Origin of the sequence: Pseudomonas sp. 25 R 14 (assembly GCF_900004755.1) — a bacterium.
GTDB classification, from domain to species: Bacteria; Pseudomonadota; Gammaproteobacteria; order Pseudomonadales; family Pseudomonadaceae; genus Aquipseudomonas; species Aquipseudomonas brenneri.
This window is the reverse complement of sequence record NZ_CVTS01000052.1, coordinates 228,286-279,692: the sequence shown is the minus strand read 5'-3', so window position 1 is coordinate 279,692 and position 51,407 is coordinate 228,286. Positions and strand designations below refer to the sequence as shown.

At 59.4% G+C, this 51,407-nt stretch carries 66 protein-coding genes and 1 pseudogene (2 of these 67 only partly in view); 58 read left to right on the top strand and 9 right to left on the bottom strand.

Annotated elements, in window-relative coordinates:
* Positions 1–689, bottom strand: partial view of a S24 family peptidase gene (locus BFQ03_RS19855; RefSeq protein WP_083204872.1) — the 5' portion only. Its footprint begins 49 nt before the window's first position; the window shows 689 of its 738 coding nt (coding positions 1–689); the start codon lies at positions 687–689; the stop codon falls past the left edge of the window.
* An 83-nt stretch (positions 690–772) separates the two neighbouring features.
* On the opposite strand from BFQ03_RS19855, the gene BFQ03_RS19850 reads away from it, so the two are divergent.
* From BFQ03_RS19850 to BFQ03_RS19615, 49 genes are all read left to right on the top strand, one after another.
* Complete coding sequence (locus BFQ03_RS19850; protein ID WP_057978881.1) at positions 773–1,012, top strand: helix-turn-helix domain-containing protein; 240 nt, start codon at positions 773–775, stop codon at positions 1,010–1,012.
* 29 nt (positions 1,013–1,041) lie between these two features.
* A complete protein-coding gene (locus BFQ03_RS19845) occupies positions 1,042–1,236 on the top strand; it encodes a hypothetical protein (RefSeq protein ID WP_040267807.1) in 195 nt (64 codons plus the stop codon).
* A gap of 19 nt (positions 1,237–1,255) precedes the next feature.
* On the top strand, positions 1,256–1,501 hold the full coding sequence (locus tag BFQ03_RS19840; protein WP_065943824.1) for a hypothetical protein: 246 nt from the start codon (positions 1,256–1,258) through the stop codon (positions 1,499–1,501).
* A gap of 87 nt (positions 1,502–1,588) precedes the next feature.
* Positions 1,589–2,398: a Rha family transcriptional regulator gene (locus BFQ03_RS19835; RefSeq protein WP_065943823.1), complete on the top strand. Its 810-nt coding sequence runs from the start codon at positions 1,589–1,591 to the stop codon at positions 2,396–2,398.
* Positions 2,398–3,177: a hypothetical protein gene (locus tag BFQ03_RS30760; protein ID WP_065943822.1), complete on the top strand. Its 780-nt coding sequence runs from the start codon at positions 2,398–2,400 to the stop codon at positions 3,175–3,177. Before BFQ03_RS19835 ends, BFQ03_RS30760 begins: the two co-directional genes overlap by 1 nt.
* On the top strand, positions 3,167–3,985 hold the full coding sequence (locus tag BFQ03_RS19825; protein ID WP_065943821.1) for an ATP-binding protein: 819 nt from the start codon (positions 3,167–3,169) through the stop codon (positions 3,983–3,985). The genes BFQ03_RS30760 and BFQ03_RS19825 overlap by 11 nt, the downstream gene beginning before the upstream one ends.
* Positions 3,985–4,173: a DUF1382 family protein gene (locus tag BFQ03_RS19820; protein WP_065943820.1), complete on the top strand. Its 189-nt coding sequence runs from the start codon at positions 3,985–3,987 to the stop codon at positions 4,171–4,173. The genes BFQ03_RS19825 and BFQ03_RS19820 overlap by 1 nt, the downstream gene beginning before the upstream one ends.
* The gene (locus BFQ03_RS19815) at positions 4,170–4,430 is read left to right on the top strand and encodes a hypothetical protein (protein ID WP_065943819.1); all 261 of its coding nucleotides are present in this window, start codon (positions 4,170–4,172) and stop codon (positions 4,428–4,430) included. Before BFQ03_RS19820 ends, BFQ03_RS19815 begins: the two co-directional genes overlap by 4 nt.
* Positions 4,427–4,963 (top strand): hypothetical protein, encoded by a 537-nt coding sequence (locus tag BFQ03_RS19810; RefSeq protein WP_065943818.1) that lies wholly within the window; start codon positions 4,427–4,429, stop codon positions 4,961–4,963. The genes BFQ03_RS19815 and BFQ03_RS19810 overlap by 4 nt, the downstream gene beginning before the upstream one ends.
* Positions 4,960–5,148: a helix-turn-helix domain-containing protein gene (locus BFQ03_RS19805; protein WP_065943817.1), complete on the top strand. Its 189-nt coding sequence runs from the start codon at positions 4,960–4,962 to the stop codon at positions 5,146–5,148. Before BFQ03_RS19810 ends, BFQ03_RS19805 begins: the two co-directional genes overlap by 4 nt.
* Positions 5,145–5,612: a recombination protein NinB gene (locus BFQ03_RS19800; protein ID WP_065943816.1), complete on the top strand. Its 468-nt coding sequence runs from the start codon at positions 5,145–5,147 to the stop codon at positions 5,610–5,612. The genes BFQ03_RS19805 and BFQ03_RS19800 overlap by 4 nt, the downstream gene beginning before the upstream one ends.
* Positions 5,609–6,346 carry a metallophosphoesterase gene (locus tag BFQ03_RS19795; RefSeq protein ID WP_065943815.1) on the top strand — a complete coding sequence of 246 codons (738 nt, stop codon included), beginning with the start codon at positions 5,609–5,611 and terminating at the stop codon, positions 6,344–6,346. The genes BFQ03_RS19800 and BFQ03_RS19795 overlap by 4 nt, the downstream gene beginning before the upstream one ends.
* Positions 6,343–6,978: a recombination protein NinG gene (locus BFQ03_RS19790; RefSeq protein WP_065943814.1), complete on the top strand. Its 636-nt coding sequence runs from the start codon at positions 6,343–6,345 to the stop codon at positions 6,976–6,978. The genes BFQ03_RS19795 and BFQ03_RS19790 overlap by 4 nt, the downstream gene beginning before the upstream one ends.
* Positions 6,975–7,520 (top strand): hypothetical protein, encoded by a 546-nt coding sequence (locus BFQ03_RS19785; RefSeq protein WP_065943813.1) that lies wholly within the window; start codon positions 6,975–6,977, stop codon positions 7,518–7,520. The genes BFQ03_RS19790 and BFQ03_RS19785 overlap by 4 nt, the downstream gene beginning before the upstream one ends.
* Positions 7,521–7,655: 135 nt before the next feature.
* Positions 7,656–7,946: a hypothetical protein gene (locus tag BFQ03_RS19780; RefSeq protein ID WP_065943812.1), complete on the top strand. Its 291-nt coding sequence runs from the start codon at positions 7,656–7,658 to the stop codon at positions 7,944–7,946.
* Between the two features lie 163 nt (positions 7,947–8,109).
* Positions 8,110–8,349, top strand: a complete 240-nt coding sequence (locus tag BFQ03_RS19775; protein WP_065943811.1) for a hypothetical protein — start codon at positions 8,110–8,112, stop codon at positions 8,347–8,349.
* A 254-nt stretch (positions 8,350–8,603) separates the two neighbouring features.
* Entirely contained in the window at positions 8,604–9,314 is a 711-nt protein-coding gene (locus tag BFQ03_RS19770; protein WP_065943810.1) for a DUF1983 domain-containing protein, read from the top strand.
* Between the two features lie 156 nt (positions 9,315–9,470).
* Positions 9,471–9,803, top strand: coding sequence for a phage holin, lambda family (locus BFQ03_RS19765; RefSeq protein ID WP_065943809.1), 333 nt, complete (start codon positions 9,471–9,473; stop codon positions 9,801–9,803).
* A 149-nt stretch (positions 9,804–9,952) separates the two neighbouring features.
* Positions 9,953–10,147, top strand: coding sequence for a hypothetical protein (locus BFQ03_RS19760; RefSeq protein WP_065943859.1), 195 nt, complete (start codon positions 9,953–9,955; stop codon positions 10,145–10,147).
* Positions 10,144–10,401 carry a hypothetical protein gene (locus tag BFQ03_RS19755; RefSeq protein WP_065943808.1) on the top strand — a complete coding sequence of 86 codons (258 nt, stop codon included), beginning with the start codon at positions 10,144–10,146 and terminating at the stop codon, positions 10,399–10,401. The genes BFQ03_RS19760 and BFQ03_RS19755 overlap by 4 nt, the downstream gene beginning before the upstream one ends.
* 64 nt (positions 10,402–10,465) lie before the next feature.
* Positions 10,466–11,023, top strand: a complete 558-nt coding sequence (locus BFQ03_RS19750; protein ID WP_065943807.1) for an HGGxSTG domain-containing protein — start codon at positions 10,466–10,468, stop codon at positions 11,021–11,023.
* Positions 11,010–12,308 carry a terminase large subunit domain-containing protein gene (locus BFQ03_RS19745; protein ID WP_065943806.1) on the top strand — a complete coding sequence of 433 codons (1,299 nt, stop codon included), beginning with the start codon at positions 11,010–11,012 and terminating at the stop codon, positions 12,306–12,308. The genes BFQ03_RS19750 and BFQ03_RS19745 overlap by 14 nt, the downstream gene beginning before the upstream one ends.
* 2 nt (positions 12,309–12,310) lie before the next feature.
* Positions 12,311–13,690, top strand: coding sequence for a DUF4055 domain-containing protein (locus BFQ03_RS19740; RefSeq protein ID WP_065943805.1), 1,380 nt, complete (start codon positions 12,311–12,313; stop codon positions 13,688–13,690).
* A complete protein-coding gene (locus BFQ03_RS19735; RefSeq protein ID WP_065943804.1) occupies positions 13,690–14,763 on the top strand; it encodes a structural protein in 1,074 nt (357 codons plus the stop codon). Before BFQ03_RS19740 ends, BFQ03_RS19735 begins: the two co-directional genes overlap by 1 nt.
* Positions 14,764–14,913: 150 nt before the next feature.
* Entirely contained in the window at positions 14,914–15,660 is a 747-nt protein-coding gene (locus tag BFQ03_RS19730) for a DUF6651 domain-containing protein (protein WP_065943803.1), read from the top strand.
* A 9-nt stretch (positions 15,661–15,669) separates the two neighbouring features.
* Complete coding sequence (locus tag BFQ03_RS19725; protein WP_065943802.1) at positions 15,670–16,638, top strand: major capsid protein; 969 nt, start codon at positions 15,670–15,672, stop codon at positions 16,636–16,638.
* A 49-nt stretch (positions 16,639–16,687) separates the two neighbouring features.
* Positions 16,688–16,963 carry a hypothetical protein gene (locus BFQ03_RS19720; protein WP_065943801.1) on the top strand — a complete coding sequence of 92 codons (276 nt, stop codon included), beginning with the start codon at positions 16,688–16,690 and terminating at the stop codon, positions 16,961–16,963.
* Between the two features lie 6 nt (positions 16,964–16,969).
* Positions 16,970–17,338 carry a hypothetical protein gene (locus BFQ03_RS19715; protein ID WP_065943800.1) on the top strand — a complete coding sequence of 123 codons (369 nt, stop codon included), beginning with the start codon at positions 16,970–16,972 and terminating at the stop codon, positions 17,336–17,338.
* A gap of 1 nt (position 17,339) precedes the next feature.
* Positions 17,340–17,723, top strand: a complete 384-nt coding sequence (locus BFQ03_RS19710) for a hypothetical protein (RefSeq protein WP_065943799.1) — start codon at positions 17,340–17,342, stop codon at positions 17,721–17,723.
* Between the two features lie 2 nt (positions 17,724–17,725).
* Entirely contained in the window at positions 17,726–18,169 is a 444-nt protein-coding gene (locus BFQ03_RS19705) for an HK97 gp10 family phage protein (protein WP_204839928.1), read from the top strand.
* Entirely contained in the window at positions 18,166–18,582 is a 417-nt protein-coding gene (locus tag BFQ03_RS19700; RefSeq protein WP_065943798.1) for a phage tail terminator-like protein, read from the top strand. The genes BFQ03_RS19705 and BFQ03_RS19700 overlap by 4 nt, the downstream gene beginning before the upstream one ends.
* 71 nt (positions 18,583–18,653) lie before the next feature.
* A complete protein-coding gene (locus BFQ03_RS19695) occupies positions 18,654–19,310 on the top strand; it encodes a phage tail protein (protein WP_065943797.1) in 657 nt (218 codons plus the stop codon).
* Between the two features lie 3 nt (positions 19,311–19,313).
* Entirely contained in the window at positions 19,314–19,697 is a 384-nt protein-coding gene (locus BFQ03_RS19690; protein ID WP_065943796.1) for a phage tail assembly chaperone, read from the top strand.
* A 62-nt stretch (positions 19,698–19,759) separates the two neighbouring features.
* Positions 19,760–20,011, top strand: a complete 252-nt coding sequence (locus tag BFQ03_RS19685) for a DUF1799 domain-containing protein (protein ID WP_065943795.1) — start codon at positions 19,760–19,762, stop codon at positions 20,009–20,011.
* Between the two features lie 87 nt (positions 20,012–20,098).
* Positions 20,099–20,521, top strand: a complete 423-nt coding sequence (locus BFQ03_RS19680; protein WP_065943794.1) for a hypothetical protein — start codon at positions 20,099–20,101, stop codon at positions 20,519–20,521.
* Between the two features lie 21 nt (positions 20,522–20,542).
* Positions 20,543–20,872 carry a hypothetical protein gene (locus BFQ03_RS19675; RefSeq protein ID WP_065943793.1) on the top strand — a complete coding sequence of 110 codons (330 nt, stop codon included), beginning with the start codon at positions 20,543–20,545 and terminating at the stop codon, positions 20,870–20,872.
* A gap of 57 nt (positions 20,873–20,929) precedes the next feature.
* Positions 20,930–23,863 (top strand): phage tail tape measure protein, encoded by a 2,934-nt coding sequence (locus BFQ03_RS19670; RefSeq protein WP_065943792.1) that lies wholly within the window; start codon positions 20,930–20,932, stop codon positions 23,861–23,863.
* A 2-nt stretch (positions 23,864–23,865) separates the two neighbouring features.
* Complete coding sequence (locus BFQ03_RS19665; protein WP_065943791.1) at positions 23,866–24,204, top strand: phage tail protein; 339 nt, start codon at positions 23,866–23,868, stop codon at positions 24,202–24,204.
* Between the two features lie 10 nt (positions 24,205–24,214).
* A complete protein-coding gene (locus BFQ03_RS19660) occupies positions 24,215–24,964 on the top strand; it encodes a phage minor tail protein L (protein ID WP_065943790.1) in 750 nt (249 codons plus the stop codon).
* Between the two features lie 3 nt (positions 24,965–24,967).
* Positions 24,968–25,723: a C40 family peptidase gene (locus tag BFQ03_RS19655; RefSeq protein WP_065943789.1), complete on the top strand. Its 756-nt coding sequence runs from the start codon at positions 24,968–24,970 to the stop codon at positions 25,721–25,723.
* Positions 25,720–26,298 (top strand): tail assembly protein, encoded by a 579-nt coding sequence (locus BFQ03_RS19650; protein WP_065943788.1) that lies wholly within the window; start codon positions 25,720–25,722, stop codon positions 26,296–26,298. Before BFQ03_RS19655 ends, BFQ03_RS19650 begins: the two co-directional genes overlap by 4 nt.
* A gap of 57 nt (positions 26,299–26,355) precedes the next feature.
* A complete protein-coding gene (locus BFQ03_RS19645) occupies positions 26,356–30,216 on the top strand; it encodes a TipJ family phage tail tip protein (protein WP_065943787.1) in 3,861 nt (1,286 codons plus the stop codon).
* Between the two features lie 52 nt (positions 30,217–30,268).
* Positions 30,269–30,523, top strand: a complete 255-nt coding sequence (locus BFQ03_RS30410; protein ID WP_239695256.1) for a hypothetical protein — start codon at positions 30,269–30,271, stop codon at positions 30,521–30,523.
* A gap of 1 nt (position 30,524) precedes the next feature.
* Entirely contained in the window at positions 30,525–31,388 is an 864-nt protein-coding gene (locus BFQ03_RS29215) for a hypothetical protein (RefSeq protein WP_083204871.1), read from the top strand.
* Between the two features lie 57 nt (positions 31,389–31,445).
* On the top strand, positions 31,446–32,231 hold the full coding sequence (locus BFQ03_RS19635; protein WP_065943785.1) for a hypothetical protein: 786 nt from the start codon (positions 31,446–31,448) through the stop codon (positions 32,229–32,231).
* A complete protein-coding gene (locus tag BFQ03_RS19630; RefSeq protein WP_065943784.1) occupies positions 32,228–32,527 on the top strand; it encodes a hypothetical protein in 300 nt (99 codons plus the stop codon). The genes BFQ03_RS19635 and BFQ03_RS19630 overlap by 4 nt, the downstream gene beginning before the upstream one ends.
* Positions 32,524–32,781: a hypothetical protein gene (locus tag BFQ03_RS19625; RefSeq protein WP_065943783.1), complete on the top strand. Its 258-nt coding sequence runs from the start codon at positions 32,524–32,526 to the stop codon at positions 32,779–32,781. Before BFQ03_RS19630 ends, BFQ03_RS19625 begins: the two co-directional genes overlap by 4 nt.
* 59 nt (positions 32,782–32,840) lie before the next feature.
* Positions 32,841–33,266 (top strand): cell wall hydrolase, encoded by a 426-nt coding sequence (locus BFQ03_RS19620; RefSeq protein WP_065943782.1) that lies wholly within the window; start codon positions 32,841–32,843, stop codon positions 33,264–33,266.
* Positions 33,266–33,823 (top strand): lysis system spanin subunit, encoded by a 558-nt coding sequence (locus tag BFQ03_RS19615; protein ID WP_065943781.1) that lies wholly within the window; start codon positions 33,266–33,268, stop codon positions 33,821–33,823. The genes BFQ03_RS19620 and BFQ03_RS19615 overlap by 1 nt, the downstream gene beginning before the upstream one ends.
* Here the strand turns inward: BFQ03_RS19615 and BFQ03_RS19610 are convergent.
* A complete protein-coding gene (locus tag BFQ03_RS19610) occupies positions 33,765–34,121 on the bottom strand; it encodes a hypothetical protein (RefSeq protein WP_065943780.1) in 357 nt (118 codons plus the stop codon). The two genes, BFQ03_RS19615 and BFQ03_RS19610, sit on opposite strands and share 59 nt — an antisense overlap.
* A 785-nt stretch (positions 34,122–34,906) precedes the next feature.
* Positions 34,907–35,374, bottom strand: coding sequence for a MerR family transcriptional regulator (locus BFQ03_RS19605; protein ID WP_223232701.1), 468 nt, complete (start codon positions 35,372–35,374; stop codon positions 34,907–34,909).
* Between the two features lie 94 nt (positions 35,375–35,468).
* Here BFQ03_RS19605 and BFQ03_RS19600 point away from each other — a divergent pair, with 94 nt between their 5' ends.
* From BFQ03_RS19600 to BFQ03_RS19580, 6 genes and pseudogenes are all read left to right on the top strand, one after another.
* On the top strand, positions 35,469–36,107 hold the full coding sequence (locus tag BFQ03_RS19600) for an NAD(P)H-dependent oxidoreductase (protein ID WP_032859629.1): 639 nt from the start codon (positions 35,469–35,471) through the stop codon (positions 36,105–36,107).
* 284 nt (positions 36,108–36,391) lie between these two features.
* Positions 36,392–36,844, top strand: a pseudogene (locus tag BFQ03_RS19595) (DNA adenine methylase); the annotation flags it as partial.
* 137 nt (positions 36,845–36,981) lie between these two features.
* Positions 36,982–38,313 carry an MFS transporter gene (locus BFQ03_RS19590; protein WP_065943779.1) on the top strand — a complete coding sequence of 444 codons (1,332 nt, stop codon included), beginning with the start codon at positions 36,982–36,984 and terminating at the stop codon, positions 38,311–38,313.
* A gap of 229 nt (positions 38,314–38,542) precedes the next feature.
* On the top strand, positions 38,543–38,869 hold the full coding sequence (locus tag BFQ03_RS19585) for a DUF2388 domain-containing protein (protein ID WP_065943778.1): 327 nt from the start codon (positions 38,543–38,545) through the stop codon (positions 38,867–38,869).
* Between the two features lie 145 nt (positions 38,870–39,014).
* A complete protein-coding gene (locus BFQ03_RS30300; protein WP_167360817.1) occupies positions 39,015–39,176 on the top strand; it encodes a hypothetical protein in 162 nt (53 codons plus the stop codon).
* A 5-nt stretch (positions 39,177–39,181) separates the two neighbouring features.
* Complete coding sequence (locus BFQ03_RS19580; protein WP_032859636.1) at positions 39,182–39,499, top strand: hypothetical protein; 318 nt, start codon at positions 39,182–39,184, stop codon at positions 39,497–39,499.
* An 87-nt stretch (positions 39,500–39,586) separates the two neighbouring features.
* On the opposite strand, the gene BFQ03_RS19575 is transcribed toward BFQ03_RS19580, so the two are convergent.
* Together BFQ03_RS19575 and BFQ03_RS19570 are read right to left on the bottom strand one after the other, a co-directional pair.
* Entirely contained in the window at positions 39,587–42,733 is a 3,147-nt protein-coding gene (locus tag BFQ03_RS19575) for an efflux RND transporter permease subunit (RefSeq protein WP_065943777.1), read from the bottom strand.
* A 30-nt stretch (positions 42,734–42,763) separates the two neighbouring features.
* Complete coding sequence (locus tag BFQ03_RS19570; RefSeq protein ID WP_090290768.1) at positions 42,764–43,924, bottom strand: efflux RND transporter periplasmic adaptor subunit; 1,161 nt, start codon at positions 43,922–43,924, stop codon at positions 42,764–42,766.
* 172 nt (positions 43,925–44,096) lie between these two features.
* On the opposite strand from BFQ03_RS19570, the gene BFQ03_RS19565 reads away from it, so the two are divergent.
* Entirely contained in the window at positions 44,097–44,675 is a 579-nt protein-coding gene (locus BFQ03_RS19565) for a TetR/AcrR family transcriptional regulator (protein ID WP_032859638.1), read from the top strand.
* Here BFQ03_RS19565 and BFQ03_RS19560 read toward each other — a convergent pair.
* Complete coding sequence (locus tag BFQ03_RS19560; protein WP_032859639.1) at positions 44,646–45,575, bottom strand: helix-turn-helix domain-containing protein; 930 nt, start codon at positions 45,573–45,575, stop codon at positions 44,646–44,648. The two genes, BFQ03_RS19565 and BFQ03_RS19560, sit on opposite strands and share 30 nt — an antisense overlap.
* Positions 45,576–45,774: 199 nt before the next feature.
* On the opposite strand from BFQ03_RS19560, the gene BFQ03_RS19555 reads away from it, so the two are divergent.
* Both BFQ03_RS19555 and BFQ03_RS19550 read left to right on the top strand, forming a co-directional pair.
* Complete coding sequence (locus BFQ03_RS19555) at positions 45,775–47,121, top strand: aminotransferase class III-fold pyridoxal phosphate-dependent enzyme (protein WP_065943776.1); 1,347 nt, start codon at positions 45,775–45,777, stop codon at positions 47,119–47,121.
* Positions 47,122–47,182: 61 nt separating this feature from the next.
* Positions 47,183–48,670, top strand: a complete 1,488-nt coding sequence (locus tag BFQ03_RS19550) for an aldehyde dehydrogenase family protein (RefSeq protein ID WP_032859642.1) — start codon at positions 47,183–47,185, stop codon at positions 48,668–48,670.
* Between the two features lie 112 nt (positions 48,671–48,782).
* Here the strand turns inward: BFQ03_RS19550 and BFQ03_RS19545 are convergent, their stop codons facing one another.
* The 3 genes from BFQ03_RS19545 to BFQ03_RS19535 form a co-directional block, all read right to left on the bottom strand.
* A complete protein-coding gene (locus tag BFQ03_RS19545) occupies positions 48,783–49,259 on the bottom strand; it encodes a MarR family winged helix-turn-helix transcriptional regulator (RefSeq protein WP_065943775.1) in 477 nt (158 codons plus the stop codon).
* A 109-nt stretch (positions 49,260–49,368) separates the two neighbouring features.
* Positions 49,369–50,139 carry an ABC transporter ATP-binding protein gene (locus BFQ03_RS19540; RefSeq protein ID WP_090293082.1) on the bottom strand — a complete coding sequence of 257 codons (771 nt, stop codon included), beginning with the start codon at positions 50,137–50,139 and terminating at the stop codon, positions 49,369–49,371.
* 2 nt (positions 50,140–50,141) lie between these two features.
* Positions 50,142–51,407, bottom strand: partial view of a branched-chain amino acid ABC transporter ATP-binding protein/permease gene (locus BFQ03_RS19535; protein ID WP_065943774.1) — the 3' portion only. The gene runs 525 nt beyond the window's last position; the window shows 1,266 of its 1,791 coding nt (coding positions 526–1,791); its start codon lies off the right edge, out of view; it ends in the stop codon at positions 50,142–50,144.

The following is a 51,407-nucleotide window of genomic DNA, read 5'->3' as shown; positions in this document are numbered from 1 at the left end:
TTTATCTCCCCATCACGCAGCGTCTCGTCGCCGTAGCGCGCCTTGTCCGGGTTGTCGCTGCGAATGATCCAGCCGTCGAAATCCGACTTCACCAGGCGCTTCACGATCGTGCCTTTTGATTCGCTCTGCATGGCGAATATCTGGCCGTCCTTCGGTTCCACTCTGGACTCATCCACCAGCAGCACGTCGCCATCATTGATTGTCGGCTCCATGCTGTGCCCGTTCGCATAGATCACGTCCAGGTTCTTCTGGTTGAGGTTATTCGCACGCAGCCAGGCCGACTTAAACGCCATGACACCGCGGATCTCGACGTGAGGGTTGTCGTCCCCGTCGCCAGTTGATCCGCGCGCTGTCAGTTGCAGGACGCCGGTATAGCCGGATTGATCGTTCAGATCGAAGCTGCGCGGGGGAGTGCGACCCTCAACAATCGCCGGACGCGCAGATTCGCGCATTTCGCCACGACCATATTCCAGCCACTCCACCCGCACGTTAAGAGCTGTGGCCAAGGCGAGCATCTTGGCCCCGCCAGGCATCGATTCACCGTTAAGCCATTTGCTGCAGGCCTTCGGTGTCACTTTCGCCATTTTTGCCAGGCGCACGCCCGCGCCCCACTCAGGAATCCCAGCCTCGGCGAGGGACTGCTTTAAGCGCGCTACGAAAGAATTGCGGATTTCTTCTATTTGAACCATGGGTTCATGTTCTCACGCGCTTGCATGTACTTTCAGTTCCGACATAAGATGTACCGTAAGTTCATATTTGACTCGGAGGCCATATGCGGCCGCTCAAGAAATCGATTGATGATGCTGGTGGTGTTCCTTCCGTGGCGATGGCCTGCGGGAAGACCCCGCGCGCTATCTACAAATGGCTTGTTGCCGACGCGTTGCCGCGCACCGAGTACACCGGCGAAACCCAATACGCCAAGAAAATTGCAGAACTGGCTGCCGCCAACGGCAAGCCGTTCGAACCTGCCTGGCTGCTCGCCGAGGCGCACCCAAAAAAATCAGCTGCATAACCACTTCGAACAACCAAGGAGCCTCACCAATGGCATACGACGACACACGCCACCTGAAAGACCGGGAGATCAAGTCCCGTTATGACGATGAAACCTATGAAGCGTTAAAGGCTGTGGCTCGCCTGCACAAGCTGCAGCTGGCCGTGTTTGTGCGCATGTGCGTCGAGGAGAAGTTGGAAAGCATCGTTGAACCGAATGCTACCGGTAAACACATGCAGGCCTGAAGGCCCTGAAGGAGGCTATGTGCCCGAAACCACGATCTGCCATGGGATCGATGGACGCCTCTACGAGAAGCTTGAACGTTTGGCGAAGGATGCGGGCATGACGCCCGACGAATACGCCGCAAAGCTTGGAGCAGAGCGTTTTTTCGAGAAGACCAGGCCAAGAGGCGCCGGAAAGATCCGGCATCTGCCAACAACAAGGCGAGAGCCGCCGAAGCCCGGAATAGGGCCTGAAAAAGGAGGGCCTGATGAAGACCTCAACCAATAAACCCAAATCGCAGGCACAAAAAAGCCGGGGCGCAATCCCGGCTCTTTTTACAGCGCTTGCAAAAACTGTTTCAACGTGGAGCTGATTATGCATACGTCGAACACTGATGTACAGGCCCTCAATAATCCCGCGCCACGTTTTCTGCAATCGCAAAACGTGGCGCGGACAATGTCATCCGTAGAAATATCCAGGCTGACCAAGAAGCGTCACGACAACGTGAAGCGCCTCATTGAGGACTTGGCCAAGGGCGGATTGGTCCACCCTCAATCTGAGGATGAATGGTCCACGGACAAACTTGGCCGTCCTCGCGCCACCAGGATCTACAGCGTGGGCGAGCGTGACAGCTACGTCATCGTCGCGCAGCTCTCGCCAGAGTTCACCGGAAAGTTGGTTGATCGCTGGCAGTACCTTGAAAAGCAGGCTCAAAAGCCCGAGCTGCCCGCCAGCGTTAAGGTCATTGGGGAGCTGGCGATCATGGAGTGCTTCACCAGACTACTGAAGCCGGCGCCATCAAGCCAAATGATGATGCTGACCAAGATCGCCGCCAATAACGGGCTGGATGCGAAATTCCTCCCCGGCTATGCCATCGACGCCGCTCCAGACGCGACTGGCGGATCTTCCATGGAAACCAAGCCCATCACTGATCTCATCAAAGAAAACGGGATAGCCAGCACGGCCGCGGCCTTCAATCGCTTGTTGGCTGCCAACGGCTTTATCAAGAAGTGCCAGCGCAATAGCACCAAGCGTGGCGTCGTCGACTTCTGGTCGGTGACTGATAAGGGCCTTCGCTACGGCAAGAACCTGACCAGCCCCAACAATCCACGCGAGACCGCACCCCACTGGTACGTCGATCGCTTCCTCGATCTTGCCGGCTTGGTCGGCAAAGGAAGCAAGTAATGGCCGGAGACTGGATCAAAATGCGAATAGACCTTCAGACGCACCCGAAAGTGTTCCGCATGGTGTCCGCATTGCAAGCGGACAGATTGCGGATTATCGGCGGACTGCATGTTGCGTGGAGCATCTTCGATACCCACTCCAGCGATGGCGTGCTGGTTGGTTACACCGTGGATGCGATGGATGCAGTCGTGGGCTGGCCAGGCTTCACGCAGGCGATGATCGACGTGGAGTGGGCGTCAGTTAATGACGGTGGAAGCCTCGTAATGCCTCGCTTTGACGAGCATAACGGGGCTAGCGCCAAGCGCCGCGCCAACGACTCCGAACGCAAGCGAAACGAACGTAAAGGCCATGTCCGCAATTTGTCCGCTTCGGATGCGGACAGTTTGCGGACCAGAGAAGAGAAGAGAAGAGAAGAGAAGAAAGAGCAAGATCAAAAGCAAGGTGCTGGCGCACCCGCGAAGGCTGGGAAGTTCGATCCGTTGACTGCCAAACCGGAGAACGTGTCCGACAAGGCCTGGGCCGACTGGTGCCAGCACCGCAAGGAAATACGCAAGCCGCTGACTGCCAAGAGCTGTGAGCAGCAGGCCAAGGCCTTGGTGGGCCATTCAGCCCCCGATCAGGTGCTGGCTACCTCCATCAGCAATGGATGGACTGGAATCTTCCCAGACAAGCTGTCGACCAACGTCCACCAATTCCCGCAATCGCGCCACACCGGTTTTGACAGCCGAGACTACAAGGCCGGTCTAACGCCTCGAGGGGATGGCACCTATGACTTCTAGCCCGAAGCAAGTCGACCTGACCATCAACGACATCGAGCGCCGGTTTGGCGTTATCGGCAAGCAGCCAGCAACCTGTCCGCAGCACGGTGAATACGCGTCCGTCATCCGCAAGAGCGCTGATAGGGCGTCTGGATGCCCGGATTGCGCTGCCAAAGCTCAGCAGGAGCGCGATGAGGCCGAACAGCAAGCGACGTATGCCCGAATCGTTGAGCAGCGCCTGGAGCGCAAGCTGGGGGCTTCCCTGATCCCAAAAAGATTCATGGGTAAGAACTTTTCAGACTTTGTTGCTGAAACCGAAGGTCAGAAGGCGAACCTTGCCAAGTGCGTTGAGTACGCAGAGGCGTTCCCGCAGCACTTGGAGGATGGTCGCTGCATCGTCATGACCGGCACCCCAGGCACTGGGAAGACGCATCTTGCCGCTGCCATCGCCGGGCACGTCATCGTCAACCACAACGCCACCGCTGTGTACCGCACCGTCGGCGGCCTGTTGCAGTTCATCAAGGGCAGCTACGGCGACCGTGCCGAATACACCGAGTCAGAGGCATTCGCCAGTCTGGTGGAGCCGTCCCTGCTGATCATCGACGAAGTTGGTGCCACCAAACCGACCGAGTTTGAGCTGGCCACCTTGTTCGCTGTGATCAACGGCCGGTATGAGGCGCAGCTACCCACCATCGTGATTTCCAACATTGACGCCAAGGAGCTGGGCGCGGTGCTGGGAGATCGCAGCGTGGACCGATTGAGGGAAGGGCGCGGGATTGGCCTGGTATTCGAAGGCGCCTCAGAGCGCAGCAAGCGGAGGGCTTCCTGATGAAACGAGCAAACCCAGCCCAGCTACGCCAATCCCTTGAGATGGCAAACACCATGGTCAAGCACGGCATTCGTTTCGTGTGCATGCCGGTGGTGGATGAGGCGGACTTAGCCAATCTCGCCAGCCAGGCCGCTGAGCGCTTTGAGCGCCTGGCGTTGATCGCAGAAGCAGCGGAGAAGCGGGTATGAGCCTTCTATCTGAAAATGAAATTCGCATCAAGAAGGACTGGCAGATGGCAGCGATAACGACTGTCGATGAAGCTCGTTATATTAAAATTGCCCGATACCTTGGGGAGCTTCCCGCCACGACCACCTACATGGTTTCTCTCCACTTGCGGGAGAGCTGCGATCTGGTTCGTCGCGACCTGAGGCGTATGGAGAAGCACGGCTACGTGGTTGCTGACAGCAACGGCTCGAACAATATCTGCTGGAGCCTGAAGCCATGAATCTGTCAGCAGAAAACATCCGGGCAATCCGCGAGCTGGTGCGAAGTGGATATCCGCTCAAGGCGCGCGACGCCAAGGACTTGCTGGGTCACAACGACCACCTGGTCGAGCTACTGGAAGCCCGCAGCCGTTTGATGCTCGGCGTTGAGATCGAGCGCGACCAGCTACTTTCCGAAGTCGCGGGCCTCAAGACCGGCTACGAAGCCTACGAGCGGGTGAATGCTGAGCTTAAGGCTGAGAACGAACGCCTGCGCCAGATTGTTAGCGATAGCGCGACCTCCTGCGGTGCTGCCGTTTCGGTCGAATGCTCCCTGGACTTCATGGCGCACCTGCCGGTCGAGATATTTTCGGTCATCTCAAAGCTGCGCAATGCGCTGATGGAGTGCACCAACTCTTTGCAAGGGGAAATGCTCCAGAAGTTCGGAGGCCAACTGCAGGAAGACATGCACCCTGTGACCCGCCGGGAGTACGACCGCGATATGGCGGAGGTGGCCGGGTATCGCGCCGCCCTGGGCCAGGGAGAGCAGTCATGAAGCCTCTTGACGAGAAAGTACTCGCTCACCTTCGTGGAATCAACGGCTCCACCGCCTGGGCCATGCACAGCGGCCTCGGCTCAACCCGCGAGGAAGTCAGCAAGGCGTGCCAGCGCTTGAAGCGCAAGGGTCTCGTTAAAACCTCGGAAGGCCAATCGACCTACTGGCAGGCGGTGAAGTCATGACCAACGTCATCCACAAGCCGCGCCACTTCTGGACCTCTGGCCCATCCCGCGTTCGGGAGGTGCTGCGGCTCGCCTACCTGTTCGCAACGGAGCTGTCCGCCGCCGGCGCAGTCGAGATCATCGTCCGCCCTGTGAAGTCACGCCGCACCCTGGAGCAGAACGCAAAGCTCTGGGCAATGCTGGGCGACATATCCCGCCAGGTTGAATGGCCGGTCAATGGAGTGATGCAGAAGCTCGACAGCGAGGACTGGAAGGCCCTCATGACCGCAGCAGCACGCCAGGAGATCCGCATGGCCCAGGGCATCAACGGTGGCGTGGTGATGCTGGGAGTCAGCACAAAGCGCATGACCGTAGCCGAACTGGGCGACGTGATCGAATGCATGTACGCCTTCGGCGCCGACAAGGGCGTCACCTGGAGCGAGCCGAAAGGGCAGATGCCAGAGCAATGGGAGGCTGCGGCATGAGCCAGATAAAGCGATTTGAGATGAACACTGCCGGCCGAGATTTCGCGGTTGGTGACATTCACGGTCACTTCACCAAGCTACAGGCCGCGCTTGATGCGTCCGGGTTCGATCCTGCAGTTGACCGGCTCTTCAGCGTTGGCGACTTGGTTGATCGCGGGCCTGAGTCGCTTGATGTGGATGAGTGGGTTCTACGTAAGCCTTGGTTCCATGCCGTGCGTGGCAACCACGAACAAATGACGGTCGATTCCCATGCTGCCGGCCGCACCAGCGATGAATGCGGCATGCACTTCATCAACGGCGGCCAATGGTTTTACGGCCTCTCCAGCGTGGAGCAGGGCTGTTACGCAAGCATCCTGCAAGACCTTCCCCTTGTGATCGAGGTTGAAACGGCTCGGGGCATCATTGGCATCGTTCATGCCGACGTGCCACGCGGTAGCTGGTCAGAGATGATTTGTGCGCTTGATGGCCCGGCAGCGGAGGCCGAGCACATCGCTGCGATGCTTCAGTGGTCCAGGAAGCGCATTACCGACGAAAACAAAGGCGGCGTGGCCGGCGTAAGGGCTGTGATTGTAGGGCATACCCCTCTGCGGCAGCCCGCGATTCTCGGCAATGTCTATCACATCGATACCGGTGGATGGATGGACGGGCACTTCACTCTGCTGAACCTCCAGACACTCGAATGCATCCCGCCAGTTAACCCAAGGCTGCACTGGGATTGGGAGGCGAAGGCATGAAGCGCACCCCACTACAGCGCAGGACCCCGCTCACGTCCGGCGGTGCACGTCGCAAGCGTTGCCCATCGTGCCGGGTGATGTTCACTCCAGCCCGCGCCGCGCAAGCCGTGTGTGGAGAGATCGAGTGCGCCATCGCCTACGGAAAATCAGAAAAAGGCCAGGCGAACGCTAAGAAGGCCCTGGCGGATTTGGGTCGCCGCGACATCAAGCTCCGCAAGGAGAAGCTGAAGAGCAGGGCGGATCACCTGCGTGAAGCCCAAGCGGCCGTGAACGAGTACGTCCGCCTGCGTGACGCTCACCTGCCGTGCATCAGCTGCGACTCGACGCCCAATGACAACGACCTCATGACTGGCAGCCGCTGGGACGCTGGGCACTACCGATCCGTTGGTGCCTGCCCAGAGCTGCGCTTTGAGCCGCTGAACATCCATCGCCAGTGTGTGAAGTGCAACCGCAACCTTTCCGGAAACTCCGTGGAGTACCGAATCCGCCTGGTCCAGCGCATCGGCGCCGAGAAGGTGGCCTGGCTGGAAGGCCTGCACCCGCCATGCAAGTACACCGTGGAAGAGATCAAGGTCATCAAGGCCGAATACCGCGCAAAGACCAGAGAACTCAAGAAGGGGCAGGCAGCATGACCTATCGCAACGTTGTTTCAGCAGTAGTTCGCGCCCTTGCGGCCGAGACGATTAATTCCGCAGGCGGCTGCGACTTTGAGCCAAAGGTGCAGTGCGCCAAGCAGAAGGGGGAGATTGTTGGCAAGGAGGCTGCATTCTTGACCGACTGCTGGGTGTTCGGGCGGCTACACAAGGCGCTGTCTGCCGAGCACTGGCGCGCCCTGGTGGCGAAGTTCTCCACGCATACCGAGCGCAAGCACGCGGCAATTGCGGAACTAACCCGTGTTATGCGTTCACCGGCGCCGGAACGGTTCCTGCACTGCGCTGTGGTTACATGGGCCTTGCCTCGACTGCCAGGTGTGGACGGCAAGCGGTCTACCAATGTCCTGCCGGCCGGATGGTACGAGATGGATAACTGGTCGAACGAGCCGCATCCGATCAAGACCCAAGAGCGGTGGAGACGGGATATTCGCAAGGCGCTGGAGAGCGGCGTAGACCGGGCCCTGGTGGAGGCTCAGCACATTCTTGAGCAAGAAGGCCTTGTGATATCAGAAGTAGCTTGACGTGCACTGATCCAATGAGCCATTATCCACCCATCCTGTCGTACTTGCGCATGTAGGTGATGAAAGAGACAAACAAACCCGGCCACCGCGCCGGGTTTTTTATTGCCCAAATAACCCCGCCGAAAGGAATGCCGAATGATGAAGCGAATGTCCGCTTACCTGGGCTTGGCGCTTGCCGCCTGCCTGTCCTGTTTCTCCCTCTCGGCACTCGCCGAGCCAGTTGCATATGCCTATCGCTCCGCCGTGATGCTGGCCGATCTGCCAAGCGCCGGCGTGAAGCGCCTGGAGCTGACCCTGGCCATGTGGCGAACGGGTAGCCAGACCACTGATGAAAGTTTGGCTTCCAACCTGCGCGCATCCAGCAACCACTTCGTAATGGCCTCGGCCAAGCCTGCTCCCGATGGCGTTGGTTTGGTCCCCTGCTGAATACGCCTGGAAGCAATGGAAAAAGCCCGGACATATGCGCCGGGCTTTTTTGTACCTCCGAGGAAAGCCGCTACCGAAGTGGACGCTTTCCCGGATGTACCAAACCTATGCAGGCGAAAGACCGGAAAGACCCTCCTGCTCATTCGATACAGAGGATCTACCGATGACGCATATCACCCGCTGCAAAATGACTCTCCGCTCAAAAGGGCCTGTTCAGGGCTCGACGGAATCGCTGACCCGCCTGCACTTCGGCGCGGTGTGGTCGGCCAACCCGGCGGAAGAGGATGCGATCTACGGCAAGTACACCCCATACGGCGAATACACCGTAAACGTGGCCGCAGATCGCGCTGAGCATTTCGAAGAAGGGAAGGACTACTACTTCGACATCACCCCAGCATTCTGATTTTAACTGCAGCCAGGGCAGCCCTCGGGAGGCCTGGACGCTGATAAGCCGGTAGTGCAGCGCTACGGAAAAACACCGGCAGCCCGCGCACCCTGACCTCACTGTGCTTACAGGGTGGCGCGAGACAAGAGCGGCGCGATCGATGCATAGGGGCGTCGACGCCGGGATCGTCTTTGGCTGACTGCGGGAAAGACCGCGCACCTATTCAGGGCCTCAGCATTCGCTGGGGCTTTTCTCGTTCTGAGGCTCCGAAAATGTCCCGCACGATCCAATCCAGCAACTACGTGCCGGGCGTTTCCGGCTGGAAATTCAACGAGGTCACCGGCGAGTTCGAGATTCATAGTTCTGACGCATCTACCAGCGCCGAGCCTCGGCTTATCAGTGTGACTGCGGGCTCTTGGTCGGATTACGGCCTCCCGTCAAATGCCGTTGAGTACCACACCTTCATCGGTGCGGAGCTGGATAAGATCCCGGCCGAGTGCCGCGCTAGTGCTGATATCACAACCGAGGATATCTCGTTTGATCGTGACGGCTCGGATGTTCGTACAACGCTGACCTATGAGCGCTTCGAGACTTGCGAAGAGGTCGCGGATCGTATCGAAAAGGCTTCGGTGTCCGCTCAGGTGAATGGCTTGGTTGGTGGTGGTTTCAGCATCTTCCATAACGGCCAGATTCGCGTTCGACTTGGAAGTCTTGAAGGGCCAAGCCCTTTCGTTGTCGCCGACGGCAAGGTGTATTTGCGCGATGACCTGGTGAAGGAGGCGTCGATAGCCAAAGCCAAGGTCGCGAGTGAGTGGTCGGTCCGGGTTGAGCTGTCTCCGACAGGCCAGCCGTATGCTGCTGGGTTCGGCATCGGCATCGGCACGGCGAGCGAGATCAAGCCTGACATCATCGTGAAGGCATCCCACATGGAAATCCTGCCTGATGGTCTGGTAAAGATCACTCAGGCGCCGAGGATGCCCTGAACGCAAGCCTATTTAGGGCCTCGCCATCGTGCGGGGCTTTTTCGTTTTCGGCTCCACCACACCCATTGCTCCGAGCTGGGAGTGCTGTGTGAGCCGATTCAATTCCGCAGGTCATGGCCTGTCGTATTCCTAACTCCCTGACGGGGAGGAACCGAGATGTCCAACATGCCAGACAAACCAGACACTTGGGCGATAGCGCTTGCGTGGTTGAGCCAGCATTCGCCAATCCTCTATGCGGCTGCGTTGTCCTGTGCGATGGCTGTTCTGCGAATCACCTACGGTGGCGGTACGCGGCGCCAGATGATCGTGGAGGGCGCTATCTGTGGCGGCTTGGCCCTGACGATCATAAGCGGCCTTGAGTTCTTCTCGCTCCCACAGAGCATGGCTACCTTCGTCGGTGGCTGGGTTGGCTTCCTGGGTGTGGAGAAGATCCGGTCTATTGCTGACCGGGTCACCGACTTCAAGCTGCCAGGCCGTAAGGCTGAGTAATCCGCGCCACGTTTTCGAATGCGCCAAATCGTGGCGCGCAATCATGAGGGTTTGCGATGAGCGCCGGATATTCCAATCCGGTCTGTAAGGGTGCATGGCAGCTTGGCACGGCTTGCGGTATCTGTGAGCGCTGCGTAGCCAACAAGCCAGTGCCGGACAACGTAACTCGCCTGCGCCACGCACTTCCACTGGGTCAGGACATCAACGCCGCGGTAAGCGCTCTCGACAAGACCATTGCTGATGCCGTGGACGCCGCCAAGGAAGCCGGGCTGCCCCAGGGTCTGATCGTTGGATTGCTCCACGGCCATGCCCACGCACAGACACACCAGATGGTGACCGTATGACCGTCAAGGTTCTTGAGTTCAAGCGGGAGGACTGGCGCGACGCCGCCAAGACCCTACGTAAGATCGCCGACGACCTGGATGCCGGTGAGCATCCCGAGTGCACCGTAGGCGCCTTGACGATGATCGGCGCGAAGGGAGAGGTGACCGTATTCGGCCTCGGTCCTAAATGCGACGACCTGCAATGCCTCGGTGCGATGCGCCTGGGTGAGCAGAAGCTGATTGATGTGCTGCTGGACACACCCAATGACCATTGAATGACGTTCGAACGACGTTGAATGACCATTCATTCGCGAAACACCCCATGAATGAGGCTTAGCCATGGCCCTATGCGGCGCAAAGAAGCGCAGCAACGGGGAACCATGCAAGCGACACGCTGTTCCGGGTTCCTCTCGCTGCAAGCTACACGGCGGGGCGGCTGCCAAGGCCAACAAGGGCAACCAGCACGCTCGCAAACACGGCATCTACTCCGACACGCTGACTGCTGATGAGCATGGCCTGTGGGATGACATCGGCATCGGCACGCTGGATGACGACATCAAGATCGCCAAGCTCCAGTTACGGCGCGCACTTATGGCCCAGGCCAAGGCAGAGGCGGGTGACGGGCTTGTTCTGGATATGGAGAGCATCCACACCCAGGCGACCGACCCAGTTGAAGAGGGTGAGCCCGCGCAAGAGCCAGGCCGCCCATCAATGACAACCCAGCGTCGACGCCAGGGCTACGAAGACATCATCAACCGCCTGCTGGGCCGTATTGGTGATCTTGAGTCGAAGCGCGCCGACATGATCAAGAAGCTCGACCCTGAAGACGACGGGCCATTGCCTCAGCGCATCGAAGTAGTGGTGACTGACGCGAGACGCCCTAATGCCGAGCCTTAACGTACCTCAAGCCCAGTTCCTGGCGCTGCCTCACAAGTTCCGCGCCTTCGTGGCTGGGTTTGGCTCTGGCAAGACCTGGGTAGGATGCTCTGCGCTTGGGAAACACTTTTGGGAGTGGCCGCGCATCAACGCCGGCTACTTCGCTCCGACATACGCCCAGATCCGCGACATCTTCTACCCGACGATGGAAGAGGTTGCGCACGACTGGGGGCTTCGCACTGAGATAAATCAGTCGAACCATGAAGTCCACGTCTACAGTGGACGGCAGTACCGCGGCACCGTGATATGTCGATCCATGGAGAAGCCCCAGACAATTGTCGGCTTCAAGATTGGTCACGCGCTGGTAGATGAGCTCGACGTGATGAGCTTGGTCAAGGCGCAGCAGGCCTGGCGCAAGATCATTGCCCGGATGCGCTACAACGCCCCAGGCTTGCGCAACGGGGTTGACGTTACGACGACCCCAGAGGGTTACAAGTTCGTCTACCAGCAGTTCCTGAAGCAGGTGCGCGACAAGCCTTCGCTGGGGGATATGTATGGCCTTGTGCAGGCCAGCACGTTCGACAACGAACTGAACTTGCCGCCCGACTACATCCAGTCACTGATGGAGTCGTACCCGCCGCAGCTGATCCTCGCTTACCTCAATGGGCAGTTCGTCAACCTGAATGCCGGTTCGATCTACCACGCGTATGACCGAAAGCTGAATGGCTGCTTCGACGGGGTTGAGCCAGGCGAGCCGCTATTCATCGGCATGGACTTTAACGTCGGCAAGATGGCGGCTATCACGCACGTAAAGCGCGCCGATGACAAGCCTCGGGCGGTCGACGAGCTTATCGATGGCTTCGACACCCCCGACATGATCCGCCGTATCAAGGAGCGCTACTGGCGCTACAACGGCAAGGACTACGAGAAAACCTGCGAGATCCGTATCTATCCGGACGCCTCAGGCGGATCTCGCAAGTCGGTGAATGCCAGCGAGACAGACATCGCCATACTGCGCCAAGCGGGATTCAGCGTCATCGCGCCGGATGCAAACCCGCCAGTGAAAGACCGCATCAACGCCATGAACGCGATGTTCTGCAACGCACTGGGTGAGCGTAGATACCTGATTAACCCCCTTCGCTGCCCGACATATGCGGACGGCCTGGAGCAGCAGGTGTGGGCCGCCAACGGCGAGCCAGACAAGAAATCAGGCGTCGACCATGCGAACGACGCTGGCGGCTACTTCATCCACCACGACTATCCAATCATCAGACCTTTCGTGATGACTCAACCACTGAGAATGTAACCATGAGCGATAACCCGGCAATCGCGCTGCCTGCTGTCGACGCCATGCGCGCCTACTGGGATGTGATTACTCCACTCATGAGCGGCACCATGGCGATGCGTGCGGCTGGGAAAGCACTGCTGCCTCAGTATCCTGCCGAGGATGACAACTCCTACAAGGAGCGTCTGAGGCTGTCCACGCTGCTCCCTGCCTACTCGGAGACGGTCGGCAACATGACCTCCCGGGTGTTCGCTGAGCCTTTGCAGGTCGGTGAAGATGTGCCCGATCAGATCAAGGAAATGACCAAGGACATCGATCATGCTGGCAATGACCTGAATTCCTGGTCTGTCGAGTTTTTCCGCGAGGGCTTGAGTCACGGACTTTGTCATGCGCTTGTGGATCACCCTGTTGCCGAAGGCGTCCGCACCCAGGCCGACGAGATCGCCGCAGGTGTCCGACCCTACGCAGTCCTGGTCAAACCTGAGCAGGTGCTGGGCTGGCGCTCCAAGGGCGGCCAGATCACCATGTTCAGGTACTCTGAATCTGTCGAAGAGCCGGATGGCGAGTTTGGCGTGAAGTGCGTCTATCAGGTCCGGGTCCTTGAGCCTGGGTCGTGGCGGACCTACCGAGCACCGGAGAAGGGTGGGGCGCTGGTTCTGCATGAAGAGGGTACGAACAGCCTCAAATACATCCCCCTGGTGACCTTCTATACGGGTCGCACAGGCTTCATGACCGCCAAGCCCCCACTGCTAGAGTTGGCCCACCTCAACGTCAAGCATTGGCAGAGCCAGAGCGACCAGGACAATATCCTTCACGTTATCCGTGTGCCGATCTTGGTTCGCCTTGGCGTGCAAGCCACGTTCGACAACCAGGGCAAGCCTGTTCCGCCTGAATTCAAAGTGGGCACTGGCGCGCTGACCGATCTGCCCAAGGATGGCGACCTCAAGTATGTCGAGCACACCGGAGCTGCCGTCAAGGCTGGCCGGGAGGCGCTGCAAGACCTACTCGACGAAATGCGCATGGCCGGCGCCAAGCTGCTCACGCCAGAGAAGAGCGCCACCAAGACTGCCACCCAGGCAGAAGAGGAGTCCGCTCAGGAGCTGTCCCCGTTGGCCCGTATGGCGAACCACTTTGCAGACTGCTTGGCGCAGCTGCTCCAGTTCATGGCTGATTACCGTAGCCTGGGCGAAGGCGGTGCGATCGAGATTCGCGGCAACTTCGACGTTGACTACATGCCAGAGGTGTCACTGCCGACGCTTGTCGCGATGGCCAATGCCGGGATGCTGTCCAAGGAAACCCTGTTCGCCGAAATGCAGCGCCGGGGCGTCATCAGTGACGAATACGAATGGTCCCTGGAGTTGGCCAAGATTGAAGGCCAAGGCCCCGCACTCGGTACGCTGTGATGAAAACCTCCAACGATAAGCTGTTAGATAAGCTGATCGGGCATGAGGTTGACCTGCAACACCTGAGCAATGCCCAGGTCGTTGCGATAATCAAGATCCTCAACAGCAAGGACGCTGATCTGCGTGCTTCGCTGATTGCTGCGATCGACAACCTTGGCCCCAATCTGTCGGCGGACTTGGTGGATGCGGCTCTGTCCAAAGTCCTGCGCCTGAATCAGTCCACTTTCGTGGATGTCCGTCAGGCACTTGACCAGGCCACTGACGGCGTTATCAGTTATGAGATCGTATTCCAGCAGGGCGCGCTTCAGGCTGTGATCCCCGCCGTTGTGCAGGAGTCCTTCCCGATTGCCGTTGCGCAGTTCAGCCAGGTCAAGGCGATTGCCCAGGCCAGGCCATTCCAGGGGCGTTTGCTCAGGGAGTGGATTAGTGGCATCGAGGCGTCTCGCGCTGCGTCGGTTCGCGATGCTGTGCGTGCTGGCGTGGTCGAGGGTCGAACTACTGCCGAAATCGTCCGCAACATCATGGGCACCCGGGTAGAGAACTACGCCGACGGCATCCTGCAGAAGTCGCGCAGGGAGATAGAGGCCGTTGTCCGGTCTGCCGTTTCAAGCACCGCTGAGGCCGCCAGCGACAAGTCCTACGAGGCGAACAGCGACATAATCAGCCATGTAGAGTGGATCAGCACGCTCGATACGCGAACCTCGACCACCTGCCGCATCAGGGACCGCCTGCCGTACACCTTGGGCACCTACTTGCCGGTCGGGCACAAAATCCCGTGGTTGGCCGGCCCCGGGCGAATTCACTGGTGCTGCCGCTCGACCAAGCTGCCGATCCTGAAGAGCGCATCGAAGCTCGGCTTCAGCGATGGAGCCACACGGGCCTCAATGGACGGCCAGGTGCCGCAGTCAACGAACTATGCCCAATGGCTGACCCGGCAGTCAGCGGCGCGCCAGGACGAGATCCTTGGTCCTGAGCGCGGCAAGCTGTTGCGACAGGAAAAGCTCAAGCTGGACGACTTCTACAATGACCGTGGGAAATTCCTCACACTGGATCAGTTGCGGGAGCGCCTGTAATTCCCCGAGACACGAAATGCCGACATTCGATTTTGTGTCGCAACCCAAGCCTCGCTATATGCGGGGTTTTTTTCTGCCTGCGGTTCGGATGGACGGGGCGACAAAGAGCCGGATGGCTCATCAACTGGCCGGATGGCCCAGAGAGACATGATGAAACTCAAGACTGTTGAAGTGGATGGCAAGCAATACGCTGAGATCCTGGATGGCAAGCCCGTATATGTCGAAGACGATGGCAAAGAAGTCGCCTTTGATGCTGTGGGCACTCGCAGCACCATCACCCGCCTGAACGCCGAAGCCAAAGACCACCGTGTACGCGCCGACTCCGCCGAGAAGATCGTAAAGAGCTTCGAAGGCATCGACGACCCCGCGGCGGCCAAAAAGGCCCTGGGCATTGTTGCAAATCTCGACGCTAAAACGCTGGTGGATGCCGGCGAGATCGAGAAGGTGAAGGGCGAAATCAGCAAGGCCTTCCAAAGTCAGCTGGACGAAGCCAACGGCAAGGCGCAGACCTTCGAGCAGCAGCTGTATGCCGAAAAGATCGGTGGCAGCTTCGCACGCTCCCAGTTCATCGCCGAAAAGATGGCTGTTCCGGCCGATATGGTCCAAGCCGCGTTTGGCGGCAACTTCAAGATCGAAGAAGGCAAGGTGGTCGCATATGACACCCAGGGCCAGAAGATCTTCAGCCGCGCTCGCCCAGGCGAACTGGCTGACTTCAACGAAGCGCTTGAAACCCTCGTCTCACAGTACCCCCATCGCGATCACATCCTGAAGGGTTCCGGCGCCAATGGCGGCGGCGCACCAAATGGCGGTAATCCGAACCAAAAAACCAATGGTGACTTTGGTGGCAGCAAGGAAGATCGAGTCGCCGCCATCAAAGGCCTGATCGCTACCGAATAAGGAGGCCCAATGGCCCTTTCGAACATGAAGGTATTCAACGAATACCTCAAACGCGTCACCATCGAGACCCTGGCGCAAGACGTTGAGAAATTCAACGCTGCTTCGGCAGGTTCCATCCGCCTGACCACTCAAGGCATTGACGGCGACTTCCTTCAAGAGTCGTTCTGGGCCGGCCTGCATGGCGCACAGCGTCGTGTTGATCGTTACGCTGCAAACGGCGCACAGGCTGCAACGCCTCTTGCGCAGAAGCAGTACGACTCCGTGAAGATCGCGGGCGGCTTCGGTCCCATCCTGTGGGAGCCGGCGCAGTTGTCGTGGGTGCAGAAGAACCCGGAAGAGGCGCTGGAAGTAATCAGCCGCAATCTGTCCGAAGCCATCATGTCGGACCAGCTGAACACTGCGATTGCCGCCCTGGTGGCTGCGATTGGGAACCAGCCGTCCGCCACCAACGATGTTTCGGCCACTGCCGGCGTGAGTTACATCGCCATCAACAATGCCCACGCATTGTTCGGTGATGCCTCTCAGCGCCTGGTTGCCCAAGTCATGACCGGCGCCATGTACCACAAGCTCCTGGGTCAGAACCTGGCGAACGCCGAGCGACTGTTCCAGTTCAGCGGCGTGCAGGTGGTCGATATCCTGGGCAAGGCCGTAATCATCACTGATGCCGCGGCCCTGTACGAAGCCGGCACGCCGAACAAGCAGAAGGTGCTGAGCCTGGCCGACGGCGCGGCGGTAGTCATGGATGGCTCCGACCTCATCACCAACATCCAGACCTCCAACGGCAAGGAGCGGATCGAGACCACCATGCAGGCGGACTACACCTTCGGTCTGGGCATGAAGGGTTACACCTGGGACACAGCCAACGGCGGCAAGTCGCCAACCAGCGCCGAGCTGGCCACCGGCACCAACTGGGACCTGGTTGCGAACAGCATCAAGGCTTCGGCCGGCGTTCTCACCATCGGCGATGCCGCCCAGTAATCGAGAAGGCGGCCTTCGGGTCGCCTAATCCACATTCCAGGAGTCCACCATGGACGAGAAAATCGTTTACGAGAAACACCCGGTCACTGCTGAGCGCAAAGCCGAACTGCGCCAGAAGGGCTACAAGATCATCGACGCCAAGTTCGCGCCGGATGACTACAAGCACCCGGAACCGATCAAGAAAGGGGCTTCGGGTGGCGACAAGCCGTCCAAGGGGCTGAAGGTCGACGAGATCAAGGCGAAGCTGACCGAGAAAGGCATCCCGTTCGATGAAAGCGCCGAGCGTCCAGCCCTGGCAGAGCTGCTCGACAAGCCGCAGGAGTAAAGCCCCGTGACGACCTACATCAGTGTTGCGCAGGTGGATGCCCTGCTTGGGCCGACATGGGCCACCGAAGAAAAGAAGCCGCGCGCGGTGCTGATGGCGAACACCTGGCTTACCAATCTTGGTCTGCCAGCGTTCGACCCGATCCCGGATGACGTGATCCAGGCCGGCGCCGAGGTTGCCACGGAGGCAGCCGCCGGCAGGATCTACGGCTCGAAGGAAACCGGCGTAACGGCGAAGTCAGTGACTGCCGACGGCGTGTCTAGCAGCAAGTCGTTCTCCGAATCGTCCCGCACCGTCAGCGCTGGCGAATCTTTCGCCTTGGCGCTGCTTTCCCACTATCTCGGCTCAGGCCAGGTCAAAGTCGTGAGGTGCTGACATGGGGCTGCGAGACGACCTACAGAGGGATCTGGCTGAAGCCTTCAACACCGATCTGGCTGATGCCGTGAATCCTGTTGTTGGCGTGCGTAAGGTTCAGGGTGAGTACGACCCGGACTCAGGCTCGACATCTGAGGCCATCACGAATTACGGCGGCCGGGGAGTGTTTGGTAAGTACCTCGCCAAAGAGATAGACGGCTCGCTGATCCAGACTACTGACGAAAAGCTCACCATCCTACAGAACGAGCTTTTCATCACGCTTGCGGGCGAGCCAACCGAAACCCTGGCTATCCCGGAAATCGGCGACGCCATCGGCGGTAAGCGCGCAATGAACGTCAGCCATGATCCTGCAAAAGCCACCTGGACCGTTCAACTGAGGAAATAGCCATGGCGCGCGGATCGCACATGACGGAGCGTTACGGCGTAAAAAGTGGCAGCTTCGAGCTGCAACTGGCTGAGTTCGCTGCGCAGGCAAAGGGAGCGGTTGATGTAAGCCTGCGGGAAATCATAGTCAAGATTGGAATGTCGCTCATCAGCATGTCTCCGGTTGACACCGGGCGATTCCGTGGAAATTGGCAGTTCAGTATCGGGGCGCCCGCTGGCGGAACCCTGGACGCTCTCGACCCGACCGGGGAACAAGCTACGGCGCGCCTTGTGGGTGATTCGATTGAGTTCCGCGCCGGTACCACGGCGTTCATCGTGAACAACCTTCCTTATGCGATTCCGCTCGAGTACGGCCACTCCGACCAGGCCCCGGGCGGGATGGTGCGCATCACTCAGGCCCGCTTCCGGCAGATCGTCGAAGAGGCCATCAGGAATAACCAGGTATGAGCCATAACATCATCGCCGCGGCTTTCGAGTCGCGCCTGCTGGCCTGGGCCAAGGCTCGAGCCACGCCACTGAAGGTGGTGGTCGAGAACGAGACCTACACGCCGGCCTCTGGCGAGACGTACCTGCGGGCCTTTACGCTTCCTGCGGTAACCGCCAGCAACACACTGGGCGGCGACCACCACCTGTACGTCGGCGTATTCCAAATCAACATTGTTGCCCCCTCCGGCAAGTACCGGACCGAGGCCAGCGGCATCGTCGACGAACTGGCCGCACTGTTCCCGGTAAACCTGCGCATCCCGCGCGCCGGACTGGTCGCCATCGTGCTGACGCCGGTCGGGCCAGGCCCAGGCATTTCTGACGGAACCACATACACCATACCGGCCTCGTTCCAGTACCGCGCTGACACCAACTAATTCGCCCGCTGGGCAAACCCAGAACCCGCCACTGAGCGGGTTTTGTCATTTCTGCAAAGAGGAAAATACACATGGGCTTTCGACTCCCCAACGGCGCGACCCTGCAAATCGCTTCGACCTACGCCCCGGCGATCCCGGTAACCGCGCTGAGCAACGCCAACCCGGCGGTGGCCACTTCTGCGGCCCATGGCCTGAGTGATGGCGACATCATCGCAGTGACCTCCGGCTGGACTCGCCTGAATGACCGTGCCGCGCGCGTGGCTGCCAGCCTGACCGGCACCTTCGCTCTGGAAAACGTCAACACCACCAACCTTCAACCATACCCGGCTGGCTCTGGCGCGGGTTCGGTGCGCGAGGTAACCGGTTTCGTTGAGATCTCGCAGATCACCGACGTGGCAACCACGGGCGGTGACCAGCAGTTCCTGACCTTCGGCTTCCTGGCTGACGATGATGACCGCCAGATCCCGACCACCAAGAACCCGATCAGCATGTCGTTCACTGTCGCAGACGATCCGGCACTGCCGTACGTGCCAGTGGTTGAAACCGCCGACGAAGACAAGGTCACCCGTGTACTGCGCCTGAACCTGCCGAACGGCGACAGCATCCTCTACAACGCGTATGTGACCATCACGTCGACCCCGGCCCTGTCTCGCAACAACCTGATGACCCGCGTCATCACTCTGTCGCTGGCTGGCCGTCCGACCCGTTACTCGGCAGTGGTGGTGTAAATCATGGCCAAGATCAAGATCGCGCCAAACCCAACGTTCAAGGCCAAGGTGCAGATACCCCGCGTAGGTGGTGAAGCTGTGGCTGTGGACTTCGAATTCAAGTACCTGGACCGCATTGCGCTGTCGGCACTGTTCGACCGCTGGAACACTGCGCGCGATGCGCACGCCACCAAGGTGCAAGACGAGGGCATGTCCTGGCAGGACGCCACTGCCTCGGAGATCGCGCTGCAGGTGAATCAGCTCAAGGACATCGTCAGCGGCTGGGGCTTCGACGAGAAGCTGTCCGACGAGGCCATGACTGCGCTGGTTACAACCTGCGTAGGCGCGCCGCAGGCAGTCCTGGCCGCCTACCAGGGCGCGTATCAGCCGGCCCGCCTGGGAAACTGACTGGCGTCGCCCGCATCCTGTACGAGCAAGGGCCTTCAGAAGCGGACCTGGCGGCCTTCGGCATGACCAAGGCCGACATCCCCGATGAAGAGTACGAAGTCTGGCCAGACAACTGGCCGGCCTTCCTGCTGTTCGAGGCGATGTCCACGCAGTGGCGTGTGGGTATGGGTGGCGCCGTGGGCCTGGACTACAACGCCATCAAGCCGGTGGCCAGCATGATAGGCCTCAAGCGCGCAGAGCTGTCACAGGCTTTTCCTGATCTGCGGATGATGGAGGCCGAAGCGCTGCTGGTGATGAGCGAGAGCCGGAGCTGAACAAAACCACAGGGACTCACTACCCCGGCGTTCATGTTGCTTTCTCGTTGATGATAAAGTCCTGTGATATCTCAACGAGGGAACGACATGAAATTAATACTGGGTGCGCTGGTAGCGGCGTTGATAACGGGATGTGCGACATCACCCGTACCTTCTGACAAGGCGCGTCAGGCGCCATCTGAAAGGGTGATCGGTTACCAGAAGCCAGTGCCTGGTGGAGGTTCGTTGATTGTGACGAGAGACACCGGATTTCAAGGTGGGGGATGTTTTGCAACGATTTTCCTCAATGGTGCGCCTGTGGCGAAGCTGGACACTGGCGAGAAGGCTGTCTTTCAGGTGCCTTCAGGCGAGTGGTTGCTAGGTGCCGCTCTGGACGGCTCAGCACTTTGCGCAGCGAATCCCGAACGAATGGAAACGTCAGTGGTTTTGAAGCAGGGCCAGCAAAAGAAATTTAGGGTTTTTATATCCGCAGGCGGTGGTTCGGTAGCTGTCCAACCGACCAGTTTCTAAGTGCCTCAAGGAGTGGTCGAGATGAAAATTCTGGTTGCAGCTTTAGCGATCGTAACGCTGGCAGGGTGTGGAAACAGCGATGTGCAGAAAGCGCGGGACGAAGTGAAGCGAAACCTAAACGACTCGGTGTCAGCTGAGTTCAGGGGTGAGAAGGTTTATCGCCTCCGTGACAATACGGTTGTATGTGGCGAAGTAAACGCCAAGAACAGCTACGGTGGATACGCAGGGTTCTCGAAGTACGTAGTCGAGGGCGTAGGAACCAGGCCGGTGGCCAAGTTCGGGGAAGGCATGCAAACAGACATAAGCATTACCTGCCAGTTTGCGGAAGCGAATTCAAAGCTGAATAAATAGATTAAGTGAACCCAATAGCCCGCCACTGAGCGGGCTTTTTTGTGCCTGGAGAAAAGTATGACGTCGATTGCTGAGCTCGGCATTAAGGTCGATTCGACGGATGCTGCGCAGGCAAGCACCGATCTAGACAAGCTTACTGCGGCCGGGGGGCGTGCGGAGAAGGCAGCCGAAGGCTTAGCGCGCGGGGCTGATAAGGCGACTGCTTCGATGAAGAAGCAGAAGGACGAGCTATCAGATCTGCTCGGCGAGATTGACCCAACGGTCAAGGCTCTTGGTCGCTTAGACGACCTTGAAACGAAACTGGCCAAGCAAAAAAAACTGGGAGCGCTGGACGCGTCAACGTTCAGTGAGTACCAGGGCAAGATCGACCAGTCGCGGGCGAACCTGGGAAGATTCGACGACAGCCTTACTCGGACCGGAAACACGGCGAAGCAGACCGCTGCAGCGCTGCGCGGCGTGCCAGCCCAGTTCACTGACATTGCCGTCTCTCTCCAGGGTGGACAGGCGCCGCTGACAGTTCTGCTGCAGCAGGGCGGCCAGCTCAAAGATATGTTCGGCGGGATTGCGCCGGCGGCGAAGGCGTTGGGTGGTTACGTACTTGGCCTGATAAATCCGTTTACGCTTGCTGCAGCCGCCGTGGCTGCGTTGGGCCTGGCGTATTACAAGGGCAGTGAAGAGGCAGATGCTTACAATGAGGCGCTGATTCTCAGCGGTAATGTGGCCGGAACGAGCGCAAGTCAACTGAGCGATATGGCCCGACAGGTCAGCGCCACAGTTGGAACAACAGGTGCTGCCGCTGAAGTGCTGGCAAAGCTCGCCGGTAACGGAAAGATCGCCAGTGATAGCTTTGGCCAGATCACCGAAGCCGCCTTGCAGATGGAAAAGGCTACAGGGCGCGCTATTGACGAGACAATCGCCGAGTTCGCGAAAATTGCGAAAGACCCTGTCGCCGCCGCAAAAGAACTAAACGATCAATACCACTTTTTGACAGCGTCGATTTACTCGCAGATTGTCGCGCTCAAGGAGCAAGGGGATACAGTTGGTGCTGCTAAATTACTGACGGACTCATACGCCAGCACGATCGAAACTCGCACCGGAGAGATCACGCAGAACCTGGGGATCATAGAGCGCGGCTGGAATGCAGTAAGGGACGCTGCGAAAGGCGCTCTGGACGCCACCAAGGAGATCGGACGTACTCAAAGCCTGGAGCAGCAAGCCGAAGTAATCCGCCAGAGGCTGAAGACTGGACAGGGTCGGGGTGGCCGGGCTGCTGCGATGGGTATCGAGACGCGTGATACTGCGAGAGATACCAGGGATCTTGCGTTCCTTGAACTCCAGATAGAAGCAGAGAAAACGCGTACAAAATACCTCGGTGACCGCCAAAAGGTCCAGGACAAGGGCATCGAGGCCGAGCGGGAGCTCGAGCGAATCCGGGTTGCGTCCTACAGCAACAAGCAGAAGCGCGACAAGGAAGAGGAAGCCTACCTTCGGAAAGTCGCCAACCTGCGCGAGGCGAATCCAAACAGCCCGCTACTTGATCAGAAGAACATTGATCGCGACCTGAAGAACATCCGCGACAAGTACAAGGACCCGAAGGGTGCGACCACCGCGGTCGACCTGTCCTCGTTCAACGACTCGAAGAATCAGCTCAATGCTGTGCTCAGCTACTACAAGAGCGCGGACAAGGAGCTGGAGGCCGCGCAGAAGGCAGGGATAATCTCCCAGGAGAGCTACACGGCCCAGCGCGTGGCACTGCTCCAGCAGCAGGCATCAGAGGTCAAGTCCTCGTATGAGGCTGAGATCGCAGCGCTTGAGGGTGCCAAGGGCAAGGCCGGCACGTCGGCTGCCCAGCGGATCCAGTTGGACCAGAAGATCGCCGATGCCCGGGCCAATATGGTCAAGGCTCAGCAGGAATCGGACAGCGAGCTGGCGGTGATCGCGACCAATGAGCAGGGACGGCTCAAGAAGCAGGAACTGGCCATCAAGTCATACACCGATGCGCTGGACCAGCAGAATGCCGCCTTGCAGCGCGCCGGCAGCCGGGCCGCTCAAGGTGTGGGCCAAAGTGACCGACAGAACGCCATAAACGGCGACCTGAACGGTATTTCAGACCGCGCCAATCAGCAGCGCCTGGATCTGGCCCGCGACAAAGCCGACGCATCCCGCAACATGAGTGCCGAGGAATATCAGGCCAAGCTTGAGGCGATCAACCGCAGCGAGCGTGACCTGACTCAGACCACTCTCAGCAACTATGAGCAGATGTCCGTGGCTCAAAGTGACTGGCGCAATGGGGCCACTTCGGCCTTCAGCAACTATCTGGACTCGGCTCGCGACGTAGCAGGACAAACCCGCAGCCTGTTCACCAACGCCTTCAGCTCCATGGAAGACGCGGTGGCCAGCTTCGCCACCAACGGTAAGTTCTCGTTCTCGGATTTCGCCAAGTCGATCATCGCCGATATGACACGCATCGCTACTCGTCAGGCTGCATCTGGCTTGCTTTCGAGCATCGCAGGTAGTGCGCTGGGCGCGTACTTCGGTGGCGGAGCGGCTGCTGGCTCCACCAGCTTCGGGTCTGACATTGGTGGTGCTATCACGGCAAACGCCAAGGGCGGCGTGTACGACTCGCCGAGCTTGTCCAGCTTCAGCAACCAGGTGCACGACAAACCCCAGATGTTCGCGTTCGCCAAGGGCGCGGGCATCTTCGCTGAAGCCGGGCCGGAGGCAATCATGCCGCTGACCAGGACGGCCGGTGGCGAGCTGGGTGTGCGCTCGCTCGGAGGTGGCGGTGGCGGGGGAGGCGGTGGGAACACCTACAACTTCCCCGTATCCGTTTCCGTTCAAACGACCGGCGACGGCGGCAACGCAACGCAGGAAGACACCACTCAGCTGGGCAAGGGCATACAGCAGGCGGCTAAAACCGAGGCTGAAACTGCAATTGCCAAGGGGTTGCAGCCTGGTGGCTCAATCTGGCGCCTGATCAATGGGAGGTAACCATGGCGATTGAAACTTTCACCTGGGCCACCCAGCACGGGGAGGCGCCGACATTTGAATATAGGACCAGGGAATCACGCTTTGGCGGGGGCTATAAGCAAGTTGTCGGCGATGGTCCAAACAATAAAGAAGATGCATACCCGATAACCCACACCGGCACCACCTCGGCAGCGAAGGCCATGATGGCCTTCTTCGACCGCCACAAGGGCGCAAAGGCCTTTCTATGGACTACACCGCTGGGGGAGCTGGGTTTATTCACATGCAAGAACCCAACCCCGACCCCTATGGGTGGTGGCGTATTCAAAGTGACGGCGACGTTCGAGCGCGCTTTCCACCCGTAAAGGTCAATCCATGTCGCTGATCAATGCTATCCAGACCCTTGAGCCTGGGAACGAAATCCTGCTGTTTGAACTGGATGGCAGCGATTACGGCGCCGATGTACTGCGCTTCCACGGCCATGCGATACCGCATACGCCTGCCGAACTGCTGGCCGCCGGCAGCAACGCTGACCAGCTGCCGGCCAAGTCAATCTGGTGGAAGGGCGAAGAGTATGGCGCCTGGCCAATGCAGTACGAGGGCAGCGAGGCGAACGGCGACGGCACCGCAGTACGGCCAAAGCTGTCGGTTGGCAACGTCAATGGGCGAATCACTGCTCTATGCCTGGCCTTCGAGGATCTACTCGAGTTCAAGGTGACAGTTCGCAACACGCTGGCCGAGTTCCTGGACGCGGTGAACTTCGAAGGCGGCAACCCCACGGCGGACCCCACCCAGGAATCGATCGAGGTCTGGTATGTCGACCAGAAAACCAACGAGGACGGCGAGACGGTCAGTTGGGACTTGGCCAGCCCGGGCGATGTGGGCGGAGAAACTATCGGTAGACAGATGACAACCCTGTGCCACTGGGCGCTAACCGGCGGGTACAGAGGTCCCGACTGCGGCTACACAGGGCCGTACCGGGACAAGGATGGGAATCTGACAGATAACCCTGAGAACGACATACCTGACGGAACGCTGGGCCGCTGCTGCATTCCTCGCTTCGGCGAGGGAAACCCCTACCCATTCGGTGGATTTCCCGCTGTGTCACTCATTGCCCGGAGCTGAAAAATGCGCAAACACATCATTGCGGCCATCCAGTCGCATGCAGCGGCCGAGTACCCGAAAGAGTGCTGCGGGCTGGTACTGGCCGTGGGCCGGGCGCAGAAGTATTTCCCGTGCCGGAACATCGCCACGGAGCCGAACGAAGAGTTTCGGCTTGATCCAGAGGACTACGCCGCGGCGGAAGACCAGGGCCAGGTGATCGGCATCGTCCATTCTCACCCGGACGCCACCAGCCGCCCGTCATCGCGCGACCTGGCCATGTGCGAGGCCACGGCCTTGCCCTGGCATATCTTGAGTTGGCCCGAGGGCGACCTACGCACTGTTACCCCGAGCGGCAGCACGCCGCTGCTCAAGCGACCGTTTGTACATGGTGTGTGGGACTGTTGGTCAGTATGCGCCCAGTGGTACCAGCGTGAGTGGGGCCTTGAGTTCGAAGCCTTCAATCGCACCGATGGCTGGTGGGAGAGTGCAGATAGCACCAGTCTGTACGAGGCGAACTATATCGCTGCCGGCTTCGAGCAAGTCGACAGCCCACAGCGCGGCGACATGATCGTGATGGAGGTCGGGCGCACGGCGCATCCGAACCACGCGGGGATCTACCTGGGAACTGACCCGACGCTGCCCGGTGAAGAATCCGCCGTCTTTGGTCCCGGGCCCTTCGTCCTGCACCACCTCTATGGCCGGCCATCAGAGGTGATTGTCTACGGCGGGCCATGGCTTCAGCGCACACGCTTAATTCTTCGACACAAGGAGGCACGATGAGCGCCATCGTTTATTCGCCAATGACCACCATCAAACTGTCCGGCTCGCTGGCTCAGAAGTTCGGCAGGCTGCACCGGCGCCAGGTTGGCTCGGGCGACACCTGGGAGAGTTTCCGGGCGCTGAAGGCAACCATCGACGGATTCGAGGAGGAGATCCGCCGCCTTGGCCGCCTTGGGATGCGCTTTGCCATATTCCGCAACCGAAAAAACGTCGGTGCCGATGAGTTCGGCATGGGCGGTGCTAGGGAGATACGCATCGTACCGGTCGTAGAGGGCAGCAAGCGCGGCGGCATCCTGCAGATCGTGCTGGGCGTGGTGCTGATCGCCGCCAGCTACTTCGGCGCTCCGACGGCGCCAGCAGGCATTGCGCTGCTGGCCGGCGGCGTGATCCAGATGCTCAGCCCGCAGGCCGCCGGCCTCAAGCAGAGCGCCTCACCGGAAAACATGCCCAGCTATGCATTCGGCAGCGCAAAGAACACCACGGCCAGCGGCAACCCGGTGCCGATCTGCGTCGGTGATCGCCGGTGGGGTGGCGCAATTATCTCGGCATCTATTTACGCCGAGGACAAAACGTAGGCACAACGCACCAAACAAGCCGGCCAAGAGCCGGTTTTTTATTGCCTGGAGGAAAGCATGGGCGCAGCACAGAATCTGGATGTTCATGGTGCCAAAGGTGGCGAGAGCAAGCCAAAAGCACCAGTAGAGGCGCCCGACAGCTTGCGCTCAACCAACGTGGCCAAGATCCTGATCGCCGTGGGCGAGGGTGAATTCGACGGGACGCCCACCGCGCGCGATATCTTCCTCGATAACACCCCTATTCAGGATGCCAGCGGCAATTTCAACTTTACCAACGTGAAGTGGGACTGGCGCCCCGGGTCTGTAGAGCAGACCTACATCCCAGGTATCCCGTCCGTCGACAACGAAACCTCGCTGAATATCGAGCTGCGCAGCGGCACGCCGTGGGTTCAGTCGCTGACCAACCTGCAGCTGTCGGCGGCACGTATCCGCCTGGCCACGCCGCGACTGGCGAGCCAGGACAGTGAAGGGAACATCGGTGGTTACAGCATCGAATACGCGGTAGATGTGGCTACCGATGGAGGTGCGTATCAGGAGGTATTGGTTGGTGCCATGACAGGCAAAGCCACCACTCGTTACGAAAAGTCCATGCGTATCGATCTTCCACCGGCCATCAGCGGATGGCTGATTCGAGTTCGCCGCATCACTCCAAATCAGAACACCGACAAGATCGCAGACAGCCTGTTTATCGCAGGCTACACCCAGGTGATCGACGCAAAGCTGCGCTATCCGAACACGGCGCTACTGTTCATCGAGTTCGACGCCGAGCAGTTCACCAACATTCCGGCCGTCACCGTGAAGTGCAAGGCCCGCCGCTGGCAGGTTCCGAGCAATTACGATCCGGTGGCCCGCACCTACTCTGGCGCCTGGGACGGCACCATGAAGGAGGCCTGGACCAATAACCCAGCCTGGGTCACCTACGGGATCTGCACCCAGGATCGTTTTGGCCTGGGCCGCCGTATCAAGCCGTGGATGGTCGACAAGTGGGAGTTGTACCGCATTTCTCAGTACTGCGACCAGTCGGTGCCGGACGGTGCCGCAGGCGTTGAGCCGCGGTTCCTGTGCGACATGAACCTGCAGGGCAAGGCCGATGCCTGGTCATTGCTGCGGGACATCGCCGGCATCTATCGCGGCATGACGTACTGGGCTCAGGGCCAACTGGTGATGCAGGCTGACATGCCTCGGGCACAGGACATGGACTACGTCTTCACCCGGTCGAATGTCATCGACGGCAAGATCTCCTATGGCAGCGCATCGGCGAAGACTCGCTTTACGCGCTGCCTTGTCAGCTACGACAACCCGCTGAACAACTACGACACCGATGTCACGGTCTATTCCGATTTGCCGCTGCAGCGCCGCCTGGGCGACAAGCCGACGGAGATCAGTGCCATCGGCTGCACTCGGGCATCTGAGGCCCAGCGCCGCGCTAAGTGGCTGGTGCTGAGCAACAACCAGGACCGCACCATCAGCTTCAGGACCGGCATGGAAGGCCGTATCCCGCTGCCTGGGTTCATTATCCCCGTGGCCGACTCGCTGTTGGCGGGCCGGGAGATAGGCGGGCGCATTGCGGCGGCGGCGGGGAAGGTCATCACCTTGGACCGCGACACCCTGGCCAAGGCCGGCGACCGACTGGTGATCAACCTTCCGGGCGGGCGGGCAGAAGGGCGCACCGTGGAAAGCGTGAGCGGCCGCAATGTAACCGTGACCGTCGCCTACAGCGAGCCCCCCGCAGCCCAGCTTCAGTGGGCAATCGACGCTGACGACCTGGCAATTCCTCTATATAGGGTGATGAGAACCGCACGGACGCCTGAGGGTGATTACGACATCAGCGCCTTACAGTATGAGCCAAGCAAGTTCCCTAGCATCGATACCGGTGCGCGCCTAGAAGAGCGCCCGGTTAGCGTGATCCCGATCACAGTAGTACCGGCACCGGCAAGCGTCACTATCACATCGAACGTATCGATAGACCAAGGCCTAGCCATCAGCACCATGAACATCTCGTGGCCCGCCGTTGCTGGCGCGGTCGCCTATGACGTGGAGTGGCGCAAGGACAGCGGCAACTGGATCAAGCTGCAGCGCACCGGCTCGACGAGCGTGGACGTTACGGGCATCTATTCGGGTGCCTATCTGGCCCGGGTGCGGTCGGTGAGCGCCTTCGAGATCTCTTCGATTTGGAAAAGCTCCAACCTGACCAACCTGGAGGGGAAGGTCGGCCTTCCGCCGGCGGTGGCGTTCCTGACCACCACCAGCTTGGTCTACGGGATCGGCATCCAGTGGGGCTTTCCACCAGGTGCAGAGGACACCCAGCGCACGGAGGTCTGGTATAGCGAGTCGCCGGACCTGACGACGGCGATCAAGCTGAGCGACTTCAGCTACCCGCAGGCCAAGCATGAGATGCACAGCCTGCTGGCGGGGGCGAGCCTGTTTTTCTGGGCGCGCCTGGTGGACCGTACCGGAAACGTCGGGCCGTTCTTCCCGATCCCGGGCGCGGTCAATGGCCAGGCCAGTTCGGACCAGACCGAGTACGACAAGTACTTCGCCGACAAGATCGGTAAGGGGGCGCTGTACCAGGACTTGCGCGAAGAGATCGAGCTGATTACGGGCGATGGGCCTGGGTCGGTCAATGAGCGACTGGAGCAGGCCAAGCAGGAGCTGGAAGAGCTGATCAACCAGGTCACGGACGCCCTGGCCTATGACCCTGCCAAGCCGTATCTGAAAGGGGATATTGTTCGCTTGGACCAGCACCTATTCCAAGCGAAAGGCCCGGTACCTGCGAACACCAGTCCGCCGAACGCCACCTATTGGTTGGATATCGGCACCATCCTGGAAACTGCAAACGCCTTGGCGTCGCAGGTTCAGATCATCGAAACCAAGATCGAAGAGCTCGACGGCAAGGTGGTGGCCACCGCGTCATCGATTGAGGCGCTGCGCTCAGCAGCACGGGAAGATGATGGCGCTGGTGACCTGGCGGGCGTGATCAAAGGCTGGCAATCAACCGCCGATCTGGCTCTGGAGAAGCGCACCAGGGCAACAGAAAACGAGTCCATGGCGCAGCAGCTGCTGACGATGAGCGCGCAAGTTGGGGCGAACAAGTCAGGGCTGAGCGTTCTGGAGCAGGTGGTGGCGACCAACAGGGAGACGGCAGCCACTCAAGTAAACCAACTGAAGAGCGATCTGGCGTTGACCGATGAGAAGGTGGCCGGTAATGCCGTGGCTATCACTGGCCTCGACACAAAGGTCACTGAGGTTGATGGCAAGGTTACGTCCCTTGCGGCCAGCAATGAATCGCTGCGGGCGGCGGTGCGCGGTGATGATGGGGCCGCCGATTTGGCCGGCGTCGTGAAGTCTTGGGATTCCACGGCTACCTTCTTCGCTGAGAAGAAAGTGCAGGCGTCCGCAAATGAAGCCTTGAGCAGGACAACAGAAACCCTGCAATCGAGCATCGGGCAAACCAATGCTTCGGTTCAGCAGGTTAGTCAGACGCTGGTTGGGCTCGATGGCAGGGTTTCTGCGCAAGTCACTCTCAAAGCTCAGACCGTTGTGGGCGACCGCAAGGTCGTTACAGGAATGGCTTTTGGCACGAACGGAGAGCAGTCGGAGTTCCTGATCTACGCGCAGCGGTTTGCCATCGTGAACGAGATAGACGGAACGGTAATCCCGATGTTCGTTGTGGAAAACAACCAAGTGGTTTTCAACACTGCGATCATCAGCAAAGCGTTCATCCAACAGATCATCTTGGGCATGAATCTTCGTTCTGCTGCTGTTGATTCAAATGGGCAACCGTTGATCGATCTCAACATGGTAACGGGCAAGTTCGTATTCCGTGGCAGCAAAAACGGGAACTCCTCGCTGCTGAATAGTGACGGACTTAAATTCACCTATGCCAATGGTGTTGATGGCATCGACCTGAGTCTTTGACATGGTGGGACTAGTAATAAGGGACAAAGACACTGGCCTCATCAAGGTTGATATGACCAGCTTCATCAGTCAGGAGACAGGCAGTGTTGAGACTGGCGGGCAGAATGGATCTATTCAGATCCCGGCTGCGCCGCCTGGGCGCAACCTGTTTTTCTCCGTTTGTCCGCTGGTTGATTTGCAGGTGGAAAAAGGGAAGAGGCCAGGTGTCACCCTTGATGGAACAACTTTGTCTTGGGCCTATTCATACAATACGTCTGGCTGGGGTTTCTTCTCGGCGAACTGCCGTATCTCCTATGGGTACTACTGATATGTCAGGACTTGTCGTTAGATTAAATGACTCCAGTCTTCTGTATGACACAAATAATATTAGCTACGGGCTGGTTAAGAGCGGCTATTTGGCCTATGTGGAAAACTGGCGCAGGCTGGAGTTGCGGGGTGTAAACGTTGATCCAAATATTGGGAGTAGCTGGATTGACAGCCCTAGATTGGGGGATGATCAGTACGGCTTCACAATAGATAACGCGGAAGCCCCGATTGTTTTTCTTGTGGGTAAAGGCGTGGGGACCGGGGTTAAAGTATCTGGAACTTCCAAGACATATCTTTTTTCCGGGGCTACCGCCAGTACAAAATACTACTGCTTCGACCTTATGAAAGACGATGCATTAGGTGGCCCGTCACTGAAAACGCGAGATATTAATCAAAAAATAACCTTCAACTCTGGGCAACTCCCATTAAACGTTGTTGCAGCAATACAGGCCCCGCTTCCAGGCCCCATCGATAGGTTTGGGAATCCCGTTACAGCATATGTAAATGGCAGGAATGAGAGGCTGCGATATCAGAATGCATCTGTCTCGGCGATACTTCATTGCGTTGTAGATATCCAAATGCCGTCTAGCGAGGAGTATGCAGCCTTCCTACCATGGAGCAGGTCATGTGGCGTGGTTGACTACGATTATATTCCAGGCGCCGGCGCTGTGATCTACGGAGTTGCTGAAGGTGCATTCGGTAGGGTTGGTGGTATATCGTTCTTTTTTTCGCCTCCCGGTAGAACAACTGAGCAATATTGGACCCAGACACAGCAGGCCAATATATCGTATTACCTACTTCCAACGGACCGTTATCCAACTGCGCTAGTCATAAAAACTGCCGGATTACCATTTCCATTTAATTGATTGTTTCGAACTTTAACGACCCGCCTTGAGCGGGTTTATTTTTGCCTGGAGATTATTATGGGTTGGTACAAAGAGGGGAAGGTGAACGTTGTTGCTGGCCAAACCAGCGTCACCGGCGTGGGCACGAACTTCGCAGCAAACTCCCTAGTGGGTGATGCGTTCATCGGCCCAGATGGTCAGTGGTACGAGGTCATCAACGCCCCGAGCCCGACCACGCTGTCGATCAGTCCTGCTTACCGCGGTGCCACGGTGTCTAACGCAAACTATGCGCTGATGCCGGTGCAGGGCTATCAGCGTGACCTGGCGATTGCTGCCGGGGCGATCATTCAGCAATGGGGGGCCACGCTTGCAGGCCTGGGTGCTGTGTCCACCGAGAACGTCGTGCCGGTAGCCAAGGGGGGCACTGGTGGCACTACATCTTCGACAGCGCGTGCGAACCTTGGTCTAGGGACTGCAGCAGTAGCGGCCCTTGTAGGCGCGGTCTCGCAATCCGGCGGAGTTCCCACTGGTGCAGTGATGCAGTACGGCAGCAATGCCAACGGATCGTTCATCCGATACGCTGACGGAACACAGATTTGCTGGCAGAAGGCATCTACCGCTATTGCTGTTACATCAGGCCCTGCCAATGGACTCTATTACGGTTCGGTGATTTGGACGTTCCCTGCTCAGTTCTATGCGGCACCGGTTGCTACAGGCTCCACCCAGTCCGATGGCGTCATCACAGTAGATCTAGGCGGCCCTTCGACAGTTACGCAGTTCTCGCCCGGCGTTGGCGCTCTCGCCAGCATTGCCTCTAGAACTTTCAGCCTGAACCTTATTTCTATCGGAAGGTGGTACGCATGATTATCAAATGGTCACCCTTTTCCCCGATTGACTCTGAAGAAACGCTGACGATCGTTAAGCGGTCAGACGTGTTGACCGTCAACGGAGAGCGCTTCGACTTTCGGCCCTTGCCGGATGGTGCAACGCTGCCCGCGGCGGCGATCAATTGCGAATGGATCGAGCAAGACGTGAAGCGTGTCGACGGCGAGCTGATCATCACCTTCCGGCTTCCGGTCGGCCAGGATGCCAGCTCGGCTGCGCGATTCCCTGTCGACACCATCAATCCTGCTGACGGTATTGTGAGTATTCCCCAATGACTGGAAATATTGATTTCGGCCAGATGATCACTGCCGAACAGCGTTTTGCTGACGAGCAACGTGCCGTGCTCGATTCCGCGCTGGCGTCTCGCCGCGCCGCCTATTTGTCCGAGTCGGATCCGCTGCGCCTGGAAGCCGACTATGACGCCCTGAGCCAAGGTCTGGAGCCTGACTACACCGCATGGCTCGCTTCCGTGGCAGCCATCAAGGCGCGCTACCCGCTGCCAGTCGGTGTTGATCCTCTCGCTGACTGATCCGCGCCTGCGTACAGCCACCCGCCATCGAGCGGGTTTATTTTTGCCTGGAGAAAAGCATGACCACTTCCGATAAAGACCGGGACATCCTGGCGCGCACGCTGTGGGGTGAGGCCCGCGGTGAGGGTTTGGCCGGCCAGGTCGCCGTGGCCTGGACCATCCGTAACCGGGTGTTCGACGGCAAGGCCAAGTCCTGGTGGGGCGAGGGCTACGCCGGCGTGTGCCTGAAGCCCTGGCAGTTCAGCTGCTGGAACCAGAACGACCCTAACTACGCCTACCTGCGCGGCGCCAAGCCGATCCCGGCCGCGCAGTTCGCCCAGGCCCAGCGTGCTGCTGACCAGGTGATGGCCGGTGCGGTACCGGATCCAACCGGCGGGGCCACGCACTACTACGCAACCACGATGCCCAAGGCCCCGGCCTGGGCGGCGAAGGCCAAGCAGACGCTGCGCCTCGGGCATCACGTCTTCTTCAAGGATGTGCCGTGATGACGCCCGCCCAGAAGCTGGCCGGGCTGGTGGTGCTGATCCTGGCGCTGATGGCCAGCGCCGCCGGCATCACCTGGCAGGTTCAGGAATGGCGCATGGGCAAGATGCTGGCCGAGCAGGCCGGCCAGCACCAGGGCGAAATGGCTGCCGTCAGCGCGGCCGCCTCCAAGCAGGTGAGCGCTGAGCAGGGTAAGCGCCTGACACTGGAGCAAAAGCTGTCCGCCTCCGATCAACAACACTCCCGAGAGCTATCCGATGCGCAACGTGCTCAAGTCTATCTCCGTGACCGCCTTGCTACTGCTGATGTGCGGCTGTCAGTCCTTCTCGACGCCACGGATTCAGCCAGTGGCTGCAACGTGCCTGCCGCCCCCGGCGCCGTCGGCGTGGTTCATGCAGCCCGTCGAGCCCATCTTAACCCAGCGCATGCTCAACGAATTATCGCCATCACCGATGCCGGCGACCAAGGATTGATCGCGCTGCGGGCGTGCCAGGCGTATGTCAGGGCTGTGGCCCCCTCAATACTTTCAACTCCAGCAGCAGCCGCTGATTCTCCCTGAAGAGATGGTCGCGTTGATCGGTCACCAGGTCGACGCTTCGAAAGCTTCTCTTGTCAGTCTGGTCATTGCCCATCGCCGATATGCGCTCAAGGGCGTCCCTCAGCGCCGTCTCTGCCGACGCTTTTCCGGTGGCGAGCAGGTCATTCATCTGGACCAGGCCCGCAACGTTCGCCCGTGCCTTGCTCAGCAGGCGATAGGCGGTTGTGAGCTCGTCCTCGAGTAGCGCGCACTGGTGTTTGTACATTTCCAGGGGCGTAGGGCACCCAAGCCACGTCGAGGTGTCTTCGTCGATGTTCATTGTGGGGCAATCCGAATGCTGTATGTGTATACAGTAATCGAGGTTTGCGGGTTGTGCGATGTGAGGCGACGAGCTGTAGGGGATTTTGGTTTGGTGTTCGGTGGGCAGGACGCCGGGGAAGGGTGCACTGAGCGAAGCAAGTTGCGCAAAACCTCCGCTACAGGCCACGGTTTATCGTTTGCATAAGCACAGGAAATGCGGTTATTTGGTGCCGTGCATACATAGGTAATTCTATATTTTATAATGGCTTACGTCTGTATGGGGCCAAGCATGGGGTGCTAGGGGTCGAGTGTTCGAATCACTCCGTCCCGACCATATTTTTCAATGACTTAGCCCGATCTGAAAAGGTTGGGCTTTTTCATGTCTGCGATTTAGGTTTTCTGGTAGTTAAATGGTAGTGAATTGAGACTTGCTGACGCCCTGTCGAGTTGGCGGTTGCCGGACAGTTGTCATCGCCAATGCAAACGGCCCTCCATCTCCAGGCTTTTCAGTGGCAGGATGATTGGGTAATGGGTTAGTAATCGTGGCTGCTGAGGCTGATGTTGTCTCAGAGGGCTGTTGACTCTGAGGCTTGGTAAGTGACTGGCCGCAGGTCGGTGAGTCCTGTCTGTGCTGTCGTTTTGGTATTTTCCGCAGTCTTGCTTGGACTGCCCCCGGCATCGTAGACATCTCCAGCCTATGCTTTGGTGCGGCCGAGTCCAACCATTCCCCGGCCTGGTCCGGCGTGGATGTATACCATGATGCCGTGTGTTATGGCTTACAACTGCAGAGCCTCTCCCTGATCCTTACTTGCTGGTAGCCATCGTGTGCTTGCTTCGCGTTACTACGGCTCGATCAGGCTGAAATCGTTCAGTGCTGGGCGGGCAGGACAATCCAGGGGCGATGCCAGTCCGAAGGCTTTCTTCGAGGATTCGTTGCAGCATCAACAACTCCTCACGCTGCACTGTTAGGGTCGCTTCGATTTGCTGTATCTCCTCCAGGCGAACATTGATCTGGTCCAAGGTGAGGGATTTGGAGCAGCTCCCGTCATGAAGGAAAAGGCTACGAATCGTGTCGAGAGAAAACCCCAGTCTTTGCGCGTGGATCACGACTTCCAAGCGTTTAATGGCGGATTCGCTGTAATAGCGATAGTTGTTCATGTCGCGCGTTGGGGCGTCCAGTAGGCCTTGCTCCTCGTAGTACCGTATTGCTGAAGCAGCAAGGCCTGTACGTCGCGCAATTTCGCCTATCTTCATTTTTTGCTTGACCTTCAAGTCGACTTTAATCCGCAGTATAAGCCCAAGCGTAATCTGGAAGGTAATCGGATTGGGCTCGATAAAGACCGTTGACCTACGTGGAACTTGAAAAATGAGCAAAATAACCGAGTTGCTGAATTGGCGTTATGCGACGAAAAAGTACGATTCCTCCAAGACAGTACCTGCTGAAAAGCTGGAGCGAATTCTGGAGGCGGTACGACTGACAGCTACGTCGAGCGGGCTACAGCCATTTGAATTGCTGGTGGTGACTAATCCGCAAATTCGCGAAAAGATTAAGGCGGTCAGCGCAAATCAGTCTCAAGTTACCGACTGCTCTCATTTACTGGTGTTCGCCGCGTGGGACGACATCACGCCTGGGCGTGTCAACATGATGTTCGACCTGACCAATACTGTACGAGCTAACGTCAACCAAGGCTGGGAAGACTACCGTCAAATACTCCTCGGCATAGTCGCCGAACGTGGACAGGAGGCCAATTATCAAGCGGCTGCGCGTCAAGCTTATATTGGCCTGGGCTCAGCTTTAATCGCCGCGGCATTCGAGGAAGTCGACGCAACGCCCATGGAGGGTTTCGATCCATCGGCTGTCGATGACATTCTGGGACTGGGAGCCAGGCATCTGCGCAGTGTGGTGCTCTTGCCTTTAGGTTATCGGGCAGCAGAGTCTGACTGGCTGGTAAACCTGAAAAAAGTACGACGGTCTCGCGAAAATTTCGTAACCGAAATCAACTAGGGAGAAAGTGCAGCCGCCCCACACTGCAGCAATAGTGAGGCGGCGCCATCTTGCTCTCATGGATGGCGCTCAGTTGGATGAAAACTATTCAAAAGCAACATGAAAACATGCGTAGAGCGGATTGTGAGTACTCGGCAGGACGTCGGGGGAGGGGGGCTGTACCAATGACCGTGTTTGGCAGGGTAAATTCGGGTGTTTTTGAGGAAACATCCCCCCGGATTCACTGGCTTTCGCTATTTACCACTATCCGTTGAAAATCGCAGTGTAATTCTTCTCCTCTCGATTTGACCCGCCCTGAAACTCTCACCGACATCCAGCGCGCCGCTCGGTTCTTCTACCTGCCGCACCATGCCTTCGCCGGCAAGGTGACGGGGCAGACATTCGGTACCGCGACGACTGGTCCGGCAATCAACCTGCTTCGGATCGAGGAAAACCTTTCTGCAGCGTGGCAGCGTATGCCCGGCACCTATGTTGAAAATCAGGGCTGGCTTGAGTGTGCCGAGCGCTATGACCGCCCCCATACCTTCCACTATATGGATCCGCCCTACTGGCAGACGGCCGGCTACGGGGTGGACTTTCCCTTTGAGAATTACGAGCGAATGGCTGACTTTATGAGGCGTTGCAAGGGGAAGGTCATGGTCAGCATCAACGCTCACCCGGATATTCGCCGAGTGTTTGAAGGCTTCCATTTTGAAACAGTCGACATCCGTTACAGCACCACAAACCAACGGCAGGGAATTGACCAGTCATCCGCTTTATTTGTAACGAAAGGTTGCTGAAAGCTTGGGGTGGAAATCTTCCATCACGTCTCTCGCCCCGCATCGAGAGATTCTGCCGAAGAGCGGCCTATTCCAATTACAAGAGAGCGGTTTCCATGAACAAGCAATCCAATGATGAGATTGAAAAGTCGACAATGCGCAAGCTGGGATTTCGCCTGATTCCCTTTCTCGTGCTCTGTTATTTCATCGCCTACATTGATCGAGTCAATATTGGTTTCGCAGCCCTGACCATGAACCAGGACATAGGCCTGACGGCTAGTGCCTTCGGATTCGGCGCTACACTGTTCTTCGTCGCCTATGTCCTTTGCGAAATGCCCAGCAACATGGCGATGGAGCGCTTCGGTGCCCGCCGGTGGATCGCACGCATCATGATCACGTGGGGCATCGTCGGTTTCTGCTCGTCATTTGCGGTCGGGCCGATCTCCTATTCTGTTTCCCGCTTCCTCCTCGGAGCGGCAGAAGCTGGCTTCTTTCCTGGTGTCATCCTCTACCTCTCGCAATGCATCCCCAAAGCGTACATGGCTCGAATCATTGCGATATTCATGGTGGCTATTCCACTGTCTAACTTCATCGGCTCGCCATTGTCGGCACTGCTGTTGAAAATGGATGGTGTGGCAGACTTCGCCGGTTGGCAGTGGCTGCTGATGCTTGAAGCACTCCCTGCGATCATTCTAGGATTGCTGGCTTTGAAGGTGTTGCCTAATCGGCCGAGCGAAGCCAAATGGCTGACTCAACAGGAACAGGATTGGCTGAGCGGACAGTTGACCAAAGAACGGGCTGCACGCGAAAGCACTACGCAGAAACACCCTCACAGCGTGAGCGGCATGCTCAAGTCGGTGTTCACCAATAAGTACATTTGGGTGCTGTCGGTGATCTACATGGGCAGTTCGGCAACCAGCAATACCCTCTCGTTGTGGATGCCGCAAATTCTGAAGTCCTTCCACCTGTCCAACATGCAAACCGGCCTGTTGAACATGATCCCCTTCGGCATCGCCGCAGTCTTCATGATTTACTGGGGGATGCGTGCGGACAAAAGCGGGGAACGGGTCAAGGCCACCGCCATTCCGCTAGCGATTACTGCGGTGAGTTTCGCCGCCACGCTGTTCACGGACTCACTGACCATTACGCTGGTGCTGCTGACGCTCGTATTGATGGGTAACTATGCGATCAAGGGGCCGTTTTGGGCACTGTGCTCCGAAACTCTGCCTCCGGCGACCCTGGCCACCGGGATTGCGGCGATCAATACCTTTGCCCATTTGGGCACTGGCGCCATGAGTTCTGTCATCGGTGTACTGCGTGATCAGACCGGCAGCTTCCCAATGGCACTGATGCCGCTTTGCGCGTTGACCGCTACCGGTTCGCTGTTGGTGTTTCTGGTGGGTAAGCAGAATCGTCGTGCGGCGCAAGTCGCCGCTATCAGCAGTTAATCAACCTGCCTGAAGAGGCTCGACATTGGCGAACCTCTTCGTTTCGTAGTAACCCGATTGTCGAATCACGCCGTCCCGACCATATTATTCAATAACTTAGCCCGGTTCGGAAACGACCGGGCTTTGTTGTTTCTGCGGTTTGATCATTTTGGTCAGCGTTAGCAAAAGGCTCGTAGATTGCCCCTTCTGCTATCGTGGCGACCATTCAAGCGCAAGGAAGCAATCACCAATGGATTTTTGGAAACCTTTTGCGATCGCCCTCCTGGCATCGCTTGGCACTCAGGTTGTGGCCGCAGAAAACAACAACCCGTTCCAGGCGGCGCTGATGATTACCACGGTTGTGCCTTTTGTGGTCGTCTCAGGTGCCACTGCGGGAACCTCTTATATTCCAGAGCTTTTCAAGTCATCCAAAAGTGACGCGCTTGCCTTTATTGGTTCAGATGGCGAGATCCGTGGTGCACAGTTTGAGCAGGCGAGCAGGTATTACCGATCGACCTACAAGCCACCGCTGATGTCTGACACGCTATTGGCCCGGGCAATCGCGGCGCAGGGCTGATCGAAAACATGCTTGTTGAAAGAGCGGGCAGGGCAGGACGCTTAGGCATCATGGCGTTGGTTGTTCTGTGGGGTTTGCGGAACGTATGATCAGGCCCCGCGCTTTTTTTTGGCGCGCAGCCTGACACCCATTCAAGGATATGAGCATGGAAAAGCACTTCGGTAATTCAGGCCTGTTCAAGGCTGCTTCGTATCACTGCAACAACTCCCTGGAGTGCGGCATCGCGCGCTGGGAGCTGAAAAACATTGCGCTGAATGCGAAGGAGTTTTTGATATGTCCAAAGAACTACTCGGAGTTTCTGCTCTAGGGTTGATGGTGCTCGGTGAGTTTTGTGCGATCTACAGCGAGGTAGTCACCGCCAAGCTGGCCCATGCCGGCGATGGTTCATGGCAGGCGTTCATCATGCCGGTGACGTTGATGTGTTTTGCTGGGTTTTGCCTGCTGGGCGCCTATTGGCTGGGGTATGTGGCTGTCGGTGATATCTGGATCGTCACCGTGGTCTCTGTCACGTCCTTGCTGCTGCTGGAGCCTGTCGTGGTCTGGGCGCTATTTCATGAGTCACCCGGGCGCGGTGCATTGATCGGTTTTTGCCTGGGTGCACTGGGGATGCTGGCCACGGTGTTGCTATAACAGGTAGCGATCTAACAAACACAGGTAAAGCCTGTAGAAGCAGTCGAGCCCCACCTTGCCGGGCTCGACTGTTCCTACGCCTGCGGTTTACTCCTCGATCCGCGCGGCTGGCAGTGTGTTGTCATCCGGGCTGACAACCGGTTTGTGCTTGAGCATTGAAAGTACCCAGACAAAGAAAACCGGCACAAACACCACCCCCAATATCGTTGCGCTGAGCATCCCGCCGACCACGCCGGTGCCGATGGCGCGTTGGCTGGCAGCACCCGCGCCGGTGGCGATGGCCAGGGGTACGACGCCGAGGATAAAGGCCATGGAGGTCATGACGATGGGACGAAAGCGCAGGCGTGCGGCTTCGATGGCGGCGTCACGCAGGGAGTAGCCCTGGGCCCACAGGTCCTTGGCAAACTCGACGATCAGGATCGCATTCTTGGCCGCCAGCCCGATGATGGTGATCAGGCCGACCTTGAAGTACACGTCGTTGGGCATGCCCAGGCTGGTCACGGCCAGCACCGACCCCAGGGCGCCGACCGGTACGATCAGCATCACCACAAAGGGGATGGCCCAGCTTTCATACAGCGCCACCAGCAGCAGGAACACCACCACGAACGCCAGCGCGAACAGTTGCAAGGCCTGGCCGCTGGCGATCTTTTCCTGGTACGACAAACCGGTCCATTCATAGCCAATACCTGCCGGCAGCGTGGACACCAGGCGTTCGATCTCGGCCATCGCTTCCCCGGTGCTGACGCCGGGCGGCGCATCGCCGGCGATACGGATCGACGGGTAGCCGTTATAGCGGGCGATTTGCACCGGGCCTTGCTCCCACTGGGTGCTGACAAAGGCACTCATGGGCACCAGGGCGCCGAGGTTATTGGGGATGAACAGTTTGAGCACGCTGTCCGGCGTCATCCGGTCCCGCTGGTCGGCTTGCACCACCACCCGTTGCTGGCGCCCGGCGTTGGCAAAGTCGTTGACCACCGCCGAGCCGAACGCGGTCGACAAGGTGTTGTTGATTGCATCAAACCCGACGCCCAGGGCCTCGGCTTTTTCCCGATCGATGGTCACGCGCAATTGCGGGGCCTCGGCCAGGCCTTCCATCATCGCGTAGAGGATTTTCGGATTGCCGTTGGCCTGGCCCAGCAACTGGTCCCGTGCGGCGAGCAAGGCTTCGCGGCCCAGGCCGGCGCGGTCCTGCAGGCGCAGGGAGAACCCACCGGAGTTGCCCATGCCGTCGATGGGCGGAGGGTTCACCGCCATGATCGCGCCGTCGCTGGGGGTGGCAAAGTGTTGATTGACCCCTGCGATTTGCGCTTCGGCAGATTGCTCGTCGCCGCGCAACGACCAGTCCTTGAGGGTCGGAAAGGCCAGTCCGGCGTTTTCGCCCATCCCGGAAAAGCTGAAGCCCAGGACCAGGAAGGTGCTGGCGACCGCGTCACGGGAGGCGAGAAACTGCTCCAGCTCCTGGCCGGTCGCCGACGTCCGCTCCCGCGAGGCGCCGGGCGGCAGTTGCACGTCAACGATCATATAACCCTGGTCTTCCACCGGTACGAAGGATTCCGGCAAGCGCAGGTAGGTAAAGCCCAACAGGACCACCAGCCCCAGGTACACCAGCATCACTCGGCCTGCGCGTTTTACCAGGTGGTGATTGAGGGCGCTGTAGCGATCGGTCAGGCGCCCGAACAGGCGGTTGAAGGCGCCAAAGAACCCACGTTTTTCATGATGCCCCTCGGCCACGGGCTTGAGCAGGGTTGCACACAGTGCCGGGGTGAAGGTCAGGGCCAGGAACCCCGAGAACAGAATCGACACCGCCAGGGTCAGGGAAAACTGCTGGTAGATGACTCCCACCGAACCGGCCATGAAAGCCAAGGGCAGGAATACCGCCGACAGCACCACGGTAATGCCGATGATCGCCCCCGATACCTGGCCCATGGCCTTGACGGTGGCGGCCACCGGCGACAGGCCCTCATCGGCCATGATCCGCTCGACGTTTTCCACCACCACAATGGCGTCGTCCACTAGGATACCGATGGCCAGCACCATGCCGAACATGGTCATCATGTTGACCGAGAAGCCCAGCAGGTACATCACCATCAACGTGCCTAACAGACACACTGGCACCACAATGCTGGGGATCAAGGTGTAGCGTACGTTCTGTAGGAACAGGAACATCACCAGGAACACCAGGACCATGGCTTCGACCAGGGTATAGATCACCTTTTCAATGGCCACGTCGACAAAACGCGAGGTGTCATAGGGCACCGAGAATTCAACGTTTGGTGCAAAGTTCACCGACAGTTCCTGCAGGCGCTCCTTGACGGCACTGGCGGTCTTCAGCGCGTTGGCCCCCGGCGACAGTTGCACTGCCGCACCCACTGCCGGCTTGCCATTGAGGCGCGTGGTGAAGTTGTAGTCCTGGCTGCCGACCTCGATTCGCGCCACGTCGGCGAGGGTGACCCTGGAACCATCCTGATTGGCGCGCAGCACAATGCGCCCGAACTCCTCGGGGTTGTCCAGGGTGCCCTTGACCGCCAGGGTCGCCGTCAACTCCTGGCCGACTGCGCCCGGGGAGCTGCCGAAGCTGCCTGCGGGAACCTGGACGTTCTGGGCGCTGATCGCCCGGCTTACGTCATCGATGGACAACCCGTAGCCCACCAGGCTTTGCGGATCGAGCCAGATACGCATCGCGGCTTCCGAGGCAAAGAATTGCAGCTTGCCCACACCTTCGACCCGACGGATTTCATTATTGACGTTACGCGCGGCATAGTCGGCCAGTAGGGTCGTATCCTGCGTCGCCGTGCCTTCCTTGTAGCTCAGGGCGTAGATCAGCAGAAAGCCGGCGCTGGTCTGCTCCACCTGGATGCCCTGGTTGAGCACCGCCTGGGGCATGCGCGCCTCGGCTTTTTTCAAGCGGTTCTGCACTTCGACCTGGGCCATGTCCGGCTGGGTGCCGGGCTTGAAGGTCACGACAATTTCCGCCATGCCGTTGGAGTTGCTGGTGGAGTCAAAGTAGAGCAGGCCCTTGGCACCATTGAGTTCTTCTTCGATGACGCTGGTGACCGAATCCACCAGCACCTTGGCCGACGCCCCGGGATAGGTGGCGGTGACGGTGATTTGCGGCGGGGCGACACTTGGGTACTGGGCCACCGGCAGGGCAGGGATGATCAGCAGCCCGGCCATGGAGATAAACAACGCAATGACCCAGGCAAACTTGGGGCGCTTGATAAAAAACACAGACATGGAGTGACCTCGAACGCGGTGGTGCCGGGCTTACTGGCGTGCTGCTTGTTGTTGGGCGGCGGGGGCGAGGGGCGCTTTCACCAGCACTTTGTCACCCGGAGCGAGGCCGTTCTGGCCGCCGATGATGACCCGGTCACCGGCCTCCAGGCCCTCGGTGATCTGCCAGCGCTGGCCCTGCATGGCGCCGGTTTGTACGGCGCGTGGGCTGACGCTGTCGTCGGCATTCACCACCAGTACCTGGGCCTGGCCGTCGCTGCCGCGCTGCACGGCGCGCTGAGGCACCAGCAAGGCTTGTTGATCGGTGCCCTGGGGCACTTTCACGCGCACATACATGCCAGGCAACAACACCCCTTCAGGATTGCTGAAGCGTCCGCGCAACGAGACCTGGCCGGTGCCACGGTCCACCGCAACGTCGGAGAACAACAGCGTGCCCTGGCTGTGGAAGTCGGTGCCTTCGACCTGCAACGATAGCTGTGAGGAGTCGCCGGCCGACAAGCTGCCGTGCTTGAGGGCCTGGCGCAGTTTCAGCGCTTGCGCCACCGGCTGGGTGAAGTCGGCATAGATCGGGTCCAGTTGCTGGATGCTTGCCATCAATGTCGCTTCGCCCTGGCCAACCAGGGCGCCTTCGGTCACGAGGGCGCGGCCGATGCGCCCGGAGATCGGCGCGCGGACCGTGGCGTAGCCCAGGTTCAGGCCCGCGGTTTGCAGATCGGCGCGCGCCGATTGCTGGGCGGCCTGGCTGCTTTTCAGGGCGGCGCGGGCGGTGTCGAGGTCCTGGCGACTGATCGCTTCGACGTCGGCCAGTTGTTCATAGCGCTTGAGCTTGGCCTGGTTCTCGAACAACTGCGCTTCGATACGTGCCAGTTCGCCCTCTGCCCGTGATGCGGCGGCCTTGAGGGGGGCGGGGTCGATCTGGAACAACAGGTCGCCGGCCTTGATCTCGGCGCCTTCCTCGAAGTTGCGTCGTAACACGATCCCGGCTACCCGGGCCCGTACCTGAGCTACCCGGACCGGCTCGATACGCCCCGGCAATTCTGCGGACAGGGAGAAGGCTTCAGGAGCGACGGTCACGGTCTCCACTTCCCGGGGTTGCTGGGCAGCCTCGGGCTGATCGGGAGCACCACAGCCGGCGAGGCCGACAAGGGCCAGCGCAGCAAAGCTGAAAATACGCAGGTCGCGCAAAGCGTTCATGTGTCACCTGGAGGCTAGGTCTGGAAAGGTGCGCATGATATATGCATGGATCTTGTGAGACAATAATGTCTCAAAAGATTCTTTTGTGTTTAAAAGTGTCATTTCCCTTGAGGTCGGGGGGAATTTCGGCACAATGCCTTCCACTTCACGTCCGACCAATGAGCCTGTTGCCATGTCTTCGCCCGCCCCCAATGAAAAACTTCTCAAGGCCCTGGCGGTTGCCATCGTTGACCATCCCCGGGCCACGCTCCAGGAGCTGGCGCGTGCGGCAGGCATCAGCAAGGCCACGTTGCACCGCTTCTGCGGCACGCGGGAACACCTGATCGAGATGCTGTTGGCGTACTCGCGCGAGCTGATGCAGCAGGTGGTCGATGACGCAGACCTTGAGCGCGACGCGCCAGCCGAGGTCCTGCGTGGCTTGATCGACAAGCACTTGGCCCACCGTGAGTGGGTGTTGTTCATGGTGTTCCAGTACCGCCCGGACACCTTGAACAATCACGGTTGGCAACCGTACCTGAACGTCCTGGACCGCTTCTTCCTGCGGGGGCAGCAGGCTGGAGTGTTTCGCATCGATATCACAGCGGCGGTCATGACCGAGCTGTTCACATCGCTACTGTGTGGCCTGGTCGAGGCAGAGCGCCTGGGCCGGGCCGCACCGGCGGGGACGGCCTGGGTGATGGAGCAGATGTTCTTGCATGGAGTGAGCGCTGCGCCGCCGCACTCAGCGCTGTCGCAGGGTCTGCGAGGGTAACTCGCCAAACAGCGCCTTGTACTGACCGGCAAAGTGGCTCAGGTGGTAAAAGCCCCATTGGGCCGCCGCGTCGCCAATGCTCAATTCGGCCGGCGACGACATGACCAGGCGGCGTCGCACCGCATTCAGGCGCACGCTGCGCAAGTAGTCCACTGGGCTGGTGCTGGTGATGGTCTGGAAGCTGTATTGCAGGGCGCGCCGGCTGACGTGCAGGCGTTCGCACAGATCGACAATGGTGATGGGCTCGTCGTGGCTTTCGAGGGCGATCTGCTGGCTCATCTTTACCAGGTACTGGCGCGTGGGGGCGCTGGGCCGCCGACGTTTTTCAGGGTTCTCGACGCTCCCCAGCAGATCGAGGAAACCACTGAGCAAGCCATGTTCCATGAGTTTGGCCGTGGCTTCATTGAAGTGTTGTGGCGGGCAATCCAGTGCCTGGCCAAGTTGCAGGCGTACACGCTGGTACACCTCACGGGTGCGCTGCCATGGTGACTGCAGCGACGGTGCGGCGGTCAACTGCCGGTAGCTACGGGGGCTCAGGTTCAGCGCGGCCAGTGCCAGGACCTGCTGGCGGGCAAAGGTCGCGGCAAAGACCTGGGTGTTCTCCGGGGCATGGAACATGAACTCTTCGTGGTTGTTCAGGATTGCCAGGCAGTCCTGCGTACCGTGGCTGTCGGTGCACAGTGGAATCGAAAAGCACATGCGCTCGGCGGGTGACTGGCCGTATTGCACGATGCGCCGGTTCAATTGCTCGTGGAATATCTGGAAGTGCCCGCTGCACAGTTGCCGCAAGCGGCTGGCAAACAGGCCGGGGGACAGTTGGTCGTAGGTCTGCTCCCAGTCATGCACCGAGCGCGCGTGCTGGCTGGCGTCGGTAAAGCTAAGGCTTTCGATCTGCGTCATGGTCGTCACCGGTGCGCGGGTGTCCGCCCGTTATTGAAATGTCCGTCGGCGGTGCGGCATCAATACATCACGGTTGCCCCCGGTCCTGCAACCGCTGCAAAAGTGTGCCGATTTGGGATAACGGCCCAGGCACCTCGCTCCCTACAGTCCAGGCTGGCCCGAAACCTCTCGGCCCACCTCTTTGGAAGGGAGTGCAATCATGTACGCGCATTATCAGAACGCCGAAAAAAAATTCTGGCACCCGATGCGAGCGGCCGCGGCCGTTGCGGGGGAACAGACCCTGATCATTGCCAGGGGCAATGGCAACTACGTCACCGATATCCATGGCTGGCGCATGCTCGACGGCATCGCCGGGTTGTGGAACGTCAACGTCGGTCATAACCGTGAAAGCGTCAAGCAGGCGATCCACCGCCAGATGGATGAGCTGGCGTACTACCAGACCTTCGACGGCATTGCCCATCCCAGGGTGTATGACCTGGCTGAACGCTTGACCGGCATGTTTGCCCAGGAAGACATGCAGCGAGTGCTGTTTTCCAGTGGTGGCTCCGATGCCATTGAAACTGCATTGAAAATGAGCCGCCAGTATTGGATTGCCGTCGGGGAGCCCGAGCGCACACGGTTTCTGTCGTTGCGCAACGGCTATCACGGCGTGCACATGGGGGGCACCTCGGTCGGTGGGATCAGTGCCTATCAATTCAACCATGGGCCGCTGCTGGCGGGCTGCACGTTGCTGGATGCTCCGTGGTCCTATCGCAACCCGTGGGACTGCGAAGACCCGCAGGCCCTGACCAGTCACTGCATTCTCCAATTGGAAGAGCAGATCCGCGCGCTAGGGCCGCAGACAATTGCAGCGTTCATCGCAGAGCCGGTGCAGGGCGCGGGCGGGGTGATTGTCCCGCCTGCAGGCTACTGGCCGCAGCTGCGTGCGGTGTGCGATCGCTACGGCATTTTGTTGATCGCCGATGAAGTGGTCACCGGTTTTGGCCGTACCGGCTCGATGCTGGGGTCGCGGGGTTGGGGCGTGGCGCCTGACATTCTGTGCCTGGCCAAGGGCATTTCCGCCGGCTACATCCCCTTGGGCGCCACGGTGTTCAATGGGCGCATTGCCCGGGCCATCGAAACCGCCGAAAACTTCGGCCAGGTGATCATGCACGGCTACACCTACAGCGGCCATCCGACGGCTTGCGCGGCCTCCCTGGCGGTGTTGGATATCGTCGAGCAGGAGAACCTGCCGGGCAATGCGGCGAAGGTCGGCGCCTATCTGCTGGAGCGGCTCAAGCCCCTGAGCGAACGCTTTGAGGTGGTCGGCGAGGTGCGGGGCAAAGGCCTGATGCTGGCCCTGGACCTGGTGAGCGACAAGCGTCTGCGCACCCCCGTGGACCCGGCCGAGGGCTACGCCTCGCGCCTGGCGGAACGGGTACGCCTGGAGGGGGTGCTGGTACGTCCGGTGGGCACCAAGATCATCCTGTCGCCCCCCCTGACCCTGACGCTCGAAGAAGCCGACCTGATCTGCCATGCCCTGGAAACCGGCCTGGCCAATACCTGATCTCCCCTTGAACGGCGCCCATTGGGCGCCGCACTGACGATTGCCTTCAGGAGTCCTGTTGATGAGTGACATTGCCTTGCTGCCTGCGGTTACCGAATTTCTTGCCCGTGTACCGGCCAACTTTATAGAAGGGGCTTACCAGCCCAGTACGTCCACACAGCGAATCGCCGTGCGAAACCCTGCGACCGGCCAGGTGATCAGCCATATCCTCGATGCCAGCGACGAGGATATCGAGCATGCCGTCGCCAGTGCGCGCAAGGCGTTCAAGGGCGCGTGGGCGGACACCTCGCCCTACGCCCGAGGTGTGATCCTTAACCGATTTGCCGATTTGCTTGAGGTGCATGCCGAGGAGTTGGCGCAGTTGGAAACCCTGTGCTCGGGCAAGTCGATCAACCTGTCACGCGGCCTGGAAATGGCCCAGAGCGTGGTGTTCCTGCGCTACTTCGCGGGCTGGGCGAGCAAGATCAACGGCCAGACCATGAGCCCCTCGATTCCGTCCATGGGCGGCGAGCAGTACCTGGCCTACACCCTGCGTGAACCCGTGGGCGTGGTCGCCGGGATTGTGCCGTGGAATTTCTCGGTGATGATCGGCATCTGGAAGATTGCCAGCGCGCTGGTCACCGGTTGCACCATTGTGATCAAGCCCAGTGAGTTCACGCCCTTGGCGTTGTTGCGGGTGGCTGAGCTGGCGTTCGAGGCGGGCGTGCCGGCCGGCGCATTTAACGTGGTCAACGGGACAGGACAGGTGGGGCAGCAATTGATCGCCCATGCCGCAATCAGCAAAGTCGCGTTCACCGGGTCTGTACCGACCGGGATCGCCGTGGGCAAGGCGGCGATGGCCGCCGACCTGACGCGCGCGACCCTGGAGCTGGGCGGCAAGAACCCGGCGGCGTTGTTGGCCGATGTCGATATGGACCAGGCCGTGACCGGGATGGTGCAGATGGCTTATGTGCATCAGGGCCAGGTGTGCGCCGCGCCGGAACGTCTTTATGTACACCGCTCACGGGTCAGCGAGTTCCTGGAAAAGCTCGGGCAGGCCCTGAGTACCTTGAAGATTGGCTCACCCCTCGATGAAAGCACCCAGTTTGGCCCGCTGGCCAACCAGGCGCACCTGGAAAAGATCCTCGACTTCTTCGCCAGGGCCAATCAGAACAACACGGTAATCTGCGGTGCCAAGGCCATTGACCGGCCGGGCTACTTTGTCGAACCGACGCTGATCCTGGCCAATGGCCCGGATGATCCTTTGCTGCGGGAAGAGGCGTTCGGTCCGGTACTCTGTGTATTGCCCTACGACACAGAGGAGGAGCTGGTGACCCTGATGAACGACTCGCCCTACGGCCTCACGGCCAGTGTCTGGACCAACAACTTGTCCAAGGCATTGCGCCTGATCCCGCAAATAGAGGCCGGTACGGTATGGGTCAATATGCACACCTTTCTGGACCCGGCACTGCCGTTTGGCGGGGTCAAGGCGTCGGGTGTGGGCAGGGAATTTGGTGATGCGTTTATAGAGGCCTATACCGAGCTCAAGTCGGTGATGATCCGCTATTAGTTGTAGGAGCGAGCTTGCTCGCGAAAAACGTTAACGATAATGCAGCGCCAACAGGTAGCCCGTGGCGCTTGTGGGATTTTAGCGAGCAAGCTCGCTCCTACAGGGGGGAGGGTCAGTCTTCGGGCAGGTTGTCGAACAGGGTTTCCAGCAAGCTGTTGAGCTTGTTGAGTTGCGCGTCCGTCAGGCCCTTGAAACTGGTCTTGAAAATATCCGCCGTGACCTTGTGGCTCTGCTCGATGGTCTGGTACCCGGCCTCTGTCAAGGAGACCTGGGTGACGCGCCCATCGTTGGCGTAGACATTGGTCTGCACCAGGCCGTCGGCTTTCATGCGGTAGACGATTTTGGTCACCGTGGGCAGCTTGGCGATGGCGTGGGTGGAGATTTCCGAGATGCTCGACGAGCCGTTGTCCTTGAGGATCAGGAGGATGCGCCAGCGCGGAATGTCCATGTCGACTTTTTTCAGGGCCTTTTCCATCGCCATGGAATAGCGCCCGTTGACCCGGGCGAGCCAGTAGAAGGGGAACTCTTCTTTCTTGAAATCCTGGCTGGCAGGGTTATGACGATTCACACGTTTTTTCGCGGTGGTCATGCTCGGGCTTCGAATAATGGACAACGACCGATTGTTGCATATTCACGTGATTAACGTCGCGCTTGTCGCGCCGTGTGGGTGCCATCGGGCCCCACACGGGATAGAGCAATCAGCTCGCGAGCATTTCCTGATGCTTGCTGCTCAGGCCCAGGTAGGCCTCGATCACCCTAGGGTCGTCGGCCAGTTGCCGGGCGGGGCCGTGCATGGCGATCTGGCCGGTTTCCAGGACGTAGGCGTAGTCGGCGACCCGCAGCGCCGCCCGTGCATTCTGTTCCACCAGCAGGATCGATACCCCTTGCTCGCGCAGGCTGCTGATGATGCGGAAGATCTCGCGGGTCACCAGGGGCGCCAGGCCCAGGCTGGGCTCGTCGAGCATCAGCAATCGTGGCTTGGCCATCAGCGCCCGGCCAACGGCGAGCATCTGCCGCTCGCCCCCCGACAAGGTCGCGGCCAATTGCTCGCGCCTCTCCCACAGGCGCGGGAACAGGTCGTATACCTGCTTGAGTGTCTGGCCGTGGTCACGCTCGCCCCGGCGGTGACGCTGGAACGCCCCCAGCAGCAGGTTGTCCGCGACGCTCATCGAGGTGAAGAGTTCGCGTTTTTCTGGCACCAGGCCCAGGCCCCGGCCCACCATCACTTCCACCTCGGGCACGCTTTGCAGAGTGCCGTCGAAGTTGACCTGGCCCCGGGAGCCCAGGACGCCCATGATTGCCGACAGCAGGGTGGTCTTGCCGGCCCCATTGGGGCCGATGACCGTGACAATCTGCCCTTCGCCGACGCGCAGGCTGGCGTTGCTCAAGGCTTCAACCTTGCCATAGGCCACGCTCAGGTTATCGATTTGCAGCAGGGTGGTGCCGGCGTTGCACGGTTCCATTGGCATATTCATGCGTCTGCGCCTCCCAAATAGGCTTCAAGCACTGCGGGGTTGTTTTGCACTTCTTCAGGCAGGCCCTGGGCGATGGGCTGGCCGAACTCCATGACCACCACGCGATCCACCAGGCCCATGACGAAGTCCATGTCGTGCTCCACCAGCAGGATCGCCATGCCTTCGGCGCGCAGGCGTTTGAGCAGTGCGGCCAGGGCTTGTTTCTCCTGGAGGCGCAGGCCCGCGGCAGGCTCGTCCAGCAGTAACAGGCAAGGATCGGCACACAGGGCGCGGGCGATTTCGAGGATACGTTGCTGCCCCAGTGCCAGGCTCGCGGCGTCCTCCTGCAACGCGTCACCCAGACCGACCCGTTCCAGTTGATAACGGGCCTCGGCCAGCAACTGCTGCTCCTCGGCACGGTCCAGGTTCAGGCTGGCGGCGATCACCCCCTGGTGCCCGCGCAAATGGGCGCCGAGGGCGGCGTTCTCCAGCACGCTCATCCCGGGCAGCAGTTTGACGTGCTGAAAGGTGCGGCTCATGCCCAGGCGGGCGACATGCCGTGAGGTTTTGCCATTGAGGGGCAGGCCTTTGAAGTGGATATCGCCTGAGGTGGGCCTGTCGACCCCGGATAACAGGTTGAACAAGGTGCTTTTGCCAGCGCCATTCGGACCGATCAGGGCGAGGATTTCCCCGGCGTCGATATGCAGGTTCATCTGGTTGTTGGCGACGAGGCCGCCATAGCGTTTGGTCACCTGGTTGGCCTGCAGGATGCGGGTGCCGTGTTCGACCGCAGTGCGACGGGGCAGGGCCTGTGCCTGGGGCAACGGCGCGGTGCGTGTGCGGCCCTTGAACCACTTGCCCAGCCATGGCGTCAGGCCGCCCGGCGCGCAGTGCATCAGCAGCACGATCAGGATGCCGAAGACGATGGTTTCGTAGTTGCCGCCGTCGCCCAGCAGGTGGGGCAGCCAATCTTGCAGCCACTCCTTGAGCACTGTGAGGATGCCAGCGCCCAACAGTGCGCCCCAGATACTGGCCACCCCGCCGATCAGCGCCATGAACAGGTAATCGATACCCATGCCCAGGCCGAACGGGGTCGGATTGACGAAGCGCTGGGTATGGGCGTACAGCCAGCCCGATACGGCGGCAAACAGCGCGGCGATGACAAAGATCACCATCTTCGAACGGAAGGTGTTGACGCCCATGGACTCAGCCATCAACTGGCCGCCCTTGAGCGCACGGATGGCGCGGCCTTCCCGGGAGTCGAGCAGGTTGTGGGTGATCAG

What these genes read in the sequence shown, in the direction of transcription:
- BFQ03_RS19560 (WP_032859639.1), bottom strand. Translation starts at nt 45,575, where the DNA reads ATGACGCAGATCGAAAGCCTTAGCTTTACCGACGCCAGCCAGCACGCG.
- BFQ03_RS19815 (WP_065943819.1), top strand. Translation starts at nt 4,170, where the DNA reads ATGAGCCTTCTATCTGAAAATGAAATTCGCATCAAGAAGGACTGGCAG.
- BFQ03_RS19750 (WP_065943807.1), top strand. Translation starts at nt 10,466, where the DNA reads ATGGCCCTATGCGGCGCAAAGAAGCGCAGCAACGGGGAACCATGCAAG.
- BFQ03_RS30300 (WP_167360817.1), top strand. Translation starts at nt 39,015, where the DNA reads ATGGAAAAGCACTTCGGTAATTCAGGCCTGTTCAAGGCTGCTTCGTAT.
- BFQ03_RS19705 (WP_204839928.1), top strand. Translation starts at nt 17,726, where the DNA reads ATGGCGCGCGGATCGCACATGACGGAGCGTTACGGCGTAAAAAGTGGC.
- BFQ03_RS19720 (WP_065943801.1), top strand. Translation starts at nt 16,688, where the DNA reads ATGGACGAGAAAATCGTTTACGAGAAACACCCGGTCACTGCTGAGCGC.
- BFQ03_RS19580 (WP_032859636.1), top strand. Translation starts at nt 39,182, where the DNA reads ATGGTGCTCGGTGAGTTTTGTGCGATCTACAGCGAGGTAGTCACCGCC.
- BFQ03_RS19645 (WP_065943787.1), top strand. Translation starts at nt 26,356, where the DNA reads ATGGGCGCAGCACAGAATCTGGATGTTCATGGTGCCAAAGGTGGCGAG.
- BFQ03_RS19770 (WP_065943810.1), top strand. Translation starts at nt 8,604, where the DNA reads ATGTCCCGCACGATCCAATCCAGCAACTACGTGCCGGGCGTTTCCGGC.
- BFQ03_RS19785 (WP_065943813.1), top strand. Translation starts at nt 6,975, where the DNA reads ATGACCTATCGCAACGTTGTTTCAGCAGTAGTTCGCGCCCTTGCGGCC.
- BFQ03_RS19700 (WP_065943798.1), top strand. Translation starts at nt 18,166, where the DNA reads ATGAGCCATAACATCATCGCCGCGGCTTTCGAGTCGCGCCTGCTGGCC.
- BFQ03_RS19800 (WP_065943816.1), top strand. Translation starts at nt 5,145, where the DNA reads ATGACCAACGTCATCCACAAGCCGCGCCACTTCTGGACCTCTGGCCCA.
- BFQ03_RS19795 (WP_065943815.1), top strand. Translation starts at nt 5,609, where the DNA reads ATGAGCCAGATAAAGCGATTTGAGATGAACACTGCCGGCCGAGATTTC.
- BFQ03_RS19615 (WP_065943781.1), top strand. Translation starts at nt 33,266, where the DNA reads ATGACGCCCGCCCAGAAGCTGGCCGGGCTGGTGGTGCTGATCCTGGCG.
- BFQ03_RS19550 (WP_032859642.1), top strand. Translation starts at nt 47,183, where the DNA reads ATGAGTGACATTGCCTTGCTGCCTGCGGTTACCGAATTTCTTGCCCGT.
- BFQ03_RS19780 (WP_065943812.1), top strand. Translation starts at nt 7,656, where the DNA reads ATGATGAAGCGAATGTCCGCTTACCTGGGCTTGGCGCTTGCCGCCTGC.
- BFQ03_RS19710 (WP_065943799.1), top strand. Translation starts at nt 17,340, where the DNA reads ATGGGGCTGCGAGACGACCTACAGAGGGATCTGGCTGAAGCCTTCAAC.
- BFQ03_RS19805 (WP_065943817.1), top strand. Translation starts at nt 4,960, where the DNA reads ATGAAGCCTCTTGACGAGAAAGTACTCGCTCACCTTCGTGGAATCAAC.
- BFQ03_RS19670 (WP_065943792.1), top strand. Translation starts at nt 20,930, where the DNA reads ATGACGTCGATTGCTGAGCTCGGCATTAAGGTCGATTCGACGGATGCT.
- BFQ03_RS19675 (WP_065943793.1), top strand. Translation starts at nt 20,543, where the DNA reads ATGAAAATTCTGGTTGCAGCTTTAGCGATCGTAACGCTGGCAGGGTGT.
- BFQ03_RS19655 (WP_065943789.1), top strand. Translation starts at nt 24,968, where the DNA reads ATGCGCAAACACATCATTGCGGCCATCCAGTCGCATGCAGCGGCCGAG.
- BFQ03_RS19835 (WP_065943823.1), top strand. Translation starts at nt 1,589, where the DNA reads ATGCATACGTCGAACACTGATGTACAGGCCCTCAATAATCCCGCGCCA.
- BFQ03_RS19635 (WP_065943785.1), top strand. Translation starts at nt 31,446, where the DNA reads ATGGGTTGGTACAAAGAGGGGAAGGTGAACGTTGTTGCTGGCCAAACC.
- BFQ03_RS19610 (WP_065943780.1), bottom strand. Translation starts at nt 34,121, where the DNA reads ATGAACATCGACGAAGACACCTCGACGTGGCTTGGGTGCCCTACGCCC.
- BFQ03_RS19545 (WP_065943775.1), bottom strand. Translation starts at nt 49,259, where the DNA reads ATGACCACCGCGAAAAAACGTGTGAATCGTCATAACCCTGCCAGCCAG.
- BFQ03_RS19775 (WP_065943811.1), top strand. Translation starts at nt 8,110, where the DNA reads ATGACGCATATCACCCGCTGCAAAATGACTCTCCGCTCAAAAGGGCCT.
- BFQ03_RS19685 (WP_065943795.1), top strand. Translation starts at nt 19,760, where the DNA reads ATGACCAAGGCCGACATCCCCGATGAAGAGTACGAAGTCTGGCCAGAC.
- BFQ03_RS19850 (WP_057978881.1), top strand. Translation starts at nt 773, where the DNA reads ATGCGGCCGCTCAAGAAATCGATTGATGATGCTGGTGGTGTTCCTTCC.
- BFQ03_RS19650 (WP_065943788.1), top strand. Translation starts at nt 25,720, where the DNA reads ATGAGCGCCATCGTTTATTCGCCAATGACCACCATCAAACTGTCCGGC.
- BFQ03_RS19665 (WP_065943791.1), top strand. Translation starts at nt 23,866, where the DNA reads ATGGCGATTGAAACTTTCACCTGGGCCACCCAGCACGGGGAGGCGCCG.
- BFQ03_RS19695 (WP_065943797.1), top strand. Translation starts at nt 18,654, where the DNA reads ATGGGCTTTCGACTCCCCAACGGCGCGACCCTGCAAATCGCTTCGACC.
- BFQ03_RS19825 (WP_065943821.1), top strand. Translation starts at nt 3,167, where the DNA reads ATGACTTCTAGCCCGAAGCAAGTCGACCTGACCATCAACGACATCGAG.
- BFQ03_RS19730 (WP_065943803.1), top strand. Translation starts at nt 14,914, where the DNA reads ATGAAACTCAAGACTGTTGAAGTGGATGGCAAGCAATACGCTGAGATC.
- BFQ03_RS19565 (WP_032859638.1), top strand. Translation starts at nt 44,097, where the DNA reads ATGTCTTCGCCCGCCCCCAATGAAAAACTTCTCAAGGCCCTGGCGGTT.
- BFQ03_RS19540 (WP_090293082.1), bottom strand. Translation starts at nt 50,139, where the DNA reads ATGCCAATGGAACCGTGCAACGCCGGCACCACCCTGCTGCAAATCGAT.
- BFQ03_RS19590 (WP_065943779.1), top strand. Translation starts at nt 36,982, where the DNA reads ATGAACAAGCAATCCAATGATGAGATTGAAAAGTCGACAATGCGCAAG.
- BFQ03_RS19820 (WP_065943820.1), top strand. Translation starts at nt 3,985, where the DNA reads ATGAAACGAGCAAACCCAGCCCAGCTACGCCAATCCCTTGAGATGGCA.
- BFQ03_RS19600 (WP_032859629.1), top strand. Translation starts at nt 35,469, where the DNA reads ATGAGCAAAATAACCGAGTTGCTGAATTGGCGTTATGCGACGAAAAAG.
- BFQ03_RS30760 (WP_065943822.1), top strand. Translation starts at nt 2,398, where the DNA reads ATGGCCGGAGACTGGATCAAAATGCGAATAGACCTTCAGACGCACCCG.
- BFQ03_RS19790 (WP_065943814.1), top strand. Translation starts at nt 6,343, where the DNA reads ATGAAGCGCACCCCACTACAGCGCAGGACCCCGCTCACGTCCGGCGGT.
- BFQ03_RS29215 (WP_083204871.1), top strand. Translation starts at nt 30,525, where the DNA reads ATGTCAGGACTTGTCGTTAGATTAAATGACTCCAGTCTTCTGTATGAC.
- BFQ03_RS19745 (WP_065943806.1), top strand. Translation starts at nt 11,010, where the DNA reads ATGCCGAGCCTTAACGTACCTCAAGCCCAGTTCCTGGCGCTGCCTCAC.
- BFQ03_RS19555 (WP_065943776.1), top strand. Translation starts at nt 45,775, where the DNA reads ATGTACGCGCATTATCAGAACGCCGAAAAAAAATTCTGGCACCCGATG.
- BFQ03_RS19755 (WP_065943808.1), top strand. Translation starts at nt 10,144, where the DNA reads ATGACCGTCAAGGTTCTTGAGTTCAAGCGGGAGGACTGGCGCGACGCC.
- BFQ03_RS30410 (WP_239695256.1), top strand. Translation starts at nt 30,269, where the DNA reads ATGACCAGCTTCATCAGTCAGGAGACAGGCAGTGTTGAGACTGGCGGG.
- BFQ03_RS19690 (WP_065943796.1), top strand. Translation starts at nt 19,314, where the DNA reads ATGGCCAAGATCAAGATCGCGCCAAACCCAACGTTCAAGGCCAAGGTG.
- BFQ03_RS19680 (WP_065943794.1), top strand. Translation starts at nt 20,099, where the DNA reads ATGAAATTAATACTGGGTGCGCTGGTAGCGGCGTTGATAACGGGATGT.
- BFQ03_RS19570 (WP_090290768.1), bottom strand. Translation starts at nt 43,924, where the DNA reads ATGAACGCTTTGCGCGACCTGCGTATTTTCAGCTTTGCTGCGCTGGCC.
- BFQ03_RS19575 (WP_065943777.1), bottom strand. Translation starts at nt 42,733, where the DNA reads ATGTCTGTGTTTTTTATCAAGCGCCCCAAGTTTGCCTGGGTCATTGCG.
- BFQ03_RS19585 (WP_065943778.1), top strand. Translation starts at nt 38,543, where the DNA reads ATGGATTTTTGGAAACCTTTTGCGATCGCCCTCCTGGCATCGCTTGGC.
- BFQ03_RS19725 (WP_065943802.1), top strand. Translation starts at nt 15,670, where the DNA reads ATGGCCCTTTCGAACATGAAGGTATTCAACGAATACCTCAAACGCGTC.
- BFQ03_RS19660 (WP_065943790.1), top strand. Translation starts at nt 24,215, where the DNA reads ATGTCGCTGATCAATGCTATCCAGACCCTTGAGCCTGGGAACGAAATC.
- BFQ03_RS19845 (WP_040267807.1), top strand. Translation starts at nt 1,042, where the DNA reads ATGGCATACGACGACACACGCCACCTGAAAGACCGGGAGATCAAGTCC.
- BFQ03_RS19810 (WP_065943818.1), top strand. Translation starts at nt 4,427, where the DNA reads ATGAATCTGTCAGCAGAAAACATCCGGGCAATCCGCGAGCTGGTGCGA.
- BFQ03_RS19625 (WP_065943783.1), top strand. Translation starts at nt 32,524, where the DNA reads ATGACTGGAAATATTGATTTCGGCCAGATGATCACTGCCGAACAGCGT.
- BFQ03_RS19630 (WP_065943784.1), top strand. Translation starts at nt 32,228, where the DNA reads ATGATTATCAAATGGTCACCCTTTTCCCCGATTGACTCTGAAGAAACG.
- BFQ03_RS19620 (WP_065943782.1), top strand. Translation starts at nt 32,841, where the DNA reads ATGACCACTTCCGATAAAGACCGGGACATCCTGGCGCGCACGCTGTGG.
- BFQ03_RS19765 (WP_065943809.1), top strand. Translation starts at nt 9,471, where the DNA reads ATGTCCAACATGCCAGACAAACCAGACACTTGGGCGATAGCGCTTGCG.
- BFQ03_RS19740 (WP_065943805.1), top strand. Translation starts at nt 12,311, where the DNA reads ATGAGCGATAACCCGGCAATCGCGCTGCCTGCTGTCGACGCCATGCGC.
- BFQ03_RS19735 (WP_065943804.1), top strand. Translation starts at nt 13,690, where the DNA reads ATGAAAACCTCCAACGATAAGCTGTTAGATAAGCTGATCGGGCATGAG.